General features: G+C 68.4%; 44 protein-coding genes and 1 tRNA gene. 19 read left to right on the top strand and 26 right to left on the bottom strand.

Annotated elements, in window-relative coordinates; genetic code table 11:
* A partial coding sequence (locus EH199_RS18330; protein WP_223806754.1) for an electron transfer flavoprotein subunit alpha/FixB family protein occupies window positions 1–260 on the top strand: 260 nt, incomplete at its 5' end.
* Window positions 261–484: 224 nt separating this feature from the next.
* Here EH199_RS18330 and groL read toward each other — a convergent pair.
* From groL to EH199_RS18315, 3 genes are all read right to left on the bottom strand, one after another.
* Window positions 485–2,128, bottom strand: a complete 1,644-nt coding sequence (gene groL / locus EH199_RS18325) for a chaperonin GroEL (RefSeq protein WP_124810633.1) — start codon at window positions 2,126–2,128, stop codon at window positions 485–487.
* A gap of 42 nt (window positions 2,129–2,170) precedes the next feature.
* Window positions 2,171–2,458 (bottom strand): co-chaperone GroES, encoded by a 288-nt coding sequence (groES, locus tag EH199_RS18320; protein WP_124810632.1) that lies wholly within the window; start codon window positions 2,456–2,458, stop codon window positions 2,171–2,173.
* Window positions 2,459–2,629: 171 nt separating this feature from the next.
* A complete protein-coding gene (locus EH199_RS18315) occupies window positions 2,630–4,009 on the bottom strand; it encodes an MATE family efflux transporter (RefSeq protein ID WP_124810631.1) in 1,380 nt (459 codons plus the stop codon).
* Window positions 4,010–4,103: 94 nt separating this feature from the next.
* Here EH199_RS18315 and EH199_RS18310 point away from each other — a divergent pair, with 94 nt between their 5' ends.
* On the top strand, window positions 4,104–4,553 hold the full coding sequence (locus tag EH199_RS18310) for a cytochrome c family protein (protein ID WP_124810630.1): 450 nt from the start codon (window positions 4,104–4,106) through the stop codon (window positions 4,551–4,553).
* 52 nt (window positions 4,554–4,605) lie between these two features.
* Here the strand turns inward: EH199_RS18310 and EH199_RS18305 are convergent, their stop codons facing one another.
* Both EH199_RS18305 and EH199_RS18300 read right to left on the bottom strand, forming a co-directional pair.
* A complete protein-coding gene (locus EH199_RS18305) occupies window positions 4,606–5,226 on the bottom strand; it encodes a class GN sortase (protein WP_124810629.1) in 621 nt (206 codons plus the stop codon).
* Window positions 5,223–7,400, bottom strand: coding sequence for a marine proteobacterial sortase target protein (locus tag EH199_RS18300; RefSeq protein ID WP_124810628.1), 2,178 nt, complete (start codon window positions 7,398–7,400; stop codon window positions 5,223–5,225). The genes EH199_RS18305 and EH199_RS18300 overlap by 4 nt, the downstream gene beginning before the upstream one ends.
* Window positions 7,401–7,579: 179 nt before the next feature.
* On the opposite strand from EH199_RS18300, the gene EH199_RS18295 reads away from it, so the two are divergent.
* On the top strand, window positions 7,580–8,332 hold the full coding sequence (locus tag EH199_RS18295; protein WP_223806753.1) for a helix-turn-helix transcriptional regulator: 753 nt from the start codon (window positions 7,580–7,582) through the stop codon (window positions 8,330–8,332).
* Window positions 8,333–8,457: 125 nt separating this feature from the next.
* The gene (locus EH199_RS18290; protein WP_124810627.1) at window positions 8,458–10,239 is read left to right on the top strand and encodes an adenylate/guanylate cyclase domain-containing protein; all 1,782 of its coding nucleotides are present in this window, start codon (window positions 8,458–8,460) and stop codon (window positions 10,237–10,239) included.
* A 209-nt stretch (window positions 10,240–10,448) separates the two neighbouring features.
* Here EH199_RS18290 and EH199_RS18285 read toward each other — a convergent pair whose 3' ends face one another.
* The 10 genes from EH199_RS18285 to EH199_RS18240 form a co-directional block, all read right to left on the bottom strand.
* Window positions 10,449–10,862: a DUF3035 domain-containing protein gene (locus tag EH199_RS18285; RefSeq protein ID WP_124810626.1), complete on the bottom strand. Its 414-nt coding sequence runs from the start codon at window positions 10,860–10,862 to the stop codon at window positions 10,449–10,451.
* A 1-nt stretch (window position 10,863) separates the two neighbouring features.
* Complete coding sequence (gene lspA, locus EH199_RS18280) at window positions 10,864–11,397, bottom strand: signal peptidase II (protein WP_223806752.1); 534 nt, start codon at window positions 11,395–11,397, stop codon at window positions 10,864–10,866.
* Window positions 11,394–14,306, bottom strand: a complete 2,913-nt coding sequence (gene ileS, locus EH199_RS18275; RefSeq protein WP_124810624.1) for an isoleucine--tRNA ligase — start codon at window positions 14,304–14,306, stop codon at window positions 11,394–11,396. The genes lspA and ileS overlap by 4 nt, the downstream gene beginning before the upstream one ends.
* Window positions 14,307–14,526: 220 nt before the next feature.
* Window positions 14,527–15,456, bottom strand: a complete 930-nt coding sequence (locus tag EH199_RS18270; protein WP_124810623.1) for a bifunctional riboflavin kinase/FAD synthetase — start codon at window positions 15,454–15,456, stop codon at window positions 14,527–14,529.
* Complete coding sequence (locus EH199_RS18265; RefSeq protein ID WP_124810622.1) at window positions 15,453–16,658, bottom strand: dipeptidase; 1,206 nt, start codon at window positions 16,656–16,658, stop codon at window positions 15,453–15,455. The genes EH199_RS18270 and EH199_RS18265 overlap by 4 nt, the downstream gene beginning before the upstream one ends.
* A gap of 3 nt (window positions 16,659–16,661) precedes the next feature.
* Window positions 16,662–17,150, bottom strand: a complete 489-nt coding sequence (locus EH199_RS18260; RefSeq protein WP_124810621.1) for a dihydrofolate reductase — start codon at window positions 17,148–17,150, stop codon at window positions 16,662–16,664.
* Complete coding sequence (locus EH199_RS18255; protein WP_124810620.1) at window positions 17,150–18,208, bottom strand: 5-(carboxyamino)imidazole ribonucleotide synthase; 1,059 nt, start codon at window positions 18,206–18,208, stop codon at window positions 17,150–17,152. The genes EH199_RS18260 and EH199_RS18255 overlap by 1 nt, the downstream gene beginning before the upstream one ends.
* A gap of 43 nt (window positions 18,209–18,251) precedes the next feature.
* Window positions 18,252–18,749, bottom strand: coding sequence for a 5-(carboxyamino)imidazole ribonucleotide mutase (gene purE / locus EH199_RS18250; protein WP_124810619.1), 498 nt, complete (start codon window positions 18,747–18,749; stop codon window positions 18,252–18,254).
* Between the two features lie 30 nt (window positions 18,750–18,779).
* A complete protein-coding gene (gene gpmA, locus EH199_RS18245) occupies window positions 18,780–19,466 on the bottom strand; it encodes a 2,3-diphosphoglycerate-dependent phosphoglycerate mutase (RefSeq protein ID WP_124810618.1) in 687 nt (228 codons plus the stop codon).
* Between the two features lie 36 nt (window positions 19,467–19,502).
* A complete protein-coding gene (locus EH199_RS18240) occupies window positions 19,503–19,712 on the bottom strand; it encodes a hypothetical protein (RefSeq protein ID WP_124810617.1) in 210 nt (69 codons plus the stop codon).
* A gap of 157 nt (window positions 19,713–19,869) precedes the next feature.
* Here EH199_RS18240 and EH199_RS18235 point away from each other — a divergent pair.
* Window positions 19,870–19,944: transfer RNA gene (locus EH199_RS18235), tRNA-Thr, on the top strand.
* Window positions 19,945–19,986: 42 nt separating this feature from the next.
* On the opposite strand, the gene EH199_RS18230 is transcribed toward EH199_RS18235, so the two are convergent.
* Window positions 19,987–20,277 carry a GNAT family N-acetyltransferase gene (locus EH199_RS18230; RefSeq protein WP_124810616.1) on the bottom strand — a complete coding sequence of 97 codons (291 nt, stop codon included), beginning with the start codon at window positions 20,275–20,277 and terminating at the stop codon, window positions 19,987–19,989.
* Between the two features lie 50 nt (window positions 20,278–20,327).
* Between EH199_RS18230 and EH199_RS18225 the strand changes: the two genes are divergently transcribed.
* Window positions 20,328–21,344: a low specificity L-threonine aldolase gene (locus tag EH199_RS18225; protein ID WP_124810615.1), complete on the top strand. Its 1,017-nt coding sequence runs from the start codon at window positions 20,328–20,330 to the stop codon at window positions 21,342–21,344.
* Window positions 21,341–22,261, top strand: coding sequence for a DMT family transporter (locus tag EH199_RS18220; protein WP_124810614.1), 921 nt, complete (start codon window positions 21,341–21,343; stop codon window positions 22,259–22,261). The genes EH199_RS18225 and EH199_RS18220 overlap by 4 nt, the downstream gene beginning before the upstream one ends.
* Here EH199_RS18220 and EH199_RS18215 read toward each other — a convergent pair.
* Window positions 22,171–23,040 carry an SDR family NAD(P)-dependent oxidoreductase gene (locus EH199_RS18215; protein WP_124810613.1) on the bottom strand — a complete coding sequence of 290 codons (870 nt, stop codon included), beginning with the start codon at window positions 23,038–23,040 and terminating at the stop codon, window positions 22,171–22,173. The two genes, EH199_RS18220 and EH199_RS18215, sit on opposite strands and share 91 nt — an antisense overlap.
* Window positions 23,037–24,350 (bottom strand): M48 family metallopeptidase, encoded by a 1,314-nt coding sequence (locus EH199_RS18210; protein ID WP_124810612.1) that lies wholly within the window; start codon window positions 24,348–24,350, stop codon window positions 23,037–23,039. Before EH199_RS18210 ends, EH199_RS18215 begins: the two co-directional genes overlap by 4 nt.
* Before the next feature lie 105 nt (window positions 24,351–24,455).
* Between EH199_RS18210 and pepN the strand changes: the two genes are divergently transcribed.
* Both pepN and pgeF read left to right on the top strand, forming a co-directional pair.
* Window positions 24,456–27,128 (top strand): aminopeptidase N, encoded by a 2,673-nt coding sequence (gene pepN / locus EH199_RS18205; RefSeq protein ID WP_124810611.1) that lies wholly within the window; start codon window positions 24,456–24,458, stop codon window positions 27,126–27,128.
* Between the two features lies 1 nt (window position 27,129).
* The gene (gene pgeF / locus EH199_RS18200) at window positions 27,130–27,927 is read left to right on the top strand and encodes a peptidoglycan editing factor PgeF (RefSeq protein WP_370449698.1); all 798 of its coding nucleotides are present in this window, start codon (window positions 27,130–27,132) and stop codon (window positions 27,925–27,927) included.
* A 117-nt stretch (window positions 27,928–28,044) separates the two neighbouring features.
* Here pgeF and EH199_RS18195 read toward each other — a convergent pair whose 3' ends face one another.
* From EH199_RS18195 to galE, 4 genes are all read right to left on the bottom strand, one after another.
* Window positions 28,045–29,328, bottom strand: coding sequence for an MFS transporter (locus tag EH199_RS18195; protein ID WP_124810610.1), 1,284 nt, complete (start codon window positions 29,326–29,328; stop codon window positions 28,045–28,047).
* An 83-nt stretch (window positions 29,329–29,411) separates the two neighbouring features.
* The gene (locus tag EH199_RS18190) at window positions 29,412–30,062 is read right to left on the bottom strand and encodes an HAD-IA family hydrolase (RefSeq protein WP_190287337.1); all 651 of its coding nucleotides are present in this window, start codon (window positions 30,060–30,062) and stop codon (window positions 29,412–29,414) included.
* Between the two features lie 120 nt (window positions 30,063–30,182).
* Entirely contained in the window at window positions 30,183–30,308 is a 126-nt protein-coding gene (gene ykgO, locus EH199_RS18185) for a type B 50S ribosomal protein L36 (protein ID WP_003046794.1), read from the bottom strand.
* Between the two features lie 72 nt (window positions 30,309–30,380).
* Complete coding sequence (gene galE / locus EH199_RS18180; protein ID WP_124810608.1) at window positions 30,381–31,385, bottom strand: UDP-glucose 4-epimerase GalE; 1,005 nt, start codon at window positions 31,383–31,385, stop codon at window positions 30,381–30,383.
* A 153-nt stretch (window positions 31,386–31,538) separates the two neighbouring features.
* On the opposite strand from galE, the gene EH199_RS18175 reads away from it, so the two are divergent.
* The 4 genes from EH199_RS18175 to EH199_RS24995 all read left to right on the top strand — a co-directional run bounded on the left by EH199_RS18175 (window position 31,539) and on the right by EH199_RS24995 (window position 34,314).
* Window positions 31,539–32,297, top strand: coding sequence for a DUF4136 domain-containing protein (locus tag EH199_RS18175; protein ID WP_124810607.1), 759 nt, complete (start codon window positions 31,539–31,541; stop codon window positions 32,295–32,297).
* Between the two features lie 75 nt (window positions 32,298–32,372).
* The gene (locus EH199_RS18170) at window positions 32,373–32,975 is read left to right on the top strand and encodes a DUF4136 domain-containing protein (RefSeq protein WP_124810606.1); all 603 of its coding nucleotides are present in this window, start codon (window positions 32,373–32,375) and stop codon (window positions 32,973–32,975) included.
* Window positions 32,972–34,126 (top strand): M14-type cytosolic carboxypeptidase, encoded by a 1,155-nt coding sequence (locus EH199_RS18165; protein WP_124810605.1) that lies wholly within the window; start codon window positions 32,972–32,974, stop codon window positions 34,124–34,126. The genes EH199_RS18170 and EH199_RS18165 overlap by 4 nt, the downstream gene beginning before the upstream one ends.
* Before the next feature lie 56 nt (window positions 34,127–34,182).
* A complete protein-coding gene (locus tag EH199_RS24995; protein WP_255420458.1) occupies window positions 34,183–34,314 on the top strand; it encodes a hypothetical protein in 132 nt (43 codons plus the stop codon).
* Between the two features lie 18 nt (window positions 34,315–34,332).
* Here the strand turns inward: EH199_RS24995 and arsC are convergent, their stop codons facing one another.
* From arsC to EH199_RS18150, 3 genes are read right to left on the bottom strand one after another with little or no spacing between them, the layout of a single operon-like run.
* Window positions 34,333–34,674 (bottom strand): arsenate reductase (glutaredoxin), encoded by a 342-nt coding sequence (arsC, locus tag EH199_RS18160; RefSeq protein ID WP_124810604.1) that lies wholly within the window; start codon window positions 34,672–34,674, stop codon window positions 34,333–34,335.
* A gap of 55 nt (window positions 34,675–34,729) precedes the next feature.
* A complete protein-coding gene (locus EH199_RS18155; protein ID WP_124810603.1) occupies window positions 34,730–35,239 on the bottom strand; it encodes a (2Fe-2S)-binding protein in 510 nt (169 codons plus the stop codon).
* 32 nt (window positions 35,240–35,271) lie between these two features.
* Complete coding sequence (locus EH199_RS18150; protein WP_124810635.1) at window positions 35,272–36,039, bottom strand: class II aldolase/adducin family protein; 768 nt, start codon at window positions 36,037–36,039, stop codon at window positions 35,272–35,274.
* Between the two features lie 176 nt (window positions 36,040–36,215).
* Here EH199_RS18150 and EH199_RS18145 point away from each other — a divergent pair, with 176 nt between their 5' ends.
* Window positions 36,216–36,941: a 2OG-Fe dioxygenase family protein gene (locus EH199_RS18145; RefSeq protein ID WP_124810602.1), complete on the top strand. Its 726-nt coding sequence runs from the start codon at window positions 36,216–36,218 to the stop codon at window positions 36,939–36,941.
* On the opposite strand, the gene EH199_RS18140 is transcribed toward EH199_RS18145, so the two are convergent.
* On the bottom strand, window positions 36,919–37,410 hold the full coding sequence (locus EH199_RS18140; protein ID WP_190287336.1) for an Lrp/AsnC family transcriptional regulator: 492 nt from the start codon (window positions 37,408–37,410) through the stop codon (window positions 36,919–36,921). The genes EH199_RS18145 and EH199_RS18140 overlap by 23 nt on opposite strands.
* 154 nt (window positions 37,411–37,564) lie before the next feature.
* Between EH199_RS18140 and hppD the strand changes: the two genes are divergently transcribed.
* From hppD to EH199_RS18115, 5 genes are all read left to right on the top strand, one after another.
* Window positions 37,565–38,650: a 4-hydroxyphenylpyruvate dioxygenase gene (gene hppD / locus EH199_RS18135; protein ID WP_124810600.1), complete on the top strand. Its 1,086-nt coding sequence runs from the start codon at window positions 37,565–37,567 to the stop codon at window positions 38,648–38,650.
* Entirely contained in the window at window positions 38,647–39,192 is a 546-nt protein-coding gene (locus EH199_RS18130) for a VOC family protein (protein WP_124810599.1), read from the top strand. The genes hppD and EH199_RS18130 overlap by 4 nt, the downstream gene beginning before the upstream one ends.
* Window positions 39,189–40,481, top strand: coding sequence for a fumarylacetoacetase (fahA, locus tag EH199_RS18125; protein WP_124810598.1), 1,293 nt, complete (start codon window positions 39,189–39,191; stop codon window positions 40,479–40,481). The genes EH199_RS18130 and fahA overlap by 4 nt, the downstream gene beginning before the upstream one ends.
* Entirely contained in the window at window positions 40,478–41,134 is a 657-nt protein-coding gene (gene maiA / locus EH199_RS18120; protein ID WP_190287335.1) for a maleylacetoacetate isomerase, read from the top strand. Before fahA ends, maiA begins: the two co-directional genes overlap by 4 nt.
* A gap of 81 nt (window positions 41,135–41,215) precedes the next feature.
* A complete protein-coding gene (locus EH199_RS18115; protein ID WP_124810597.1) occupies window positions 41,216–42,259 on the top strand; it encodes a YeiH family protein in 1,044 nt (347 codons plus the stop codon).
* Window positions 42,260–42,401: the final 142 nt, after the last annotated feature.

The raw sequence follows: 42,401 nt of genomic DNA, 5'->3' as shown, positions 1-42,401 counted from the left end.
TCGGTGCATCGCGCGCCGCTGTCGACGCGGGCTATGTGCCCAACGACTACCAGGTGGGCCAGACGGGCAAGATCGTCGCCCCCGAAGTCTACATCGCCGTCGGCATCTCCGGCGCCATCCAGCACCTTGCCGGCATGAAGGATTCCAAGACCATCATCGCCATCAACAAGGACGAGGACGCCCCCATCTTCCAGGTCGCCGATATCGGCCTCGTGGGCGACCTGTTCACGCTGGTGCCGGAACTGACCGGCAAACTCTGAACGCCGCTCCGTTTCAAGGAGACACGAAGGCCCCGCGCGCTGCGCGGGGCCTTTTGCGTTGGGCGCGCGGCGCTGCCCACCCCCCAGCCCCTCCCGCCAGCGGGAGGGGAGCGGTGCTTGCGCCGCCGTAGCGAGGTGGGCTTTGGATGATCGCCCAAGGAAAAGGGCCGGGAAGGTTTCCCCTCCCGGCCCCGATCCTGTGTTCGGACTGAACGGTATCGGACTTAGAAGTCCATGCCGCCCATGCCGCCCATGCCACCGCCCATCGGCGGCATCGCGGGCTTGTCGTCCGGCTTTTCGCTGATCGCCGCTTCGGTGGTGATCAGCAGGCCGGCGACCGAGGCAGCATCCTGCAGCGCGGTGCGGACGACCTTGGTCGGGTCGATCACGCCAGCGGCCTTCAGGTTTTCATAGACGTCGGTCGCGGCGTTGAAGCCGATGCCTTCGTCCGTCTGGTCGAGCAGCTTGCCGGCGACGACGGCGCCATCGTGGCCCGCGTTTTCAGCGATCTGCTTGACCGGGGCGGTGATCGCCTTGCGGACGATGTCCACGCCACGGGTCTGGTCTTCGTTGGCGCCGGTCAGGCCGTCGAGCGCGCGGGTGGCGTAAAGCAGCGCCGTGCCGCCGCCCGTGACGATGCCTTCTTCCACCGCAGCGCGGGTGGCGTGCAGGGCGTCGTCAACGCGGTCCTTGCGTTCCTTCACCTCGACTTCGGTCGCACCGCCGACCTTGATCACGGCCACGCCGCCAGCAAGCTTGGCCAGGCGTTCCTGCAGCTTCTCGCGGTCGTAGTCGCTGGTGGTGACTTCGATCTGGGCGCGGATCTGTTCGACGCGGGCCTTGATCTCGTCCGCCGAACCGGCGCCGTCGACGATCGTGGTGTTGTCCTTGTCGATGGTGACCTTCTTGGCCTGGCCGAGCATGGCGAGCGTGACGCTTTCCAGCTTGATGCCGAGGTCTTCCGAGATCATCTCGCCGGCGGTCAGCGTGGCGATGTCGCCCAGCATGGCCTTGCGACGGTCACCGAAGCCGGGCGCCTTGACGGCGGCGATCTTGAGGCCGCCGCGCAGCTTGTTGACCACGAGGGTCGCCAGCGCTTCGCCTTCGATGTCTTCGGCGATGATCAGCAGCGGACGGCCCGACTGCACCACCGCTTCGAGGATCGGCAGCATCGCCTGCAGCGACGACAGCTTCTTCTCGTGGATCAGGATGTACGGGTTTTCGAGTTCGACCGTCATCTTGTCCGGGTTGGTGATGAAGTAGGGCGAGAGATAGCCGCGGTCGAACTGCATGCCTTCGACGACATCGAGTTCGAATTCGAGGCCCTTGGCCTCTTCCACGGTGATCACGCCTTCCTTGCCGACCTTTTCCATCGCTTCCGCGATCTTCTGGCCGACTTCGACATCGCCGTTGGCCGAGATGATGCCGACCTGCGCGATTTCAGCCGAACCGGCGACCGGGGTCGAACGGGCCTTCAGGTTTTCGACGACCTTGGTCACGGCGATGTCGATGCCGCGCTTCAGATCCATCGGGTTGATGCCGGCGGCAACCGACTTCATGCCTTCGCGCACGATAGACTGGGCAAGCACGGTCGCGGTGGTGGTGCCGTCACCGGCCTTGTCGTTGGCCTTGCTGGCCACTTCGCGCAGCATCTGCGCGCCCATGTTCTCGAACTTGTCCTTGAGTTCGATTTCCTTGGCGACCGACACACCGTCCTTGGTGATGCGCGGCGCGCCGAAGCTCTTGTCGATCACGACGTTGCGGCCCTTGGGGCCGAGCGTGACCTTCACCGCGTCGGCGAGGATATCGACGCCCTTGAGGATGCGTTCGCGCGCGTCGCGCGAAAAGCGTACTTCCTTGGCAGCCATTTCGGTTTCCTTTGAATATCTGGACGGGAAAGAGGACTATCTTCAGCCGATGACGCCGAGGATGTCCGATTCCTTCATGATGAGGAGGTCTTCACCGGCGACCTTGACTTCGGTGCCGGACCACTTGCCGAACAGCACGCGATCGCCAACCTTGACGTCAAGCGGCGTGATCGTGCCGTTTTCAGCGCGGGCGCCGGTGCCGGTGGCGACGATTTCGCCTTCAGCAGGCTTTTCCTTGGCGCTGTCGGGGATGATGATCCCGCCGGCGGTCTTTTCCTCGGCTTCGACGCGGCGCACCAGCACGCGATCGTGCAGCGGACGGAAACTCATGGGTTGCTCCCTCTTCCAAAAATACGAACCTCGCTTGGCACTCTCACGGGGAGAGTGCCAGCGGGCGGGATATGGGTGAGGGGCGGTGGAGCGTCAACAGGGGGCGGGCAGATTTTTTTGCGTCCCCTGCGCCGGCTCGGCACATCCGCACGGCACACCCTTGCGGCGGCATCAGCCGGGCGTCAGCAGACCCAGCCGCTCGCGCCGGTGCCAGCGCCAGAGCATCAGCGCCGCGACGACGATCAGTCCGATCATCAGGCCAAGCCACACGCCCACCCCGCGCAGCGGGGTGAACAGGCCCAGTCCGATCGCCGTGCCCAACCCCGGCACCCAGTAGCCGAACAGCGCGATGCCCATGGGCACGCGCGTATCCTGGATGCCGCGCAGCAGCGCCGCGCCCACCGCCTGCGCGCCATCGAACAGCTGGAAGGCGGCGCAGACCACCATGTACTGCACTGCCAGCGCGACCAGCGCGGCGTTGGCCGGGGCATCGGGATCGATGTAGAGCCGCATGATCGCGCGCGGGGCCAGCAGCATGGTGCCGGCGGAGAGCAGCATGAACCCCATGCCCAGCGCGATCGCCACGCGGCCGGCCACGCCCACCGCGTGCCGGTCTCCCGCCCCGAACGCCAGGCCGACCCGGATCGTCGCCGCCTGCGACACGCCGAACGGCACCTGGAAGGCGATCGCGGCCAGCTGGAGCGCCACGGTATGCGCCGCCAGTTCGGTCTCACCGATCCGCCCCATCAGGAAGGCCGCGCCGTTGAACATGCCCGCTTCCGCCAGAATCGTGCCGCAGATCGGCAGGCCGACGCGCAGCACGCCGCCGAAACGCTTCCATTCCGGGCGCCACCAGCGGCCCAGCAGGCGATAGCGGTGCAGGCGCCGGTCGAACCGGATCACAGCCGCATAGGCCAGCAGCATGGCGACGGCGGTGACCACGCTGGACACGGCGGAGCCCGTCAGGCCCAGCGCCGGCATACCGAAGTGGCCGAACACGAAGATCCAGTTGCCCGTGGCGTTGACCACCACGGCAAGGCCGGTGATCGCAGTGCCGATGCCCGGCCGGCCCAGCGTGGCGACCACAGTGCGCAGCAGCGCCGCCAGGACCATCGGCAACGCCGCCCACATCAGCACGCGCAGGAACGGTTCAGCCAGCGCGATAACCGCTTCCTGCTGCCCGGTCAGCCGCATCAGCGGCCCGCCCAGCAGACACACACCCATCGCGCAGATTGCCGCGAGAATGCCGACCCATGCGGCCATGCGCGTGGTCCGGCGCACTTCGCGCACGGCGTGTTTGCGCTGCCCCAGCTCCGCCGCGATCAGCGGCGATGCCGCGCCGACGAGGCCCGTCAGGCTCCACATCAGCAAGCCGAACAGCGCGACCGACAGCGACGAAGCCGCCAGCGCTTCCGGCCCCAGCCGCGCGACGAACACCACGTCGACCGCGAACACCGCCATCTGCAGCAGGTTCGCGCCCACGAGTGGCGCGGCGAGCTTCAGCGTCGCGCGCAATTCGTCGATCCAGTGCAAAGGCGGCTTTTCAAACATGGAACACGGGCGCATAGGCGCGGCGCGGTCCCAAGGAAAGGCAAAGCTGCCTGTCCCGAACGCGGCTTTGCCCTGATGGAAAGGGTAGTTTGACATGAGAATGGTGGTGAAAAGCGCATGCGCGGCCGGACTGGCCCTGGCGCTTTCGGCCTGTGGCGGCGCGAAGCAGGAGGAGACGCCGGCTGGCGGCAGCGCCCCGGCGGATACGGCCGCTCCGGCCACGGCGGAAACCACGCCGGCAACCGCCGCCGATGGCGCGCCGATCGCCTTCGGCATCTGCAAGTCCTGCCATTCGGTCGAAAAGGGCAAGAACATGATCGGGCCAAGCCTGGCCGGGATCGTGGGCACCAAGGCCGGCGACGTCACGGGCTTCAGCTTCAGCCCGGCGCTGAAGGGATCGGGCCTGACCTGGGATGACGCCACGCTCGACAAGTGGCTGGAAAACCCGATGAAGCTCGTGCCCGGCACGCGGATGACCTATTCCGGCCAGACCGATCCGGCCAAGCGCAAGGCCATCATCGCCTATCTCAAGACGCTGAAATAGGCGGCTCGCGCTGCCGGAGGGCCGTCGCGGGAAGGCGCGGCGGCTCCCCCCTTCACAGGGCCTCCGCCCAGACGACGAAGCGCAGCGGCCCGTGCTCGGTCGCGCCGAAGGGATAGCACGTCACCAGCGCCAGCAGCGGCCGCGCGGGATTGCGGGGCGCGGCAAAGCCGTCCCAGCGCACCACCTGGAAGCTGGTGACGCGATAGCGCCGGTGCGCGCCGCCGATCGCCTGCACGTCGATTGCGTCACCTGCCCGCGCGTTCCGCAGGAAGGCGAAGTGCGTATCGCGGTGCGCGGCCAGGATCGTCACGTCCGCGCCCGCCCCGCTACCGCCGCCACCGTCGCGCCGGTTCGGCACCACGGTCGGCCCGAACGCCAGCGCCTGTCCCGATCCGCCCGAGAGCACAACGTCGCTCGCACCCAGCCGGGGCAGCGTGAGCCGCGCCACCGGCATCGTGTCCGCCCACGGCCACGGCCTGACCGGATGTCCTTCGGCCAGGCTCCGCGTGAACGCCCGGTCGAGCAGCACTTGCGCCACGCGCGCCTTGACCGGCACCGCCAGCCCCTGCGCCATCACCGCGAGACCGAGCGCGCAAAGCAGCGCGCCGCCGCCACGCAACAGGACGCGCGCCATGGCGCGCGTCCCTTTCGTCATCCGCCCGGCGGCGGTCATGCCCGGGCCTTCCGGCGCGTGCCCGCCAGCAGCAGCGCCACGCCCAGCAGCAGCGCCAGACTGCCCTTTTCCACCAGCGTCATATAGCCGGTGGCGGTGCGCGGCAGGGTAATCGCGTCGGCTTCGCCCGCTTCCGCGCCCGCCGCAGGAGGTGTAGCGTGGGCGGCCGCGCCGTTGAACAGCGTATCGAAATCCCAACCGGCCGGCAGCAGCAGCGGCAGTTCCTCGCGCGTCAGCCGCGCGCCGGCTGGCCGGGTCGGCGTTTCATCGACCGCGACCAGGCTCGTCTGCGAGGTGACGAGGATGTAGGCGAGGCCGAGTTCGGCGATCTGGCCGTCCGCCTGATCGTCCTCGGTCTCCCCGGCGGCGCGCGCGGCCTCGATCTCCGCGACGCGGCGGTTGGCCCAGAGCCGCGCTACGGCGGGGCTGTCCACGGCGGCGGACAGGTCCACCGTTTGCGACCACGGCTTGTCGCCGATCATGCCGCTGACTGTCAGGCGGCCGGACAGGTTTTGGCCCCGCCCCAGCAGCATCAGCGGTTCGCCGGCATAGAGATCGGGCAGACGGCGCGGCGTGAAATCGAGCGGCGCGCCATCGACCGTGACCGTGAGATCGCGCACCACTGGGGCCTTCAGGCGATCGAGCAGCGCGGTCATCTTCGCGTTCACTTCGCTGCCATCGCCGATGTTGGTGTAAGTGCCGCGCCCCGCTTCGGCCATGCGGCGCATCAGGAAATTGTTGGGCGCGGACCCGATGCCGACCATGAACACCCGGCTGCGCCCGCCGTGCGCGGCGATTTCCGCCATCATGTCCTTCTCGTTGGACAAGTCGCCATCGGTCAGGAAGATCACCTGCCGCACGCCCTGCTCGTTATTGGGCTCGTTATTGGGTGCGCCACCGGGCGTGGCGTCGACCAGCGCGGCCTTCAGCGCGGGCAGCATCTCGGTGCCGCCGTTGGCTTCCAGCCCTTCGGTAAAGCGGCGCGCGGTGGCGATCTGTTCGGGCGTGGCCGGCACGCTCTGTTCGAACAGTTGCGTCATCGTGTCGTCGAAGCGGATCACGTTGAAGCGGTCCTCCGGCCGCAGCGTGTCGAGCGCGTGGAGCAGGCTTTCCTTGGCCGCGTCCATCGATTGCCCGCCCATCGAGCCGCTGTTGTCGATGACGAACACCATCTCGCGCGGGGGAGCCTTGCCCTGCGGCAGGCGGGCCGGCGGCACGATCGAGGCCATCACGTAGTCCTTTCCATCGAGCGCCTGGCGGAAGAGGCTGAGCGTGGGATCGGCGCTGGCCGAGCGCCAGCGCAGTTCGAAATCGCGGTCGGCCGGAACCGCGCCATCGGCCAGCCGGATCGTGCGCGCCTGCGCGCCATCGTCGCTCACCGCGATCCGGTGATAGGGGCTGATGAGATTGGCGGGGACGAAGCCGGGCGTGAGATGGACCGTGATCGAGACGGGGTTGAGCCCCTTGCCCAGCGCGGGCGCGGCCAGCGGTGCGGTGACTTCGTCGATGTCCTTCGCCACGGCCGTTTCGGTGCGGGCGGGGTTTTCGGCGGTGGCCTGGGCTGGCACGTAGCGCGGCCCCACCACCAGCGGCAGGCGCAGAGCGAACTCGCCCGCCACCTGGCGGACCGGGGCCTGGTATTCGATCTGGATCAGCACCGTTTCGCCGGGGCCGACATTGGCCACGCTGTTGCGGAACATGTTGGGCCGCTCGGCTTCGACCAGGCCCGCCTTCTGCCCGCGTTCGCGCGCCTTTTCATAGATTTCGCGGGCTTCGGCGCGGCGCTTGATATGGCCCACGATCACACGGTCGCCCACCACCATCTTCAGGCTGTCGACCGCGCCGTCCTCAGGCAGGGGATAGAGGTAGGTCGCTTCCATCCAGCGGTCGCTGGTGTTGCGGAACGCTTGCGTCACGCGGACGCGGGCAATCGGGCCGCCGACCGTCACGTCCATGTCGGTGCCCAGCCGCACGGCGGGCAGGTTTTCCGCCACGCCCTTGCCGGATAGCAGCAGGGTGCCGCTGCCGATCGCATCTGCGTCGGCCGGGGCGTCTTCGGCCTGCAACCGGCCGGCCAGCAGCGTGCCGCCAACCACTGCCAGCAACAACGCCAGCGCCAGCGCGATCCGGCAGCGGGATCGGCCCGAAAGGAAAGATATGCGCGAGAGGACCATGACAGGCTCCATCATCAAGGGGAGCCTTCCCGTTAGGCGGCAGCGGCGCCGCACAGCCACGGGCAGTCCCCGCCAGTTTCGTCCGGTCGATCCGCACCGGTGCGGATCGTGGCGGGATCGCTTGACGGACTGTGCGGATATGTGCGCAGATGTCCGCAGTTTGACGCAAAGGACATGCCGTGCCCGAACCCGATGAAATGCGTGCCGCCGAAGGACACGCTATCGCCGCGCGGCTGCGCGAGGAGCTGGCGCGGCGGCGCATCTCGCGCCAGGCGCTGGCGGACATGGCGCGGATCAGTCTGTCCACGCTGGAAAAGGCGCTGTCGGGCAGTCGCCAGTTCACGCTGGCCACGGTGATCCGGCTGGAAGAGGCGCTGGGCACGCGCCTGCGCGATGGCGCGGCCGCGCCCGCAACGATGCCCGCGCCGGATACCGCGCCCGAGCACATGGGCGCCTACAGCCGCGCCGCCGTGCACTGGATCGAGGCGGACTACCTCACGCTGCGCGCCAGCTTCGGCGAACCGGGGGCGATCTATGCCTATGTCACGCGCATCTTCTGGGACGAAGCGGCAGGCCACCTGCGCTTTACTGAGGCCGAACGGATCGACGGCGCCTTCGCGCAGAAGGGGCACGTCTCGATGCCCAACCTTTCCGGCCACACCTACCTCGCCACCTGCGAGGCGGGGCAGCACCGGCTGATCACGCTGGGCCGGCCGACGCGCGATGGCTGCATGTTCGGCCTGCTGGCCACGCTGCACGCGGGCACCGGATCGCAGCTGATTCCCATCGCCAGCCCGGTGGCCTTCGTGCCGCGCGGGCAAACGAAAGAGTCCGGAACGGGTCTTGTTCGGCCCGGCGACCCCGCCTTCGCGGCGCTCCGCACCATCCTCGATCGCGCGTTAAGCGACGATTTCTGCCGCTTTCGGCAGTAGTCGGCACCGGCTCCGCGCCGGGCCTGACCGCCCCTCCGCGGCCAGGACCGGCGGCTTGCACCGATCCGGCGGGAAGGCTAGTCCGATCTGGAGCAACCCGGTATTTCCGGGCCTGGGACGGGATCATGGACATCGACGCACCCCCGGCACGACCCGGCCGTATCGCGCGGCTGGGGCGGCTGACCATCACGCGCAAATTCGTCGGGCTGAGCGTGACGCTGCTGGCGATCATGCTGGCGGCGGCGGTCTATGCCTTCGTCCAGTCCGCCAAGGTCAACCGCGAGACGGCGCTGCTGGTGGAAGTGCTGGAACCGCTCAAGCGCGAAGTAGCGACGATCGAGGAATTCGCGGCCGAGGAGGAACTCGCCAGCGAGCGAGCGCTGCGGTACGGCGGACCGCAAGTGCGCGATGCCGCGTTGCACGAAAGCTATCTCGAACGCTTCCGCGCGTTGAACACCCGCGTCGACAGCCAGCTCGGCCAGCTTGATACCCATATCAGCCGGTTCGAAACGATGCCGGTCTCCAACGATGTCGCCGTGTTCCTGGGCCGCCTGCAGCTGGAAAGCGAGGCCGTGCGGCGCGAACACGCCGCCTATCGCGCGGCGATGGACGCCTTTCTCGATCCCAAGGCCCCGGCGATGGTGGACGGCGTGCGCCTGCGCCAGAACACCGCAATGGACGCCGAACGGCGCGTGCTGGCCGCGATGGAGCGCATGTCGCGCGAGGCCTCCGTGCTCAGCGGCAAGGACGAACGCCAGCTGGAGGCGCTGGAGCGGCGCGGCTTTTTGGTGACGGTCGAGAACCTGATCCTTGCCGTCTTTGCCTTTCTGGCCGGCGCGGTCATCTCGGTGCTGCTGACCCGCCGGATGCTGACGCCGGTGCGCAGCCTGATCGCCGGTGCGGAGGAAGTGGGGCGCGGCAATCTCGAAGTCTCGCTGCCGGCCACGACGCACGACGAGCTGGGCCAATTGACCACGGCCTTTTCGGCGATGGTCGAGGAACTGCGGCAGAAGGTGGCGCTGAAAAACACCTTCTCCAGCTATATGGACCCGCGCGTGGTCGATCGTCTGCTGGGCGCCAACCGCGCGGAGCTGGAAGCCGGCGAAAAGCGCGAGATGACCGTGTACTTCTCCGACGTGCAGGGCTTCAGCGCGATTTCGGAAACGCTCACCCCCACCGCGCTGGTGCGGCTGGTCAACCGCTACCTGACGCTGGCTGCCGAGCCGATCCACCGCCACCACGGCGTGATCGACAAGTACATCGGCGATGCCGTCATGGCCTATTGGGGGCCGCCGTTCGCGCTGGAGGAACCCGCGCTGTCGGCGGTCATCGCCGCGCTGGAACAACGTGAACAGATCGCGCGGCTGCAGCGGGAACTGCCCGAACTGCTCGGCCTGCGCCGGGGCGCGCCCAGCGTTTCGGCGCGGATCGGCCTCGCCACGGGCGACGTGGTGGTCGGCTCGATCGGCTCGGCCGCCTCGCGCAATTTCACGATCATGGGCGATGCGGTCAACGTCGCCTCGCGCCTCGAAAGCGCCAACAAGACCTATGGCACGCTGATTCTGGCCGACGAGGCGACCATGCTCAAGGTGCGCCACCGCATCGAGGCGCGCGAGATCGACCTGCTGGCCGCGCCGGGCAAGAGCGAGGCGGTGCGCATCTACGAGCTGCTGGGCGAGATCGGCGAGGTCGAGCCGGACCTGCTTTCCGTGCGCGATGCCCATGCCCACGCGCTCGCGCTCTATCGCGCGCGGGAATGGGACAAGGCCGAAGCCGCCTTCGCCGAAACGCTGCGCATCTTGCCGCAAGATGGCCCGGCGCGCGTGTTCCTCACCCGCATCGCCGCCTTTCGGGCGGCCCCGCCGCCGGCGGACTGGGCCGGCATCTGGCTCAGCCCGGGAAAGTAGGCGACACGATCCTTTGCCAACGCGGCGCGTTTCCCACCCCCAACCCCTCCCGCAAGCGGGAGGGGAGCGAGACTTGCGCCGCCGCAGGCGGCGTTAGTCGCAGCGGGGTGGGCTTTCCACGCCCCGCGCTCGCAAAAAATATAATCGCCAAAATGAAAACCCCCGCGCGCGGCGGGGGTTTCTGAAACCGACAGGGGCTGTAGCCCGGATCAGCCGGGGATGTTGGCCTGTGCCTCGGCGCCGTCGCCCTGCGGCGCGGCCAGAATGTCGCGCAGCCCGCTGCCCTTGGCGACCGTCCGGGTGTCCGGATCGCCCACCGAGCTGCGGATGCCGGCGGCCGAAGCGCCCGAACGGTTGATCACGTCGGTTTCCACCGCGCTGCGCGGGGCCGGGCCGCCGAACAGCGCTTCCAGCGCCTGCTTGCCGGAATCGACGTCCTGCGGGCGCGGCGCGCCGGGGTTGGGCGGGGTCAGCGCGAAATCGGGCGGCACCACCAGCGGCGCCTGGCGCGTCACCGCGAATTCATCGGGGCGCACGCGATTGAACAGCGAGCCGCCCGCGCCGCAGGCGGACAGCAGGCCCGCGCCCGAGACGAGAAGGCAAAGAGTGGCGGCTTTACGCATATCAGGCATTCTCCGTGGCGGCGGCATCAGCTTCGGCATCCGCGCCATTGGCGGGCTTTTCGCGCGAAAGCAGCGACCGGGCAAGCAGTATCAGCACGCCGAAGGTGATGGCGGCATCGGCGATGTTGAAAATCAGGAACGGGCGCCATTCCCCGAAATGGAGGTCGGCGTAATCGATCACGTAACCGCGCGAGGCGCGGTCGTAGATATTGCCCAGCGCCCCGCCCAGCACCAGCGCAAGGCCGACGATATCGCCCAGCACCTTTTCGCGCAGCATCCACACGGCCACGCCCAGCGCGATCACGGCGGTCACCAGGATCAGGCCGTAGCGCATCTCGGCCGAGGTTGCCGTGAACATGCCCAGCGAAACGCCGTAGTTCTCGGTCCAGCGCAAGTCGAAGAACGGCAGCAGCGGAATTGCGCCCACGTCCGCCAGCGCGAGCCGGCCGGTCATCAGCGCCTTGACGCCGCGATCCACCGCGAACGTAAGCAGCGCCAGCGCGAAGCCGGCAAGGCGGCGGCCGGAAACGGTCACGCGGCCTGCCCGTCCAGTTCCGCGACGACCGTTTCGCAGCGCGCGCACAGCGCGCCGTCTTCGGCCACTTCGGGCACATGGCGCCAGCAACGGCCGCATTTGTGGTCGTGGGTTCGGGTGACGGTCACGCCGTCATCCTGCCCGCGCACGACTGTCCCGGTGATGAACAGTTCGGCCAGATTGGCCTCCGGCGCGCCTTCGGGCACCAACACTTGCGCTTCCAGCCCCGACCCCAGCACCTTTTCGCGGCGCAGCGGCTCGATCGCCTCGTTGACCGTGGTCCGCAGCGCGCGCAGTTCGGCCCAGCGGTCCTCTTCCACCACCGAGACCGGCACCACCGGCCATTCGAGCAGGTGCACGCTGTCGCTGCCGGGGAAGCGCGTCTGCCACACTTCCTCCGCGGTGAAGACCAGCACCGGCGCGGCATAGCGCACCAGCGCGTGGAACAGCACGTCGAGCACGGTGCGATAGGCGCGGCGCTTAGGGTCGGCCTGCGCGTCGCAATAGAGCGAATCCTTGCGGATATCGAAGAAGAACGCGGACAAGTCCTCGTTGCAGAACTCGCTCAGCGCGCGGACATAGGTGTTGTAGTCATAGTCCGCCACCGCCTGCCGCAGCGTGCCGTCCAGCCGTTCGAGCAGGACGAGCATGTAGCGCTCCAGCTCGGGCATTTCGCCCACCGGCAGCTTCTCGTCCTCGCCGAACCCGTCGAGCGCGCCCAGCAGGTAGCGGAAGGTGTTGCGCAGCTTGCGGTACTGGTCCGCCACGCCGGCCAGGATTTCCTTGCCGATGCGGTGGTCCTCGGTGAAATCCACCGAGAGCGCCCACAGCCGCAGGATGTCCGCGCCGTAATCACGCATCAGGTCGATCGGGCTGATCGTGTTGCCCAGCGACTTGGACATCTTCAGGCCCTTGGCGTCCATGGTGAAGCCATGGGTCAGCACGCCCTTGTACGGCGCGTGGCCGCGCGTGGCGCAGGCTTCCAGCAGCGAGGACTGGAACCAGCCGCGGTGCTGGTCGGACCCTTCCAGATAGAGGTCGGCGTGCGGCCCCTGATAGCCTTCGGGCCGCAGCAGATCGGGCCAGCGGCCCGATTCCAGCACGAAGGCATGGGTGCTGCCCGAATCGAACCACACGTCCAGGATGTCGGCCACGCGCTCGTAGTCTTCGGCCTTGTAGTCCGGCCCCAGCAGGTCCTGCGCCGCCTCGTCCGACCAGGCATCGACGCCTTCGGCGCGGATCGCGTTGACGATGCGATCGTTCACCGCCGGATCGACAAGGTACTGGCCGGTCTTGCGCTCGACGAACAGCGTGATCGGCACGCCCCACGCGCGCTGGCGGCTGAGCACCCAGTCGGGCCGGCCTTCCACCATCGCGCCGATACGGTTGCGGCCCTTTTCGGGCACGAAGCGCGTTTCGGCGATGGCGGCCATCGCCGCCTGCCGCAGCGTGGGCGCGGCGCACAGCCCTTCCTCCGCCGGGTTGATCGCGCCGCCTTCGGTTTCCCAGCGGTTCTCGCCCGGCGTCTTGGGCGAGATATGCGTCATCACCCGGTCCATCGGCACGAACCACTGCGGCGTGCAGCGGAAGATCACCTTGGCCTTGGAGCGCCACGAATGCGGGTAGGAATGCTTGTAGTCCGCGCTCGCCGCCAGCAGCCCGCCCGCCTCGCGCAGCGCGGTGCAGATCGGCCCGTCGGGCGCGTTGAACTTGGGATTGATGACCGAGCCTTCACCGCCCAGCCACGCCCAGTCCGCGCGGTACTTGCCATCGCCCTCGACCGCGAACACCGGATCGATCCCGTGCGCCTTGCACAGCAGGAAGTCGTCCTCGCCATGGTCGGGCGCCATGTGGACAAGGCCAGTGCCGCTGTCGGTGGTGACGAAATCGCCGGCGAGCAGCGGGCGCGGTTTGGCGAAGAACCCACCAAGGTGGTGCATCGGGTGGCGGGCGACGGTGCCGGCGAGGTCGGAGCCTTTGATTGTCCGTTGAACCTCAAAGCCGACACCTCCAGCCCGTTGTCCGAAGAAGTCAACGAGTTCTACGGCGACTAGCACCAAGTCGGTATTCAGGACCGGAACATCGGGATTTTCGCCCCATTGAAGTTCACTCGAGCCGAAACGGCCTAGGACATACTCAACCTCCGGCCCATACGCGAGCGCCTGGTTCACCGGGATCGTCCACGGCGTCGTCGTCCAGATCACCGCATGGGCGCCGACCAGATCCGCGATCGGCGATTCCGTGATCTCGAACGCCACATCGACCTGGGTCGAAACGATGTCCTCGTACTCGACTTCCGCTTCGGCCAGCGCGGTCTTTTCCACCGGGCTCCACATCACCGGCTTGGCGCCGCGATAGAGCATCTGGTTCTCGGCGAACTTGAGCAGTTCGCCGACGATGGTGGCTTCCGCCTGGAAGTCCATCGTCAGGTAGGGGTGGTCCCAGTCGCCGTTGATGCCGAGCCGCTTCAACTGTTCGCGCTGCACGTCCACCCACTTCTGGGCATAAGCGCGGCATTCGGCGCGGAATTCGCGCGGCGGCACCTCGTCCTTGTTCTTCTTCTTCTTGCGGTATTCCTCCTCGACCTTCCATTCGATGGGAAGGCCGTGGCAGTCCCAACCGGGCACATAGGGCGCGTCCTTGCCCAGCAGGCTCTGCGTGCGGCAGACCATGTCCTTCAGGATATGGTTCAGCGCATGGCCGATGTGCATGTCACCATTGGCATAGGGCGGGCCATCGTGAAGGATGAACTTCTCGCGCCCGGCGCGCGCATCGCGCAAGCGGCGGTAGAGGTCCTGTTCCTGCCAGCGCGCGAGAATGCCCGGCTCCTTCTGCGGGAGTCCGGCCTTCATCGGGAAATCGGTCTTCGGCAGGAAGACGGTGCTTCGGTAGTCGCGCTGTTCGGTCATGATCGGCGGGCCTTAGCGGCGCGCGGGGATTCCTGCAATTGCGGCTTCATTGCGCGATTGCAGGTTCGCGCAGAGAACGCGGAGGGCGCAAAGATGACGCGCCCTGCGGCAAAGCCGCTTTTACACGACAAGCGGACCCCCGTCCTTCTCGAGGGCCTTCGGCCCGACGCTCCTCTCCGCGTCCTCCGCGCTCTCTGCGCGAACCAGAAAATCCCCGCTGCTACCCCGCCGCCAGCAGCCGCCGCGCCTCGTCGCAATCGCGGTTCATCTGTTCGACCAGCGCATCGAGCGAATCGAACTTCGCCTCGGGCCGCAGGAAGTGGTGGAAGGCCACCTCGATCTCCTGCCCGTAAAGATCGCCCGACCAGTCGAAGAAAGTGGGTTCCAGCAGTTCCTTGGGCGGATCGAAGGTGGGGCGGATGCCGATGTTGGCCGCGCCCTGCACCACGCGCCCATCGGGCATGCGGCCAGTGACGGCATAGATGCCGTAGCGCGGGCGCAGATAGCTGCCGAGCGGCAGGTTGGCGGTGGGAAAGCCGATCGTGCGCCCCAGCTTGTCGCCGTGCTGCACCACGCCCCGGATCGCGAAGGGCCGCGTCAGCAGCCGCGTGGCGGTGGCGCAATCGCCCGCCTGCAGCGCGGCGCGGATGCGGCTGGAGGAGACGACTTCGCCGCTTTCCACCACGGGGCCGACCGCGCGCGCCGTCAGCCCGCTTTCCGCGCCCAGTTCCGCCAGCACGCGCACGTTGCCGCCGCGCCCCTTGCCGAAGGTGAAATCCTCGCCCGTGACCACGCCCGCCGCACCCAGCCGATCGACCAGCAGCCCGCGCACGAATTCCTCCGCCGTGGTGGCGGCCAGCGTTCCATCGAAGGCGAAGACCAGCATGGCATCGGCCCCGGCGGCGGCGAACAGTTCCTCGCGCTGGTCCAGCGTGGTCAGCCGGAACGGCGGCGCATCGGGCTGGAAATGGCGCACCGGGTGCGGATCGAACGTGGCGACGATCGCCGGGCGGCCTTGCGCCCGCGCCTGGCGCACCGCCTCGCCCACCACGGCCTGGTGGCCGAGGTGGAACCCATCGAAATTGCCGAGCGCGATCACCGCCCCGCGCAGATGATCCGGCGCGCGATCGCGCGCGTCGATTCGCGTCATCGATGCGCCTCTGCCGTGACCCCGGCCGACGCGGAGGCCATCGGCCGCAAGCCGGCGCGAATCACGCGCAGGGCATTGCCGCCCATCGCCGCGCGAATCTCGTCCTCGCTGAAACCTTCGTCGATCAGGGCCTGGGTTACCTGTTCCAGTTGCGCGGTATCGAACCGGGTCGTGGTCGCCCCGTCGAAATCGCTGCCTAGCGCGACATGGTCGATCCCGACAAGATCGCGCACGTGGCGCATAGCCTTGGCGGTGGCGCGGGGGCTGGTATCGCAGACCGCCGCGTCCCAATAGCCGATGCCGATCAGCCCGCCGGTGCGCGCCAGCCCACGAATCTCGTCGTCGGTCAGGTTGCGGTTGACCTTGCAGGTCGCCTGCACCCCGCCGTGGCTGGAAACCACCGGCCGCCGCGCCATCGCCAGCACGTCCGCCACGCCGGCGTGGCTGAGATGCGCGATGTCCACGATCATGCCCTTGTCTTCCATTCGCCGCACGATCTGCCGGCCGAACGGAGTCAGCCCGCCCTTCTTCAGCCCGTGCATCGATCCGGCCAGTTCATCGTCGAAGAAATGCGTCAGGCTCGCCATGCGGAAGCCGGCGGCATAGAACCGGTCGAGGTTCTCCGCCTTGCCTTCCAGATCGTGCAGCCCCTCGATCGAGAGCATCGCGCCCACCGGCTGCGCCTTGTTCCCGCGCCGGGCCAGCAGCAGATCGAGCGAGGCATCGTCGTTGACTTTCAGCAGCATCCCGCCCGACGCCGCGACCGCGCGGTCCAGCTTCTGCCCGTGCCACAGCGTGCGTTCGGCCAGCGAATTCCACGTCCGCACCGGCTGCAACTGCGCCACGGCCAGCGCGCCCAGCGTGTCGCTGTCCGCCGGATTGGCATCGTAATTGAGACCGCGCGGCGATTTGGAGACCGACGAGAACACCTGCAGCGCGACATTGCCCTCTTCCAGCCGCGGCAGATCGACATGCCCGCGCCGCGCCCGGTCGCGCAGGTCGCGCCGCCACATCAGCGTATCGGCATGCAGATCGACGATCCGCAGCGAGCGGTGCAGTTCCCGCGCCCGGTCACTGACCGCGATCAGCGGCTGCCCGTCGATCCGGTTCATCTGCGATTCGACGAAGGCCGGCAGCGGTCCGAAGAACGCCGCCGCCGCCAATCCGGTCACGCCCAGTGCAATCGCCACCCAACGACGCATGGTTCAGCCCCTCTCCCTTTCCAGCGTCACGAAAGCGAACGCCGGGCGCCCCTTTTCGGCCGGGTGCGTCTCGCGCGCAAGCTCCCGCCATTCGGGGCCAAGGGGGGGCATCACCGTGTCGCCCGCGACATCGGCATGGACTTCGGTCAGTTCCACCCGCGCGGCCAGCGGCAGGAACAGGCGGTAGATCTCCGCGCCGCCGACTACGGCCACCTCGCCATCGCCGGCCAGCGCCAGTGCCGCCGGTACATCGTGGACCACTTCGGCCCCTTCCGCCCGCCAGCCGGCATCGCGCGTCAGCACGATATGGCGGCGGCCGGGCAGCGGCGCGGGAAAGCTCTCGAACGTCTTGCGGCCCATGATCATCGGCTTGCCCATGGTCAGCGCCTTGAACCGCCGCAGGTCCGCCGGAAGGTGCCAGGGCAGCGCGTTGTCCCGACCGATCGTGCCGTTGGCGGCGCGCGCGTAGATCAGGACCAGGGCCTGCGCCATTACAGGATCAGCCGGGTGACGTGGCCCATCTTGCGTCCGGGACGGACCGCCGCCTTGCCATAGAGGTGAAGGTGGTTGGCGGGATCGGACAGGATCTGCGCCCAATCGCGCGCGGCATCGCCGATCAGGTTGTCCATCACCGCGCCCTTCGCCGCCAGCGCCGTGCTGCCCAGCGGCAGAGCGCAGATCGCGCGGATATGGTTCTCGAACTGGCTGACCAGCGCGCCCTCGATCGTCCAGTGCCCGGAATTGTGGACGCGCGGGGCCATCTCGTTGAACACCGGGCCGTCCGCCGTGGCGAAGAATTCCAGCGTCAACACGCCCACATAGTCCAAGGCGTCGGCCACTTTTGCCGCCAGCGCGCGCGCCGCGTCCACCTGCGCCGTGATGAACGTGGGCGCGGGCACGGTCGAACGGGCGAGGATGCCACTGTCGTGCTCATTCTGCGCCGAATCCCAGAAGCGCACATCGCCGGCCGCATCGCGCACCAGAATCACCGAGAACTCGCCCGCGAAGCGCACGAAGCCTTCGTAGATCAGCGGCACAGCGGGCAGGTCCAGCCCGGCGGTGTCGGCCGGGTCCATGATCCGCCACTGGCCCTTACCGTCATAGCCGTCGCGCCGCGTCTTGAGGATGCCGGGCGCGCCGATCCGCGCGATCGCGGCGGTCAGGTCGGCGGCGGAATCGACTTGCGCCCACGGCGCGGGGCGGCCGCCCAGCGCCTCGACGAAGCTCTTCTCGTTCACCCGGTCCTGCGCCACTTCCAGCGCGCGGACCGGCGGATGCAGCGGCGCATATTCGCCGATCGCAGCCAGCGGCCCGGCGGCGACGTTCTCGAACTCGTACGTCACCACCGCGCATTGCGCGGCGAAGGCGGCCAACGCGGCCTCGTCGTCATAGCGCCCTTGCGTGAACGCGGCGCTGACATCGGCCGCGACCGAATCCGCTTCCGGCGCATAGACATGGCAGCGATAGCCGAGGTTCGCCGCCGCCAGCGCCAGCATCCGGCCCAGCTGGCCGCCGCCGAGAATGCCGATGGTTTCGCCGGGGGCGATCATGCGCGGCTCCTCGTCAAGGCCATGTCCACCGGGGCCATCTCCCTCAGGAAGGCCGTTCCGCGACCGAATCGGTCTGCGCGGCGCGGAAGGCGATCAGCCGTTCGGCCAGCGCGGGATCGGACGTGGCGAGGATCGACGCGGCCAGCAGGCCGGCATTGGTCGCGCCCGGCACGCCGATGGCCAGCGTACCCACGGGAATGCCGCCGGGCATCTGGACGATCGACAGCAGGCTGTCCATGCCCTTCAGCGCCTTGGATTCGACCGGCACGCCCAGCACGGGCAGGTGCGTCATCGAAGCGACCATGCCCGGCAGGTGCGCCGCGCCGCCGGCCCCGGCGATGATCACCCGGAAGCCTTCCCGGTGCGCGCCCTTGGCGAAGGCGACGAGCCGGTCGGGCGTGCGGTGCGCGGAAACGATGCGGCATTCGTGCGCCACGCCCAGCTTGTCGAGCGCGGCGGCCGCGTTCTTCATCGTCTCCCAGTCGGACTGGCTGCCCATGACGATGGCCACGGCCGGCGCCTGCGGCGAGGTATCACTCATGCCCTGCCCCCTCTCAGGCCGGAACGCGCCTCAGCGTTCCGACAGGTAGTACCGCTCGATCTCGGCGAGGTTGTCGTCCAGTTCATAGACGATCGGCTGGCCGGTCGGAATCTCGAGGCCGGTGATGTCGGCGTCCGAAATGCCCGAAAGGTGCTTCACCAGCGCGCGCAGCGAATTGCCGTGGGCGGAGACGATCACCGTTTCGCCGGCCTTCAGCGCCGGGGCGATCTTCTGTTCGAAGCACGGCAGCACGCGGGCGATCGTGTCCTTGAGGCTTTCGGCGGCCGGCACGGCGATGCCGGCATAGCGCGGGTCGGCCGCCAGGTCGAAAGCGCTGCCCGCTTCCAGCGGCGGCGGCGGAATGTCGAAGCTGCGGCGCCAGACCTTGACCTGCTCGTCCCCGTGCTTCGCGGCGGTCTCGGCCTTGTCCAGCCCGGTCAGGCCGCCATAGTGCCGTTCGTTGAGCCGCCAGTCCTTGTCTTCGGGAATCCACAGCCGGCCGGCCGCTTCCAGCGCGAAATGCAGCGTCTTGATCGCGCGCGTCTGCAGCGAGGTGAACGCCACCGTCGGCAGCACGCCCTTGTCCTTCAGCAGCGTGCCGGCGGCGAGCGCTTCGGCCGCGCCCTTTTCGGTCACATCCACGTCCCACCAGCCGGTGAAACGGTTTTCGAGATTCCATTGCGATTGACCGTGACGGATCAGGATCAGGCGGGGCATCGTGGCTCCTGCTGCTCTACTGCGGGAAACGGCCCCCTAGCGCTCCCCTTGCGGTTTGGAAAGGCCGCCGGTGCCGGATTCGCCGTTGCCCGCCTCGCGCGCGCCAAGTTCGCGCGTCCCAAGTTCTCTGGCCCCAAGTTCTCTGGCCCCAAGTTCCCTGGCCTGCGCCTTGCGCCGCTTCAGGTTCTCGCGCAGGCGCGCGGCCAGCCGTTCCTCGCGCGTCATTCTTGCCGGATGGTCGCTCATGCCGTGCGATGTGCCTTGCCGGCGCGCGCACCGCAAGGGCACGCCTCTGATACCGCGGCACGTCATACCATGCTTGACAAAGCCGGCCCTCGCAGCCAATAGCGCGCCCCTGCCCGCCGCCGGTTCTTGCCGGCGCGCCGGAGCGCGGAAATGGTGTGCTGCTGTAGCTCAGTGGTAGAGCGCATCCTTGGTAAGGCTGAGGTCGGGAGTTCAATCCTCCCCAGCAGCACCATTTCCCGCCCCGCTTCCAACAAGCAGTGTCACGCCATCATTATCAGGCCAGCAGGTCCGCCCATTCGGGATGGCGCTGGAACGCGGCGGCGACATAGCTGCAATCGGGCGCGATCTTCCAGCCTTCGGCCCGCGCATCCGCGATCAGCGCCTCCACCAGCTTGCCCGCCACACCGCGCCCGCCGATTTCGGGCGGGACCAGCGTGTGTTCGGCCGCGACCACATCGCCCCGGCGGCGCCAGGTCAGCCGGCCCACCGCGTCGCTTCCCGCGACCGCCGCGCGGTATTCGCCCTCGGCGCCACCGCCGACGCGCGTGATCGTGACCTGTTCCATTGCTTGCTCCCGCTTGACCGCTTGTGTCGGTGCCTTAGATGCCTTGGCGCATGAAGTTCTTCTCCGATAACGCCGCCGGCGTCCACCCCCGCGTCTGGGACGCGATGCGCGCGGCCGACCAGCCCGACGCCGCCTATGACGGCGACCGCCTGAGCGCGCGGCTGGACGAGGCCTTTTCGGCCTTGTTCGGCACCGAATGCGCCGCATTGTGGGTGGCGACGGGCACCGCTGCGAACTGCCTGGCGCTGGCCGCGCTGGCCCAGCCCCATGGCGGGATAGTCTGCCATCGCGAGGCGCATATCGAAGTGGACGAAGGCGGTGCGCCCGGCTTCTTCACGCACGGCGCCAAGCTGCTGCTGGCCGACGGCGAAGGCGCGAAGCTGACGCCGGAGACGATCCGCGCGACGATCGACCCGATCCGGCGCGACGTGCACCAGGTGCAGCCGCACGCCATCTCGATCACGCAGGCGACCGAATACGGGCGCGTCTATACGCCCGGCGAGGTCGCCGCGATCGGCGCGCTGGCCAGGCAGCGCTCGCTGGGCCTGCACATGGACGGCGCGCGCTTTGCCAACGCGGTGGCCCATCTCGGTTGCGATCCGGCCGCGCTGACGGTGAATGCCGGCGTCGACGTGCTGACGTTCGGCTGCGTCAAGAACGGCGGCATGAGCGCCGAGGCGCTGGTGTGCTTCGATCCCGCGCTGGCCGACGTGGTACGCTATCGCCGCAAGCGCGCGGGGCATCTCCAGTCCAAGGGGCGCTATCTGGCGGCGCAGGTACTGGCGATGATCGAAGACGGCCTGTGGCTCGAGAACGCGCGCGCCGCCAATGCCGCCGCCGCCACGATCGGCGAGGCCTGCGGCGAGCGCCTGCTCCACCCCGTCGAGGCCAACGAGGTCTTCGCGGTGCTTTCGCCCACCGAACAGGCCGCGCTCCACGCGCAAGGGTTCGATTTCTACGACTGGCCCGCCCCCGAAGGCGCACCCGGCGCGGCGCGGCTGGTTACCGCGTGGAACAGCGATCCGGCGCATGTCGAGGCGCTGGCCCGCGCCATTGCCGCGCTGTGACATCGCCCAACGGCGGGCCGGCTTCGTTCTGGAGCCCGCGCATCCTGGGGCCGTTCGCGCTGGTGGCGCTGATCTGGGGCTCCACCTGGCTGGTCATCAAGGATCAGATCGGGTCCGTGCCGGCCAGCTGGTCGGTCACCTGGCGCTTTGCCGTGGCCGCGGTCGGCGTGCTGCTGCTGGCGCTGGCGCGCCGCGAGAGCCTGCGGCTGGACCGGCGCGGACACCAGCTCGCCGTGCTGATGGGGCTGCTGCAGTTCGCGTGCAACTTCCAGTTCGTCTATCGCGCCGAACAGCATATCACCTCGGGCATCGTCGCCGTGCTGTTCGCGCTGCTGCTGGTGCCCAACGCCCTGTTCGCGCGGCTGTTCCTGGGGCAGCCGCTGACACGCGGCTTCCTCGCCGGATCGGCCATCGCCATCGCCGGCATCGCCCTGTTGCTGCTGCACGAGGTGCGCACGGCGCCGGTCGGCAACGCGGCGCTGCTGGGCGTGCTGTTCACGTTCTGCGGCATCCTGTCCGCGTCCAGCGCCAACGTCCTGCAGGCGAGCGAGGCCGCGCGGACGCGCCCGATGCTGGCCCTGCTGTTCTGGGCGATGGTCTGGGGCGTCGCGATCGACGCGCTGTTCGCGTGGATGGTCTATGGCCCCCCGCAAATCGACATGCGGCCCGGTTATCTGCTTGGCATCGCCTATCTGGGCGTGATGGGGTCGGTGGTGACCTTTCCGCTCTATTTCCAGCTGGTGCGCGAACTCGGCCCCGGCCGCGCGGCCTATAACGGGGTGGTCGTGCCCGTGGTGGCGATGCTGCTGTCGACGCTGTTCGAAGGTTATCGCTGGTCGTCGCTGGCCGTCGCCGGCGCGGTGCTGGCGATGGCGGGGCTGATCGTGGCGCTGAGAGCGCGCAACCCTTCGCGATAGGTCGGATAGCGCGGGCGCCAGTTCAGCAGGCGCCGCGCCCGCCCGTTCGCGACGCGGCGGTTCTCCGCGTAGAACGCGCGCGCGGCCGGGGAAAGGCCGGCCGCCTCCAGCGTGAGCAGCGGCGGCGGCGCGCATCCCGCCAGCCGCGCCGCTTCCTCGATCACCGCGTTCTGGCTGCACGGCAGATCGTCGGACAGGTTGTACACGCCCGCCGGCCCGCCGAACGAGGCGATGATTCCGCCGGCGATGTCCTCCACATGGACGCGGCTGAACACTTGCCCGGGCAGGTCGATGCGGTGCGCTGTCCCCGCGCGCACCCGCTCCAGCGCACTGCGGCCGGGGCCATAGATGCCCGGCAGGCGGAACACGCGCACGCGGGGATCGAGCGCCTGCCAGGCCAAGTCCGCATCGGCCCGGGCGGTCCGGCGGCCCCGCCCCACCGGCGCGCTTTCGTCCACCCAGGCGCCGGCTGCATCGCCATAGACGCCGGTGGAGGAAAGGTAGCCGATCCAGCCCGCGCCGCATTGCCGGATGCGCGCGCCATGGCGCAGCAGGACCGGATCGCCACCCGCCTCCGCCCCGGTGCCCACTGCCGACGGCGGCACCGACGAGAGGACATGCGACGCGTGCGTCAGTTCCGCCGCGATGCCGGCGTCGTCATCGAAGGCCAGCGTGCCCGCGCGGCCGGTTCCGGCGACGCGCCAGCCCTGCCGCCGCAACCGCTCCGCCAGTATCCCCGCGCTGTAACCCAGCCCGAAGACGAACAGGCGGCCCGTCAATGCTGTGCGTCCATCGGCTCCAGCACGATCGGCGTCGGCTTGGCCATCGGCGCGCCGGGCATGTGGATCTGCTTCCACCGCATCGCCAGCCGCACGCGCGTGGCGCCCGAGGGATGATCGTAGAACAGCGCTTCCTCGACCGGGCCAGGATCGATCTTGCGGTATTCGGAAAGCTTCATCGACAACGAGGCGAACCCGTCCGGCTCGTGCGCGGCGTCCAGCCCGAAGACATCGGCGTCCCGCTCGGTCACGCGGACCAGCGTGTTGGTGATCGGCGTGACCATCAGCGAAAAGACCACGAAAACGCCGGCAAGGAGAGGCATCGAGGCGGGATCGGCCACGTCGCGAATGTTCCACCGGGCTCCGTACCGGGCCAGGATCAGCGGCATGGCCCAGGCCGCCAGGAACAGCATCAGCCCGTAGAGCGCCGTGAGCCAGATCCACGAGCGCCAGACGTGCCCCAGCACGTAATGCCCCATCTCGTGCCCCACCGCGGCGAGGATTTCCGGCTCGGTCGCGCGGTGCAGCAGGTTGTCGTTGAGGCTGATCCGCACGCTCGGCCCGATGCCCGAGACATTGGCCGAAATGCGCTTGGTCTGCTTGGACGCGTCATAGACGTAGATATGTTCGGCCGGCACGTCATAGGCCTTGGCCATGGCGACGATGCGATCGCGCACCGGCCCCTGGGGCAGTTCGGAATAGGTATTGAACAGCGGCAGGATATAGACCGGCGCGAACAGCATCGCCAGGGCGAGGAAGACCGAGACGACCCCCGTCGATACCATCCACCAGTTCTTCGGCATCCGCCGGATCACGGCATAGATCACCACGAACAGCAGGCTGCCGATCACCAGAGTCACGAACAGGCCGATCACCTGTTCGCCCAGCCAGCCGGCGAAGGACTGGTTCAGCAGGCCATAGCGCGCCTCGCGCACGAACCCTGTGTAGATGGTCCACGGCAGCAGCAGCAGCGTGCTGGCCATCAGGAACACGGCAGCCACTTCGAACACCACCAGCGCGCGCCCGCGGCCCTTGCCTTCGGCCGCATCGCGCACACGGGGCAGGATGCGCAGCCGCAGCATGACCCAGTAGGCGGCCACCGAAACCAGCGTGCCAATCAGCGCGATCCAGTAACCGCCCTCGAAATAGGCGTCCGACTTCACCCGCGCGGATCCCTGCAGCGTATCGAGGTAGGCGCGCGTGGCGGCATCGGCGTTGAAGCCAGCCGCATGGCCGACGCCCGGCACAGCAAGGAGGGCAAGGAGCGACAGAACGGCATATGTGAAAGGGAAGAAAAAGCCCCGGCGCATTCACAGTCCTCAAACGGTCGTTCAACAAGGCCTGCGCGGCGAAACCGTCTGGAGTCAAGAGCGTTTGGCGATTGCCCTTGGCCGGCTTCGCCCTACATTGGGACCATGAACGACCTCGCCAATCCGCCGTCCGCCTCCCAGACCGTCGCCACGCCCGCCTCCCCGGCCGACGCCCCGGCGCCCGCGCACCCCGCCGTGATCCATCGCGCCGACTACCAGCCGCCGGCCTGGTTGGTGCCGGAAATCGCCCTCGATTTCGCCCTGTCGCTCACCGAAACCCGCGTGCAGGCGACGCTTTCGGTCGAACGCAACCCGGCGGGCGACGGCGCACGCACGCTCCGTCTCGACGGGGATGGCCTGCGTCCCGCACGCGTGTCCGTGGACGGACTGCCGCACAACGACTGGCGCTTGGAAGGCGACGCGCTGCTGATCGACCTGCCGGGCGGAAAGCACCAAATCGGCATCGAAACTCTGGTCGATCCCACTGCGAACACACAGCTTTCCGGTCTCTACGCGTCCGGCGGGATGCTCTGCACCCAGTGCGAGGCGGAGGGATTCCGGCGGATCACCTTCTTCCCCGACCGGCCCGACGTGCTGAGCCGCTACACGGTGCGGATGGCGGGCGACAAGGCGCGCTTTCCGGTGCTGCTGTCGAACGGCAATCCGGTGGCGCAAGGCGAGGGGCCGGACGGCACGCACTGGGCCGAATGGCACGATCCCTGGCCCAAGCCGTCCTATCTCTTCGCGCTGGTGGCGGGCGATCTGGTGCCCACGCGCGACAGCTTCACCACCCGGTCCGGCCGCAAGGTCGATCTGGCGATCTGGGTCCGTGCGGGCGACGAGACGCGCACCGGCCACGCCATGCGCTCGCTGATCGCCTCGATGAAATGGGACGAGGAGGTCTACGGCCGCGAATACGATCTCGACCTGTTCAACATCGTCGCCGTCTCGGACTTCAACGCCGGCGCGATGGAGAACAAGGGCCTCAACGTCTTCAACACGCGCTACATCCTGGCCGATCCGGAAACCGCGACCGATGCGGACTACGACGCGATCGAGGGCGTGGTGGCGCACGAATACTTCCACAACTGGTCGGGCAACCGCGTGACCTGCCGCGACTGGTTCCAGCTCAGCCTCAAGGAAGGCTTCACCGTGCTGCGCGACCAGCAGTTCAGCGCCGATCGCGGATCGCCGCCGGTCAAGCGGATCGAGGACGTGCGCGTGCTGCGTGCGGCGCAGTTCCCCGAGGATTCGGGGCCGCTCGCCCACCCGATCCGACCCGACAGCTACGCCGAAATCTCGAACTTCTATACCGCCACGGTCTATAACAAGGGCGCCGAAGTCATCCGCATGATGACGGTGCTGGCCGGGCCGGAACGCTTCCGCAAGGGCACCGATCTCTATTTCGCGCGCCACGATGGCGAGGCGGCGACCTGCGAGGATTTCGTCAAGGCGATCGAGGACGGGGCAGGGCTGGACCTCACGAAATTCCGCCGCTGGTACGAACAGGCCGGCACGCCCAGGGTGGACGCGGCGCTGGCGCACGACGCGGCATCGGGCACCGTCACGCTCACGCTCCGCCAGACCGTGCCGCCCACGCCCGGCCAGCCGGTCAAGCAGCCGATGCCGATCCCGCTGCGCACCGCGCTGTTCGACCGCGCCACCGGCACGCACCGGGGCGAACACCTGCTGGTGCTGGAAGAGGCGGAACAGGCCTTCACGTTCGAAGGCCATGCCGAGGCACCGGTGCTGTCGATCAACCGGTGCTTTTCCGCGCCCGTGGCGATCACCAGCCCGGCGACGACGGCCGACCTCGTGTTCCTGGCCGAACATGACGACGATCCCTTCGCCCGGTACGAGGCGATGCAGCAGCTGGTCGTCCAGCATCTTGTCGCGGCGGTGACCGGCACGCTCGACGATGCCGCGCGCGCGGCCGGCGAAGCGGCGATTACCGAAGCCTTCGGCACGATCCTGGCCGACGCCAAACTCGACGACCTGATGCGCGGCGAACTGGTGATCCTGCCCGGCGAGGCCTATCTCGCCGAACAGATCGCCGGGGTCGATCCCTCGCGCGTCCATGCCGAACGCGAAGCGCTGAAGCAGCACCTCGGCACGCGGTTGCGGGCTGAGATCATCGCGCTTCACGATCGCTGCTCCGCCGTGCCCTACAGCCTCGACGCCGCCGCGCGCGGCGCGCGCAAGCTGAAGACACAGGCGCTGGTCTATCTGGCCGCGGCCGAGCCCGTCGAAGCCGCCCGGCGCGCCAAGGCGCAATATGACGCGGCTGACAACATGACCGACCGGCAGGGCGCGCTGATGGTGCTGTGCGGCCTGTCCGCGCCCGAGCGCGAGGCGGCGCTGGCCGATTTCCACCAGCGCTTCGCGGGCAACATGCTGGTGATCGACAAGTGGTTTTCGCTCCAGGCGGGATCGCTCCACCCGCAGGCAATCGCGCACGTGAAGGCGCTGGCCAGCCATCCCGACTTCACCATGACCAACCCCAACCGGGTGCGCTCTCTCTACATGGCGTTCGCGGCCAATCCGCAGGCGTTCCACAAGCCGGACGGCGAAGGCTATCGCCTGATCGCGGACCTGATCCTGGGGCTGGATCCGATCAACGCCAACACCGCCGCGCGCTTCGTGCCGCCGCTGGGCCGCTGGCGCAAGGTGGAGCCGGGCCGCGCCGCGCTGATGCGCGCGGAGCTGGAACGCATCGCGGCCTGTTCCACGCTGTCGCGCGACGTGCGCGAGCAAGTCACGCGCAGCCTGGACAGCTGACGTGGTGGAGGTTGCGGGCATTACCGGCGTGGACGTGCTCACCCACCCGGCGTTGGGCGGCGTGCCCCACGGCTTCCTGGGCCGGCGCGGCGGAGTGAGCGAAGGCGTTCTCGCCGGCCTCAACGTCGGCTGGGGCAGTGAGGACGATCCCGCCGCCACGGCCGAGAACCGCCGCCGCGCGACCGAGGCCGTCCTGCCCGGCGGCCGGCTCGTCTGTGCCTATCAGATCCATTCACCCGACGTGGTGACGGTGACCGAGCCGTGGCCCGAGAGCGACCGCCCGAAGGCCGACGCGCTCGTCACCCGCCTGCCCGGCGTGGTGCTGGGCATTCTCACCGCCGATTGCGCCCCCGTGCTGTTCCACGACGCAAAAGCCGGGGTGATCGGCGCGGCGCACGCCGGCTGGAAAGGCGCGTTCGGCGGAGTGACCGACAACACCATCACGGCGATGGAAGCGCTGGGCGCCAGCCGCGCGGACATCGCCGCCGTCGTCGGCCCGTGCATCGCCCAGAAAAGCTACGAGGTGGACGCCGCCTTCGAGGACCGCTTCCTGGCCGCCGACCCGGCCAACGCCCGCTTCTTCCGCGCCGGCAAGGCGGGGCACGCCTGGTTCGATCTGGAAGGCTACGTCGCCGCGCGGCTCCACGCCGCGGGCGTCGGCACGGTCGCCATGCTGGGCGAGGATACCTACAGCCAGCCGGACCGCTTCTATTCGTTCCGCCGCGCCACGCACCGGGGCGAGCCAGACTACGGCCGCGAGATTTCGCTGATCGCGCTGCCGCAAAACCGGACGGCATAGCCTTTGATCGTCATTGCGAGGGGCAAAGCCCCGCGGCAATCCAGAGCCGCGCGCGGGACTCTGGATTGCGTCGCGTGCCGCTCGCAATGACGAAGCGGGTCAACCCGACGTCATGCTTCAGGCGATGCGCGATGTCTTTCGCGTATCGGGCATCAGCAGATAGACCACGAACGATACCGCGATGCAGCCGGCCACGTACCAGAAATAGCCGTCCTCCCAGCCTTCGGTCTTGAACCACAGCGCAATGTATTCGGCCGATCCGCCGAACACTGACACGGTCACCGCATAGGGCAGGCCCACGCCCAGCGCGCGGATGCCGGCGGGGAACAGTTCGGCCTTCACCACCGCGTTGATCGCGGTATAGCCGCTGACCACGACCAGCGCCGCCATCAGCAGGGCGAACCCGGTCCAGAAATCGTGCGTCACCGCCAGCGCGCGCATCAGCGGCACGGTGATGACCGCGCCCACTAGCCCGAAGGCCAGCAGCAGCGGCCGCCGCCCGATCCGGTCCGACAGCGCGCCGACCAGCGGTTGCAGCCCCATGAAGCCCGCCAGCACCAGCGCGGAGACCAGCGTCGCGTCCTCCTTCGACCAGCCGGCGGTGTTGACCATGAACTTCTGGGCATAGGTGGTGAAGGTATAGAACGCGACCGTGCCGCCCATGGTCAGGCCCACCACCGTCAGCACCTCGCGCGGGTGGGCGAGCAGGCGGCGCAGCGAGGGCTGGTGTTCGCGCTCCTGCTCGAACGCGGCGGTTTCGTGCATGGTCCGGCGCAGCCACAGCGCGGCGACGGCGCAGGCGGCGCCGATCAGGAACGGCACGCGCCAGCCCCAGGCGCGGAGCTGCTCCTCCGTCAGCACCTGTTGCAGCACGATCAGCACGCCCAGCGCCAGCAACTGCCCCATGATCAGGGTAACGTACTGGAAACTGGACCAGAAGCCGCGCCGCTCGGCCGATGCCACTTCGGAAAGGTACGTCGCGCTCGCGCCGTATTCGCCGCCGACGCTGAGGCCCTGCAACAGCCGCGCGATCACCAGCAGCACCGGCGCGGCCACGCCGATCCGGTCATAGCCCGGCGTCAGCCCGACGATCAGCGAACCCAGGCACATCAGCAGCACGGATGCGGTCAGCGCCGTCTTGCGCCCCGCACGATCGGCGTAGAGCCCCATCAGCCAGCCGCCGACCGGGCGCATCAGGAAGCCCACCGCGAAGATCGCGGCGGTGTTCAGCAGCTGCGCGGTGGGATCGCCCTTGGGAAAGAACGCCGAGGCAAAATAGAGCGAGAACGCGGCATAGACGTACCAGTCGTACCATTCGATGAGATTGCCCACCGATCCGCTGAAAATCGAACGCAACCGGCCAGGCGCCTCCTTCGATCCATGCTGCGCGCCCGATGCCATAGCTCTCCCCACCAATGTCAGGAAGCGACGCTAGGCGGCGGCAGGGGCAAAGATCAAGCGACGGCTGCCGCAAGGGTGCGGGTTCAGAGCAGGCCCCGCGCCACGAGATCGGCGCGCAGCGCGGCGGCGTCGTCGCGGAAATGGTGGGTGTGCCAGCCGAGCGCGTCCGCCGCCGCGATATTGGCGGCGTTGTCGTCGATGAACAGCATCCGCGCAGGCTCATGGCCGAAACGGCGGGCCGCCAGCGCGAAGATCGCCGCATCGGGCTTGATCAGCTTTTCCACGCCGGACACCACGATATCGCGGAAATGGTCGAGCACCGGGAAGGTCGGGCGGAACATCGCCCAGGTATCGGCGCCGAAATTGGTGATCGAAAACTGCGGCATCCCGCGCGCATCCAGCGCCCGGACCAGCTCGTGCGTGCCCGCGACCGGCCCCGGCACCGCATCCAGCCAGTTGGGCGCGTAAGCTTCGATCAGCGGGCGATAGGCGGGAAATTCGGCCGAGCGCGCGGCGATCATCTCCGCCAGCGGAACGCCCGCGTCATGCTGCGCGTGCCATTCCTCGGTCACCACGTTGGCCAGGAACCAGTCCAGTTCGCGCGGGTCGGCGATCAGCTTTTCGTAAAGCGAGGCGATTCGCCACTGCACCAGCACGCGCCCGATGTCCCAGACGACCGCGTCGATCGCGCCATCAACGGGCGCATCGACCGGGGCATCGTCCTGCTGGCTCACGCTGCGTTCCCGCAAACAAATGCGCCCCCGCGCAGACGGGGGCAGCCTTGCCTCTGCAAGAGGCGTCGATCAGGACGGAAGCGTTCCGGCAGGTGCGGGAACGCTTCCGCCAGAGCCGGATCAGCCCTGGCGCGCCTTGAAACGACGGTTGGTCTTGTTGATGACGTAGGTCCGGCCACGGCGGCGGATCACGCGGTTGTCCCGGTGGCGGTCCTTGAGCGACTTCAGGCTGTTGCGAATTTTCATGACGAATCCCTTTGCCCGAAGCGACCGGGCTTGAAACTGAAGGCGCGCCGATAAGGGCGGGCCGGTGGAAAGTCAACCTTCGCCACGGATCTCGGTCAGCTTGCGCTCCCACGCCAGCGCGTGCGTGACGATGGTTTCGAGATCGGCGTATTTCGGCACCCACGGCACCGTCGCCCGGATCCGGCTGTTGTCGGAAATCAGCGAATCGGGATCGCCGGCACGGCGCCCTTCCATCTGGCGGACGATGGTGCGGTTGGTAACGCGGTCCACCGCGTCCAGCACTTCCAGCACCGAGAATCCGCGCCCATAGCCGCAGTTCATCGTCAGCGACCGTTCCGGCTGTTCGATCAGCGCGCCCAGCGCCAGCACGTGCGCCTCGGCCAGGTCCGAGACGTGGATATAGTCGCGCACGCCGGTGCCATCGGGCGTGGCATAATCGGTGCCGAACACCGCCACATGCCCGCGCTTGCCCAGCGCCGCCTCGACCGCGACCTTGATCAGGTGCGTCGCGCCGGCGGTGGACTGGCCGGTGCGCGCCTGCGGATCGGCGCCCGCCACGTTGAAATAGCGCAGCGCGCAGAAGTTCAGCGGATGCGCCCGGGCGGTGTCGGCCAGCATGATCTCGGTCATCAGCTTGGACATGCCATAGGGATTGATCGGCAGCTTCGGGCTGTCCTCGTTCACCGGCGAAACCTCGGGCACGCCATAAGTCGCCGCGGTCGAGCTGAAGATGAAGTGGCGCACGCCGCCCTTCACCGCCGATTCGATCAGCGCGCGGCTCTTGGCGGTATTGTTGTGGTAGTATTTCAGCGGGTTCTCGACCGATTCGGGCACCACGACCGATCCGGCGAAGTGCATCACCGCCCCGATCCCTTGTTCCGCGATGATCCGCGCCAGCAGATCGCCGTCCTCGATATCCCCCTGATAGAATGGCACGCCATCGGGAATGGCGAAGCGGAAACCCGTGGTCAGGTTGTCGATCACGCTGACGGGCCACCCCGCGTCCTTCAGCGCCAGCACGGCATGACTGCCGATATAGCCTGCGCCACCAGTGACGAGGACGGGTACTTTAGTCATGCGCGAATCACTCCGGAATGCAACGGACACCCTGCCCTAGCAGCAAGATTCGCAGGGAATCATTAAGTAGCGCGTTCAGTCAGGTGAAAGCGCCGGCGTGTCATCGCGCGGGCGGGATCGCCGTCGAAGCCCTTTACCGAAAGATCACACGCCATGCCCCGGGTTCGCACAACCTCCGCCCTTTCGCCCCTCCTGATCGCGGCCGCGCTGCTGGCCGGCGCGCCGGCGGCACTGCACGCCCAACCCTATGGCGGCTGGGGCGGCGGGGGCTGGGGGCGCGGCGGCTGGGGCGGCGATCCGTTCGGACCCTATGGCGCGAACGGCCGCGACAGCCGGACGGGTAGCGAACCCACCAAGAAGGTCGATGTCACCACGTTCCGCGCGGCCGATGCCGGCAGCGCACTGGCGCAGGGGCCGATCGTGATCGCCGCCGTCGCACCCGATGGCTACGACGGCAGCGAGGACAACGTCGAGCCCGACGCCAAGCTGCCGGTCTATGAGGCGGCGGTGGTCGACCAGCTTGCCGGGCATGGCTACAACACCGCCACCTCGGGCGCGGACGGCGGGCAGGTGGCCGAAGTGGCGGTCAGCCATTCGGTGGTGCAGCCGGAGGAAGCCCCGCACAAGCCCGTGAGCGGCGCGATGAGCACCACGATCAGCAACCGCGGCAGCGGCGTCGGTCTGGCGCTGGCGGTCGATCTGTCCAAGCCAAAGAAGGCGATCATCGGCACGCGGCTGGAAGTGCGCATTCGCGACAAGGCGACACGCCGCGTGCTGTGGGAAGGCCACGCCGAAGGCGTCGCGCGCGAGGGCGAGGCCGGGCTGGACAACACCGCCGTCGCCACGCGCCTGGCCACCGCGCTGTTCGCGAAGTTCCCCGAAGGCACCGAAGTGGCGGCGCTCCAGCCCTGATCGGAGCAACCTGCGGTTGCACGGGCACGTATCACGCCCATATCGGTTACCGGGACAACGATTGAGGATACGCCGATGCGCCGCCTGCTGATTGCTTCCGCCCTTGTGCTGGCCGCCTTGCCGGCCGCGCCCGGCGTGGCGTTCGCCGCCCCGGTCGAAGTCACGCGGTTCCACACCGCCGAATCGCTGGCGAAGCTGGTGCCGGGCGCCGCGCTGGCGCTGGCACCCGCGCCGGGCGAAGACCCCGCCGGTCTCGAAACCGCGCTGTGGAACGATGCGGTCATGCGCGAAGTGGCTGCCCGTGGCTTCGGCACTGCGACCGCCGGCGCGGCGGACGCGCTGGTCGAAGTGCGGGTGGAACGGCGCACCGAACGGCAGGAACGGCAGCGCGGGCCGGTCAGCGTCGGCGTGGGCGGCTCCACCGGCGGCTGGAACAGCGGCGTGGGCCTGGGCGTCGGATTCAGCCTGGGCGGCGGATCGCGCGAATGGACCGAAACCCGCCTGTCCGTGACGATCCGCGACCGCGCGACGGGGCAGGCGCTGTGGGAAGGCCGCGCCGAATCGCGCGACAACGCGAAGAAGAAGGAAGCCGATGCGGCCAATGTCGCGCCGCGCCTGGCCCATGCGCTGTTCACGGACTTCCCCGGCAAGTCCGGACAGACTATCCAGGTCAAATGACGCAAACCCCCATCCGGATCGACGCCGCGTTCGACAGCGGCAACATTGACGTTCTCTCCATCGACGGAACCGCCGCCCGGCTGGCGATCCGGCGCGATCACCAGTCCGAATTCGCCCAGTGGTTCCACTTCCGCGTGGCCGGCGCGGCGGGGCGCGAACTGACGCTGGCGATCACCGGGCTTGGCCAGTCCGCCTATCCCGGCGGCTGGCCCGATTACAACGCCTGCGTCTCCGAAGACCGCGAATACTGGGGCCGCGCCGCATCGAGCTATGACCCGGCGACCGATGGCGGCACCCTGACGATCCGCCACACCCCTGCCGCCGACATCGCCTGGTTCGCCTATTTCGCGCCTTATTCGATGGAGCGGCATCACGATCTCGTCGCCGCGGCCGCGGCCAGCGAGGGCGTATCCCACCGCACGCTGGGCACCACGCTGGACGGCCAGCCGATCGACCTGCTGGAGCTGGGCGAGGGCGAAACCCAGGTGTGGCTCTATGCCCGCCAGCATCCCGGTGAAAGCATGGCCGAATGGTGGATGGAAGGCGCGCTCGACCTGCTGACCGATCCCGCCGATCCGCACGGGCGCAAGCTGCGCCAGCTCTGCCGCTTCCACATCGTGCCCAACATGAATCCCGATGGATCGCGGCGTGGCCACCTGCGCACCAACGCGGCTGGCGTGAACCTGAACCGCGAATGGGATGCGCCCTCGGCCGAACGCTCGCCCGAAGTGCTGTGCGTGCGCGACGCGATGGACGAAACCGGCGTCCACTTCGCCATCGACGTCCACGGTGACGAGGCGATCCCGGCGGTGTTCATCGCCGGCTTCGAAGGCATCCCTTCCTGGACCGAGCAGCAGGGTGCGGAGTACCGGCGCTATCGCGCGATCCTCGAACGGCGGACGCCTGATTTCCAGACGCGGCGCGGCTATCCGGTGGCCCCGGCCGGCAAGGCCAACCTCTCGATGTCGACCAACCAGCTCGCCGAGCGCTTCGGCGCGAGCCACGGCTGCGTCTCGATGACGCTGGAAATGCCGTTCAAGGACAACGCCGACCTGCCCGATCCGGCGCAGGGCTGGAGCCCGGAACGCAGCAAGCTGCTGGGCCGCGAATGCCTGGCGGCGCTGCTGGAATTGCTACTGACGCGCCCGTAACCGCGCCTAGGGTCGGATTTACGGTCTGTTAACCCGGTACGCGGCATGAACGGGCGATGTCCCGCGCGATTTCCTCGATCAAGACGGCCTCGATCGCGGCCGCCCCGCTTGCCGAAGGGCTGCGCGCCGTGATCGTGCTCGGCTGCGCGCTGGCGCTGATTCTCGCAGGACGCGCCCTGCCCTTCTGACGCGCGTTCCGAGGCGGCTCAGAGAATTTCCTGGACCTTTTCCTTGGGCCGGCACAGCCGCACGCCCTTGTCGGTTTCCACCAGCGGCCGTTCGATCAGCTTCGGGTCCGCCGCCATCGCGGCCAGCACGGTGGCGTCATCGGCTGCGGGCAGGCCGCGTTCCTCGGCATCGGTGCCCCTCAGGCGCAGGCCCTGCTGCGGGGTGATTCCGGCATCGCGATAGAGCTGCGCCAGCTTTTCGGCGCTCGGCGGCGTCTTGAGGTATTCGACCACGGTCACGTCCGCGCCCGCTTCCCGCAGCATCGCGAGCGTGTTGCGCGATGTGCCGCAGTTGGGATTGTGCCAGATCGTCGCCTTCATCGCCGGGTCTCCTGTGATGCTGTTCCGCTAGCGCAGCCCGCGCGCGAGGGGAAGATCAAAGCCCCGGCGTGGTCGCGGTCGCCGGCACGGGCAGCGGCGGCAGCGTTTCGGCATGCCGCAGGGAGCGGCCGGCGCGCTGGATCGCGCGGACCAGGCGCGGATAGACGCCGCAACGGCAGATATTGGTGATCGCGGCGGTGATGTCCTGCTCGGTAGGATCGCCGTTGTGCGCCAGCAGGGCGGCGGCGGCCATGACCACGCCCGGCGTGCAGAACCCGCACTGGATCGCCTGTTCGGCCACCAGCGCCTGTTGCACGGGATGGTTGCGATCGGGAGCCAGCCCCTCGATCGTCGTCACGCTGCGGCCCTCCGCCTCCCCCAGCGACAGCGTGCACGAGGGCATCGCCTGCCCATCGACGATCACCATGCAGGCGCCGCATTCGCCGGTGCCGCAGCCGTATTTGGTGCCGGTCAGGTTCGCCGCGTCGCGCAGCGCCCACAGCAGCGGGGTATCCGGTTCCAGCCGGAATTCCATCGGCTGGTTGTTGACGGTCAGACGGGCCATGCGCGTGCCCTAGCCCACCTTTCCGCCGCGCTTCAATCCCGCCAGGACCGGTCAATCTTGTCGATCCGCCGCACCCAGGCGTTGAAATCACCCACGCCGGCCCCGCCGCCCGGCGGCGTCGCCTCGCGCAGGTCGCGCTGGTGGACGGCGATGACATCGTCGGGCACCAGGATCGGCTTGCGCCCCATCGACAGCGTGGCCATCTGGATTTCGCAAGCGCGCTGAAGACTCCATTGCTGGATGAACATCGCCTGGAGCGTGGGCGCCAGCACCACCGGGCCGTGGTTGCGCAGCATCAGGATGTTCTTGTCGGCCAGGTTCGCCAGCAGGCGCTCGCCCTCTTCGGCGCGCACGGTGATGCCTTCGAAATCGTGGTAGGCGAGCCGGCCGGCGAAGTTGCAGGCGTAGAAGTTGATCGGCATCAGCCCTTCCTCAAGGCTGCACACCGCCATCGTCGCCGTGGTGTGGACGTGGCAGATGGCGTGCGCCCAGTTCAGATGCCGATGAAAATAGCCGTGCTGGGTGAAGCCCGCCTTGTTCACCGCGTGCGGGCTGCCGTCCAGCTTGTTGCCGTCGATGTCGATCTTGACGAGGTTGGACGCGCAGACTTCCGAATAGAGCAGGCCGAAGGGGTTGATGAGGAACGCGTTGTCCTCCCCCGGCACGCGCACGGAAATGTGGTTGTAGACCGATTCCGACCAGCCGAGCAGATCGAAGATGCGGTAGCACGCCGCCAGTTCCTGCCGGGCCTGCCATTCGGCGTCGCTGCATTCGATATTCGGGCGCATCTGCGTGGCCATGGTCATCGCTCTCCGATCAGTTTCTTGTCGCAACCTTATCGCACGATTCGGAGGCGGGCAATCGCACGCGGCCTCATTCCCGCCTTGGTGGCGCGCTAGGGCGCGGAGCCGGCCGCCGGCGGGGTAGGCATCCTGCCCAAGGGTTCCCATATCGCGGCCGTACCCAAGGAAGGGCCATGGACGCGACATCGCCAGTCTGCACGCTCGCCGAAGAACGGCCGGAAACCGGTGGCCTGATGCCGCTGGAGCGCGCGCTGGCGCACAAGGGCTATGCGATCGCGCGCGGGGCGCCGTTACCGCCCGATTTCGCGGACTTCTGGAACGACCTGCCGCTCGATACCTTCATGGCCGATGGCGGCCGCTACCGCCGGCGGCGCTATGCGACCTTCGCACTGGAAGGTGGCGAAATCGCGCCCCGCCCCGCCGAACCGCATTACCAGAGCCTGTCGTACAACCCGCTCAACGGCGGAATCGCCCGCCATTTCGCGCCCTTCGCCCCGGAAGCGACCACGCACCCGTGCCTGCTGGGCCTGCTGCGCGATGCCGAGGCACTGTTCGCGCGGTCCGCGCCGGGCGCGCGCTGGCATGTCGAGGCGCACCAGTTCCGCATCCTGGCGGGAAGCGAGAACGCCGGCCTGCCTACGCCCGAGGGGCTGCACCGCGACGGCGTGGACCGGGTGCTGGTGCAACTGGTGGCGCGGCACAATGTGATCGGCGGCGTCACCCGCATCACCGATCCGACGGGCAGGACGCTGGACCGGACCACGCTGACCGTACCCGGTGATCTCTACCTGCTCGACGACCGGCGCGTGATGCACGAGGTTTCGCCGGTGCGGCCCGAAGATCCAGCCCGGCCGGGCTGGCGCGACGTGCTGGTGGTCACGTTCCGTCGGCGGGATTGACCGCGCCGGCAAAGCCCAGCGGCAGCGCGGTGGTGCTTTTCACGTCCTCCAGGATGATGCTGGAACGCGCGGTCGCCACTTCGGGAGACCCGAGAATCTGCCGCGTCAGCAAATGGTTGAACGAGGCGAGGTCGCGCGTGGCGACCTTCAGGATCATGTCGGCCTCGCCGGTCAGCTTCTGACATTCCAGCACTTCGTCCAGTTCCAGCACCCGCGCGCGGAACGCCTCGGCCGCCGCGATCCCGTGGCTGTTCATGGTGAGCAGGATATAGGCGGAAATGCCCACCCCCAGCCGCCCGGCATCGAGCGCGGCATGAACCCCGCGAATATAGCCCGCCTTGCGCAGCTGCTGCATCCGGCGCGAGCATTGCGACGCCGAGAGATGGACGGCCTGGCTCATCTCCACCGGGCCGATATCCCCCTTCTGCTGGAGGATCGCGAGAATCTTGAGATCGAAACGGTCAAGCACGGGCAAGCTCCTGCTGGCACGGACGGTGCCCCAAATCGCCCTATAACGCATCATGTGTGCATTTCACTCCTGAAATCGCGCAAGAATGCACGCCCTTTGAGCATGATCAGCGCTAGACTGTGCGCCACATTCTCAATGCATGCTGGGGAGAGCCATGGCTGACCTGTTCGAAAACCCGCTGGGCCTCGACGGTTTCGAGTTCATCGAATTTTCCGCGCCCGAAAAGGGCGTGCTGGAACCCGTGTTCGCCGCGATGGGCTTCATCCGCGTCGCGCGGCACCGGTCCAAGGACGTGCAACTGTGGCGGCAGGGCGATATCAATCTGATCGCCAATTACGAACCGCGCAGCCCCGCTGCCTACTTCGCCGCCGAACACGGTCCTTCGGCCTGCGGCATGGGCTGGCGCGTGCGCGATGCGGCGAAAGCCTATGCCGAGGCGCTCGAACGCGGCGCGGAACCGGTCGAGGTGCGCACCGGCCCGATGGAACTGCGCCTGCCGGCGTTCCGCGGCATCGGCGGCTCGATCGTCTACCTGATCGACCGCTATGGCGATGCCCTGTCGATCTACGACATCGACTTCGTCTACGAGGAGGGCGTGGATCGCCATCCGGCCGGCGCGGGCCTGAAGCTGATCGATCACCTGACGCACAACGTCTATGGCGGGCGCATGGCGCACTGGGCGGCGTTCTACGAGCGCATCGCCGGTTTCCGCGAGATCCGCTATTTCGACATCAAGGGCGAATATACCGGCCTCACCAGCAAGGCGATGACCGCGCCCGACGGCAAGATCCGCATCCCGCTGAACGAGGAAGGGAAGGCCGGCGGCGGCCAGATCGAGGAATTCCTGCGCGCCTACAACGGCGAGGGCATCCAGCACATCGCCTTTGCCTGCGACGATCTGCTGGCGACGTGGGACAGGCTCAAGGCCAGCGGCACCCCGTTCATGACCGCCCCGCCCGCCACCTACTACGAGATGCTGGCCGAGCGCCTGCCCGGCCATGGCGAGCCGGTGGACCAGCTCCAGGCACGCGGCATCCTGCTCGACGGGTCGACCGTCAACGGCGATCCGCGCCTGCTGCTGCAGATCTTCTCGGAAACGATGATCGGCCCGGTGTTCTTCGAATTCATCCAGCGCAAGCGCGACGAAGGCTTTGGCGAAGGCAACTTCACCGCGCTGTTCGAATCGATGGAACGCGACCAGATGCGCCGGGGCGCGTTGCAGGCGGAGCCGGCGCAATGACCGCGCCGCGCCTCAGCCGCATCCACCACGTCGCCTACCGCTGCAACGATGCCAAGGCGACCGTGGAATGGTACGAGCGCGTGCTCGGCATGACCTACACCACCGCCTTCGCGGAAGACCATGTGCCATCGACCGGGGCCTACGATCCCTACATGCACGTGTTCCTCGATTGCGGCGGCGGCAACGTGGTGGCCTTCTTCGAACTGCCCGAACAGCCCGCGATGGGCCGCGATCCCCACACGCCGGCGTGGGTGCAGCACCTGGCCTTCGAGGTGGAGGACGAAGCCGCGCTGCTGGCGGCCAAGGCGCATATCGAGGCGCAGGGCATCGACGTGCTGGGGCCGACCTGGCACGGCATCTTCAAGTCGATCTATTTCTTCGATCCCAACGGGCACCGGCTGGAACTGGCGTGCAACATCGGCACGCCCGAACAGTACGCCGAACTGAAGACGCTGGCCCCGGTCATGCTCGAGGAATGGAGCCGGACGAAGCGCGCCCCGCGCCATGCCGCCTGGCTGCATGCGGAGCCGAAGGACGCATGAGCATCGACCACACGCACAATCCGCAGGCATCGAGCTGGGTGCCGGGGGCGGACGACCATGCCGAATTCCCGGTCCAGAACCTGCCGCTGGGCATCTTCTCCACCGATGGTGGCTCCGCGCGTGCCGGCACCGCCATCGGCGATTGCGTGCTGGACCTTGCCGCCATGGCGGAACAGGGCCTGCTGCCGCCGGCCGTGGTGCCGGCACTGGGACAGGCCACGCTCAACGCGCTGTTCGCCCTGCCTGCCGCCGACCGGCTGGCGCTGCGCCACGCGTTGTTCGCGTGCCTGACCTCCGACCGGTTCCGCGTGCGGCTGGACCCGCTGCTGCACCGCGCGGAAGACTGCGCGTTGCACCTGCCGTTCCACATCGGCGACTACACCGATTTCTACGTCGGCATTCATCACGCCACCAACATCGGCAAACTGTTCCGGCCCGACAATCCGCTGCTGCCCAACTATCGCCACGTGCCGATCGGCTATCACGGCCGTGCCTCGTCCGTGCGGGTCTCGGGCACCACGCTGCTGCGCCCCAAGGGCCAGCTCAAGGCGCCCGATGCCGAAGCGCCGGTGTTCGCGCCATCGCGGCGGCTCGACTACGAGCTGGAGCTGGGCGTGTGGATCGCGGGCGACAACGCGCTGGGCGAACCGGTGTCCATCGCCGATGCGTGGAGCCGGATCGGCGGGCTGACCCTGCTCAACGACTGGTCGGCGCGCGATATCCAGGCGTGGGAGTACCAGCCGCTCGGACCGTTCCTTGCCAAGAACTTCCTCACCACGGTATCTCCGTGGGTGGTGACGGCCGAGGCGCTGGCCCCGTTCCGCGTCGCCCAGCCACCCCGGCCGGAAGGTGATCCGCAGCCGCTGCCCTACCTGGTCGATGCCGCGGACGCCGAAGCCGGCGCGCTCGCACTGGACCTCGAAGTCACGCTCGCCAGCGCGGCGATGCGCGATGCCGGCCTGTCGCCGCTCCGCCTGAGCCACGGCCCTGCGACGAACATGTACTGGACCGTGGCGCAGATGGTGGCGCACCATACCTCCAACGGCTGCGACCTCCATGCCGGCGACCTGCTGGGCACCGGCACGATTTCCGGTCCGGCGCGCGATAGCTTCGGCAGCCTGATGGAGCTTTCGGGCGGCGGGCGCGAACCGGTCACGCTGCCGGGCGGCGAAACCCGCTGCTTCCTCGAGGACGGCGACCAGCTCACCCTGTCCGCGCGGGCGGTGCGCGACGGGTTCCGCACGATCGGCTTCGGTCCCTGCACCGGCACCGTCCAGCCGGCGCGATGACGCTGCGACTCCACGGTTACTGGCGCTCCACCGCCAGCTACCGCGTGCGGATCGCGCTGGCGCTGAAAGGCGTGGGCCACGAACAGGTGACGCACGACCTGCGCACCGGCGCGCAACGCGCGCCCGCGTTCCTCGCGCTCAACCCGCAAGGGCTGGTGCCCGCGCTGGAGCTCGATGGCGAAAGGGAGGACGAAGCCGCGGTCCTCACCCAGTCGCTCGCCATTCTCGAATGGCTGGACGAAGCCTATCCGCACACGCCGCTGCTGCCGCGCGATGCCCTGGGCCGCGCCACGGTGCGGGCGATGGCAGGGCTGGTCTGCTGCGACATCCACCCGCTCAACAACCTGCGCGTGCTGCAAGCGCTGCGGCGGGACTTTCAGGCCAGCGACGCGCAAGTCTCGGCGTGGATCGCGCGCTGGATCGGCACGGGCTTCGACGCGCTGGAAGTTCTGATCGCGCGCCACGGCGGCGATTTTGCCTTCGGCGATGCCGCGACCATGGCCGATTGCTGCCTGATCCCGCAGGTCTATTCCGCCCAACGGTTTGGTATCGACCTTGCGTCGTGGCCAGCCATCGCGCGGATTGCCGCGCGTTGCGAGGCCCTGGAGCCTTTCCGACGCGCCCACCCTGCGCAGCAACCCGACGCGGATTGAGCAAGTTTGATAGATAAGTTCTATTGAATCTCCAATTTCAATCAGTTGGAGTTGTTCGATTGAAAAGCCCATCTTCGGTGCATGACAGCTTTTCTTTCCGCCCGCACCCACGCGCCCGGCCTTCTGGTCTGCGGAGCGGTAGCGCTGGGCGCGCTCGCTCTTGAGCGGCTTGAAGTCCGCCTTGCCGGCCACGCCTGGGTGGAAGCGCTGGTCCTGGCGATTCTGGCCGGCACCGCCGTCCGCACGCTGTGGACGCCGCCCGCGCGGTTCGCATGCGGCATCCAGTGGGCCGCCAAGGGCCTGCTCGAATGCGCGGTGGCACTGATGGGCGTGACGATCAGCTTCGCCACGATCGCCGCCGCCGGGCTGCCGTTGCTCGCCGGTATCGTCGCTATCGTGTTTGGCGCGATCGCTGCCAGCTTCCTGCTCGGCCGCGCGTTCGGACTGCCGCCCAAGATGGCGGTGCTCGTCGCCTGCGGTAACGCGATCTGCGGCAATTCCGCCATCGCCGCCGTCGCGCCGGTAATTGATGCCGAAAGCGACGACGTGGCCACGGCGATCGCCTTCACCGCCGTGCTGGGCGTGGCCGTGGTGATCGCGCTGCCGATCGTGGCGCACGCGCTGCACCTGAGCGCCGCCGCCGGGGGAACGCTGGCCGGCCTGACGGTCTATGCCGTGCCGCAGGTGCTGGCCGCCGCAGGCCCGCTCGGCCCCTCCGCCGTGCAGACCGGCACCCTGGTCAAGCTGGTGCGCGTGCTGATGCTGGGGCCGGTCGTCGCCTGCCTGTCGGTGCTCAAGGCGCATCAGGCCGAAGAAGCGGAAGCCGCCGCGGTCCGGACTCCGGGGCTCCGCCATGGCCTGCTGCATTTCCTGCCGCCGTTCATCCTCGCGTTCCTGGCGCTGGCGGCGCTCCGTTCGCTGGGCCTCGTCCCCGTGGCGATGATCGCCCCGGCGCACGAGGCCAGCGTGTTCCTAACGATCCTCGCCATGGCGGCGCTGGGCCTTGGCGTCGACCTGCGGAGCGTTACCGCCGCCGGCCCGCGCGTGGTAACGGTGGTTACGCTGTCGCTGCTGCTGCTCGGCCTGGCCGCGCTGGCGGTGCTGCGGCTGACCGGCCTGGCCTGAATCAGAAAACCTGAACGGGGGCCGGAAGGAGAAGAAACGATGAACCAGTTCGATTCGATGCTGGCCACGCGGCTCGGCCGGCGACGGCTGCTGCAAGGCGGCGCGGCGCTGGGCGCGGGCGCGCTGGCCGCCCCGGCGTTCG

The organism is Novosphingobium sp. LASN5T (assembly GCF_003856955.1).
In the GTDB taxonomy this organism is placed as follows: domain Bacteria; phylum Pseudomonadota; class Alphaproteobacteria; order Sphingomonadales; family Sphingomonadaceae; genus Novosphingobium.
The sequence above is the reverse complement of the archived record's forward strand: the minus strand, read 5'-3'. Positions and strand labels throughout refer to the sequence as shown.

Coding starts and splice junctions, on each gene's coding strand:
- EH199_RS18265 (WP_124810622.1), bottom strand. CDS start 16,658: ATGCGTCGTTGGGTGGCGATTGCACTGGGCGTGACCGGATTGGCGGCG.
- fahA (WP_124810598.1), top strand. CDS start 39,189: ATGAGCATCGACCACACGCACAATCCGCAGGCATCGAGCTGGGTGCCG.
- groES (WP_124810632.1), bottom strand. CDS start 2,458: ATGAGTTTCCGTCCGCTGCACGATCGCGTGCTGGTGCGCCGCGTCGAA.
- ykgO (WP_003046794.1), bottom strand. CDS start 30,308: ATGAAAATTCGCAACAGCCTGAAGTCGCTCAAGGACCGCCACCGGGAC.
- EH199_RS24995 (WP_255420458.1), top strand. CDS start 34,183: ATGTCCCGCGCGATTTCCTCGATCAAGACGGCCTCGATCGCGGCCGCC.
- EH199_RS18255 (WP_124810620.1), bottom strand. CDS start 18,208: ATGATCGCCCCCGGCGAAACCATCGGCATTCTCGGCGGCGGCCAGCTG.
- groL (WP_124810633.1), bottom strand. CDS start 2,128: ATGGCTGCCAAGGAAGTACGCTTTTCGCGCGACGCGCGCGAACGCATC.
- hppD (WP_124810600.1), top strand. CDS start 37,565: ATGGCTGACCTGTTCGAAAACCCGCTGGGCCTCGACGGTTTCGAGTTC.
- EH199_RS18195 (WP_124810610.1), bottom strand. CDS start 29,328: ATGGCATCGGGCGCGCAGCATGGATCGAAGGAGGCGCCTGGCCGGTTG.
- EH199_RS18230 (WP_124810616.1), bottom strand. CDS start 20,277: ATGGAACAGGTCACGATCACGCGCGTCGGCGGTGGCGCCGAGGGCGAA.
- EH199_RS18315 (WP_124810631.1), bottom strand. CDS start 4,009: ATGTTTGAAAAGCCGCCTTTGCACTGGATCGACGAATTGCGCGCGACG.
- EH199_RS18260 (WP_124810621.1), bottom strand. CDS start 17,150: ATGGCGCAGGCCCTGGTCCTGATCTACGCGCGCGCCGCCAACGGCACG.
- EH199_RS18165 (WP_124810605.1), top strand. CDS start 32,972: ATGACGCAAACCCCCATCCGGATCGACGCCGCGTTCGACAGCGGCAAC.
- maiA (WP_190287335.1), top strand. CDS start 40,478: ATGACGCTGCGACTCCACGGTTACTGGCGCTCCACCGCCAGCTACCGC.
- arsC (WP_124810604.1), bottom strand. CDS start 34,674: ATGAAGGCGACGATCTGGCACAATCCCAACTGCGGCACATCGCGCAAC.
- EH199_RS18145 (WP_124810602.1), top strand. CDS start 36,216: ATGGACGCGACATCGCCAGTCTGCACGCTCGCCGAAGAACGGCCGGAA.
- EH199_RS18130 (WP_124810599.1), top strand. CDS start 38,647: ATGACCGCGCCGCGCCTCAGCCGCATCCACCACGTCGCCTACCGCTGC.
- EH199_RS18155 (WP_124810603.1), bottom strand. CDS start 35,239: ATGGCCCGTCTGACCGTCAACAACCAGCCGATGGAATTCCGGCTGGAA.
- EH199_RS18170 (WP_124810606.1), top strand. CDS start 32,373: ATGCGCCGCCTGCTGATTGCTTCCGCCCTTGTGCTGGCCGCCTTGCCG.
- EH199_RS18310 (WP_124810630.1), top strand. CDS start 4,104: ATGAGAATGGTGGTGAAAAGCGCATGCGCGGCCGGACTGGCCCTGGCG.
- EH199_RS18150 (WP_124810635.1), bottom strand. CDS start 36,039: ATGGCCACGCAGATGCGCCCGAATATCGAATGCAGCGACGCCGAATGG.
- EH199_RS18240 (WP_124810617.1), bottom strand. CDS start 19,712: ATGAGCGACCATCCGGCAAGAATGACGCGCGAGGAACGGCTGGCCGCG.
- ileS (WP_124810624.1), bottom strand. CDS start 14,306: ATGACCGAACAGCGCGACTACCGAAGCACCGTCTTCCTGCCGAAGACC.
- EH199_RS18210 (WP_124810612.1), bottom strand. CDS start 24,350: ATGCGCCGGGGCTTTTTCTTCCCTTTCACATATGCCGTTCTGTCGCTC.
- EH199_RS18300 (WP_124810628.1), bottom strand. CDS start 7,400: ATGGTCCTCTCGCGCATATCTTTCCTTTCGGGCCGATCCCGCTGCCGG.
- EH199_RS18270 (WP_124810623.1), bottom strand. CDS start 15,456: ATGACGCGAATCGACGCGCGCGATCGCGCGCCGGATCATCTGCGCGGG.
- EH199_RS18305 (WP_124810629.1), bottom strand. CDS start 5,226: ATGACCGCCGCCGGGCGGATGACGAAAGGGACGCGCGCCATGGCGCGC.
- EH199_RS18225 (WP_124810615.1), top strand. CDS start 20,328: ATGAAGTTCTTCTCCGATAACGCCGCCGGCGTCCACCCCCGCGTCTGG.
- EH199_RS18290 (WP_124810627.1), top strand. CDS start 8,458: ATGGACATCGACGCACCCCCGGCACGACCCGGCCGTATCGCGCGGCTG.
- gpmA (WP_124810618.1), bottom strand. CDS start 19,466: ATGCCCCGCCTGATCCTGATCCGTCACGGTCAATCGCAATGGAATCTC.
- purE (WP_124810619.1), bottom strand. CDS start 18,749: ATGAGTGATACCTCGCCGCAGGCGCCGGCCGTGGCCATCGTCATGGGC.
- pepN (WP_124810611.1), top strand. CDS start 24,456: ATGAACGACCTCGCCAATCCGCCGTCCGCCTCCCAGACCGTCGCCACG.
- EH199_RS18115 (WP_124810597.1), top strand. CDS start 41,216: ATGACAGCTTTTCTTTCCGCCCGCACCCACGCGCCCGGCCTTCTGGTC.
- EH199_RS18175 (WP_124810607.1), top strand. CDS start 31,539: ATGCCCCGGGTTCGCACAACCTCCGCCCTTTCGCCCCTCCTGATCGCG.
- galE (WP_124810608.1), bottom strand. CDS start 31,385: ATGACTAAAGTACCCGTCCTCGTCACTGGTGGCGCAGGCTATATCGGC.
- EH199_RS18285 (WP_124810626.1), bottom strand. CDS start 10,862: ATGCGTAAAGCCGCCACTCTTTGCCTTCTCGTCTCGGGCGCGGGCCTG.